Here is a 55,947-nt window from a genome sequence, read left to right on the forward strand (position 1 = left end):
CGCTACGAGGTGGTGCCTATCGGGATCACCACCACCGGCAGCTGGGTGCTTGCCGAGGGGATCGGCGAACTCACGCTCAGCCACGGCGAACTGCCCGCCGTCGATGCCGCGGGCACCGCGCTCACCCTGGCCGCCGACCCCGGCCGTTCCGGCGCGCTCGTCGCCCTGGACGATCCGACCGCCACGCTCGGCACCGTCGATGTGGTCTTCCCCATCCTGCACGGCCCGTTCGGCGAGGACGGCACCCTGCAGGGCATGCTCGAGCTGGCCGGGGTGCCCTATGTGGGTGCCGGTGTGCTGGCCAGCGCGGCCGGGATGGACAAGGAATTCACCAAGAAACTGCTGGCCGCCGAATCGCTTCCGGTCGGTGTGCAGGTGGTGTTACGTCCCGGCACCCAGACCCTGACCGCCGAGGAACGCGACCGCATCGGCCTGCCCGCCTTCGTGAAACCCGCGCGCGGCGGTTCGTCCATCGGCATCACTAAGATCACCGACTGGGCGGCCCTCGACGACGCCGTCGCCACCGCCCGCGCCCACGACCCCAAGGTGATCGTCGAGGCGGGCATCGTCGGGCGTGAAGTCGAATGCGGTGTCCTCGAATTCGCCGACGGCGACGTGCGCGGCAGCGTCGTCTCCGAGATCCGCATGCCCGACGCCGACGCCGCGGCCCCCGAGTTCTACGACTTCGCCACCAAATACCTCGACGACGTGTGCGAATTCGACGTGCCCGCCAAGCTCGACGACGCCGTCGCCGACGAGATCCGCGCCCTGTCGGTGCGTGCCTTCCGCGCCCTGGACTGCCAGGGCCTGGCCCGAGTCGACTTCTTCCTCACCGCCGACGGCCCGGTGATCAACGAGATCAACACCATGCCCGGCTTCACCCCCATCTCCCAATACCCCCGCATGTGGGAAGCAACCGGCATCGACTACCCCACCTTGGTCTCCACCCTCATCGAAACCGCCGTAGCCCGAGGCACCGGCCTGCGCTGACCCCGCAGCAGAACAGCCAAGGATTTTCGGCCGCCTCGGATCCGAAGGGCGAGACGTAACGGCGAAGCCGAAGTATCGCCCTTCGGATTCGAGGCCTTCCAGGCCGAAAATCCCGCGGCGCCAGCCGCCAATGTCACAACTCGCCAGGGTTGATCGGTTGGGCGGGGAGGGTCGCGGTGATCGTGTCGGAGACCGTTTGTACGGCGGCTGTGCCCGACCCGTCGGGGACCGTCAGGGCGATGTAGGTTTCGCGATCGACGGCGAACCATGTGCCCGTCTTGGCCGTCTCGTCGCGAACCTGGAACCACTTCACCCCGTCGACCTCCTGCAGCGGTGAGGCCCGGTTGAATTCGAGTGGCCGGTCCAGGCCGCAGCGCAGCACGATCGCTTCCCCGCCCTCGGGCAGTTGCCAGGCGCGGGTTGCGGGCGGTGCCGGTTCGGCGAGGGTGGATTTGGTGTAGTCGCCCAGGTCGGCGGGCAGGGCAGGCAGCAGGGCCGCGCAGGCGGGGCCGTCGGCGGCGGGGGCGGGGACCGGCCCCAGCGCGAGCGGTTCGCGTTCGACGGGGGCGCGCAGGATCAGGAAGGCGGCCACGAGCACGCCCACGATCAGCACGATGGGCAGGGCGACGGCGGTGGCGATCAGCGCGGGGGAGTAGTGGCTGTCGGCGGCCGGTTTGTCGTCGGCGCTGTCGTCGTCAGGGCTCGCGTCGTCAGGGTTCTCGTCGTCGGCCGATTCCGCTTCTGGAGAGGCTTTGCGGAGGACTGATGGTTCGGCAGTGTCCTCGGGCCCGGTCGCCTCGTCGCGATCGTCCGCTGTCGGGTCCGACGATTCCGCCATAGCCGCGTGGTCCTTTCCTCATCGCCTGCGCCGCGCACCGTCGGTGGTGCCCGATCGCCTCCGAAAGGGTACCGTCGTGGCGATTTCGTCGGTCGGGAGCACAGCGGGAAGGAGTCGGTCATCAGCGAGGACAGCCGTTCGCAGACGGTGCGTGAGCTGGGTGAATTCGCCTTGATCGACCGGATCAACGCCGGTCGCGAGCAGGCCGCGCACGTGCTGCTCGGCCCGGGCGACGACGCCGCGCTGCTCGCCGCGCCCGACGGCCGGTTCGTGGTGAGTACCGACATGCTCGTGGAGGGCAGGCACTTCCGGCTCGACTGGTCGACGCCCGCCGATATCGGGCGCAAGGCGATCGCGCAGAACGCCGCCGACGTGGTGGCGATGGGCGCGCGTCCCACCGGCTTCGTGGTCGCGCTCGGTTGTCCCGGCGACACTCCGGTACGGGTCGTCGAGGGCATCGCCGACGGCATGTGGATCGAGGCCGTGCGGGCCGGCGGATCCATCGCGGGCGGCGACCTCGTGCACAGCGAGCAGTTGGTGATCTCGGTGACCGCGTTCGGTGACCTCGGTGGCCAGGGCGCGCTCACCCGATCCGGTGCGGTCGAGGGCGATATCGTCGCTGTCGCAGGCGAACTCGGCTGGTCGGCCGCGGGCCTGGCCGTATTGTCCGGCGGGGCGGATGTTTCCGATCCGGCCTTCGCGCACGCGCTTGCGGCACACCGGGTTCCGCAGCCGCCCTACGCCGAGGTGATCGACGTGTTCGGTGTCCACATCCCCAACGCCCTCACCGATGTCTCCGACGGGCTGCTCGCCGACCTCGGCCACCTCGCCGCCGCCTCCGGCGTCGCGATCGACGTGCACGCCGCCGCCCTCACCGACCCCGAACTCGACGCCGTCGCCGCCCGGCTCGAAGCCGATGCGGGGCAATGGATTCTGGCCGGGGGAGAGGACCACGCGTTCGTCGGCACGTGGTCGCCCGCGACCGCGCTGCCACCGGGCTGGCGGCCCATCGGGGTCGTTACCGCAGGCAGCGGCGTCACCGTCGACGGTGCGCGGCCCGCCGGTGCCACCGGGTGGGAATCGTTCCGTGGGGCAGGCGCCACGGCCGAGCCCGGCAAACGATAGGTTGTGCGGTCATGGGTGCCAAACCACTGTCGGAGATCATCGACCCGGGCTGGGCCCGGGCCCTGGAACCGGTTGCCGACCGCATCAGCGAGATGGGTGAGTTCCTGCGCGCGGAGAACGCCGCCGGACGCGGATATCTACCCGCCGGAGAGAACGTGCTGCGCGCGTTCCGGCGCCCGTTCGACGCGGTGCGCGTGCTGATCGTCGGCCAGGACCCCTACCCGACTCCCGGCCACGCGATGGGACTGAGTTTCTCTGTCGCGCCTGATGTTTCGCCGATCCCGCGCAGCCTGTCCAACATCTTCGCCGAGTACACCAAGGACCTCGGCTTCGATACGCCCAAGTGCGGCGACCTGAGCCCGTGGTCGGATCAGGGTGTGCTGCTGCTGAACCGAGTGCTCACCGTCACGCCCGGCACCCCGGCCTCACATCGCGGCAAGGGCTGGGAAGCGGTGACCGAGCAGGCGATTCGCGCGCTCGTCGACCGTGACGAACCGCTCGTCGCCGTGCTGTGGGGCCGGGACGCGGGCTCGCTGAAGCCGACCCTGGTCGCCGCCGAGGTCCCCTACATCGAATCGGCACACCCCTCGCCGCTGTCCGCCTCGCGCGGGTTCTTCGGGTCGCGACCCTTCTCCCGGGTCAACGAACTGCTCGACGAACTCGGCGCCGATCCTGTCGACTGGCGGTTGCCCTGACCCGGGGTGCCGCCCGCACGAGAAGAAAATGATGAAGGAGCACAACCGGATGCACACCACAACCGTTCGCGCCGCACTGGCGACCGCCGCCGTCGCCGCCGCCATCACCGCGGGCGCGGGCTCGGCCTCGGCCGCGGGCCTGCAGCTCGAGCCCTACAACGAGCAGGCGACCCCGGTCGCGACCAGCCCCGTCGGCGAGGAATGGACCTCCACCGGCACCTCGACCATCTCCTCCGGCGTCAACGCCAAGATCACCTGCCTCCTGCAGAACACCTTCAGCGCCCTGGGCGCTGTGTGTTAAAGCGGCTGGCGCCGCGGGATTTTCGGCCCTGAGGGCCTCGAATCCGAGGGGCGATACTTCGGCTTCGCCGTTACGTCTCGCCCCTCGGATCCGAGGCGGCCGAAAATCCGTGGTGGCGGAGTTCCGGCGTGAGCGCCGCTCAGGCGAGGTTCGTGTAGTCGGGCTTGCGCTTGGCGATGAAGGCGTCGACGCCTTCGCGCCCGGTGCTGCTGTTCGCGGCGGCGGCGATGCTGTCGCGTTCCGCGTCGAGCTGCTGGTCCAATGTTGCCGTCGGCGACTGGGCCAGCAGCTTTTTCATGGCCGTGTAGGCGGCGCGGGGGCCGGTGGTGAAGCCGGTGGCCACGCGCAGTGCCTCGGTGCGGATCTCCTCGTCGGGGACGATCCGGCTGAGCAGTCCGAGTCGTTCGGCCTGCTCGGCGCCGATCACGGCGTCGGTCAACAGGATCTCGCGGGCCCGGCCGGCGCCGACGATGCGCGGCAGCGACCACGACATCCCGCCGTCGGGGGTGAAGCCGATGCCGGGGTAGGCCGGACGCATCTGGGTCGACGGGCCGCCGATGGCGATGTCGGCCGCGCAGACCAGGCTCATGCCGGCACCGGCCGCCCAGCCGTGCACCGCCGCGACGACCGGGACGGGTGCGGCGGTCAGGGCGCGTACGAAGTCGTGCAGCTGGGTGGCCAGCTCGTGCAGGAAGGCGCCTCGGTCGTCGGCACCGGCGAAGTGGCGGACATTGCCGCCCGCGCAGAAGTTGGCGCCCGCACCGGTGATCAGGATCGCGCCCACCTCGTCGCCGAGCGAACGCAGGGCGGCGGTGCCCGCGTTGATCAGGTCGAAATCGAGGGAGGTGCCCGCGGCCGCGGTCGCGATGGTCAGGTGCAGTACGCCGTCGACGACGACCGGTTCGCTACTCATGCCCGTCACATTAGCGAGGGGCGCGCCGCCACTGTTGTTCGGGCAGCAGCGTGAACGGGTCGGTGCGGCGCAGACCCGTATCGGCGAAGCCGTGCCTGCGGTAGAAGGCGTGCGCGCGCGGATAGTCGCCGAGCACCCACAGCGTGCAGGGCGCAGCGGGAACGGTGGCCGCGAGCAGGTCGTCGGCGACGCCGGTGCCGTGCCAGGCGGCGCGCACGTATAACGCTTCCAGCTCGCTGCCGGTCGGCTGTCGTGACGCGGCGGCGAAGCCGATCAGGTCGTCGCCGTGACAGGCGACGAGCAGCCGATAGCGGTCGTCGGTGCGGCGGCGTTCCCAGGTGATCGCCGAACTGTCGAGATCGAACGCGGCGAGCAGGTGGGCGGGGACCAGCGAGTCGTAGGCCTCCCGCCAGCTGGCGATGTGGCAGGCCGCGAGCGCGGTGATGTGCGCGGCGCCCGCCGGGACGATCCGCCACTCAGCCACGAATCACCCGTTCGACGACAAAACCCCGGACAACCCATGAAGGGTGCCGGGGCACTGTCGGCAGAATGTACGGGCCGGAAATCAGCCGCGGACGACCTTGCCCGCCTTCAGGCAGGAGGTGCACACGTTCATCCGGCGGGTGTTGCCAGGGGCAACCTGCGCACGCACGGTCTGGATGTTCGGGTTCCAGCGACGGTTGGTGCGCCGGTGCGAGTGCGAGACCGACTTCCCGAAACCGGGGCCCTTGGCGCAGACGTCGCAAACGGCAGCCATGTCGCGAGCTCCTTCATGTCATAAGCGGTCAGCGCGCACGTGTGCCGCTGAACCGGAAACTGATGTCGTCAAATGCCTTGCCGACTTGCATCGGCCAGCGCAGACCTGTCGAGGCCGCACGAGGCAACCCTGCAAGCGTAGCGGGCCCGGGCGGGAACTTCCAAACCGGGTGTCCTGCTCGACGGCGCGGACACGTGGTGCGTCCGTGGTCAGGGTACTGCTGTCGGTCGCTGGCGCTAACCTGGCTGCGATGCTCGGCGGGCGAGCACGGCCGACGGGGAACGAGGTGACGGTGACGCAGGTGCCCGAGGCGCTCGACGGCGCCGCGCTGCTGTCGTGGGCCAGGTCCTGCTGTGCGGGCCTCGAGTCCCGCCGATCGGAGATCGACGCCCTCAACGTCTTCCCCATCGCCGATTCCGACACCGGAACCAACCTCCTGGCCACGATGCGGGCCGCCCTCGCTGCCGCCGATGCCGAGGGCGGTGCGCAGGAGCGGTCGCGCGTGCAGCCCGAGCTGGGGCAGATGCGTTATGCGACCGACTCGTGCGGCGGCGCGCTGGGCGATGGTCGGGCCGGGGAGGTGGCGAAGGCGCTGGCTCGTGGCGCCACGGCCGGGGCGCGGGGCAATTCCGGGATCATTCTTTCGCAGGTATTGCGCGGAATCGCCGAGGCGGTGGTGGCCGGGCCGTTGACCGGCGAGCGGTTGCGAGGAGCGTTGCGGCGGGCGGCGGTGCTGGTGCGGCAGGGGTTGAGTGCGCCGGTGGAGGGCACGATTCTGACGGTGCTCGATCGCGCTGCGGTAGCTGCCGCCGAGTCCGGCGATTCCTCGCTCGAGGGTGTGGCGAAGGCAGCGGCCGACGGTGCCGCACGCGCGCTGAACGAGACGCCCGCCCAACTCGGTGTGCTGCGGGCTGCGGGCGTCGTCGACGCCGGTGCGCGCGGTCTGCTGGTTCTGCTGGACTGCCTCGTCGCCGAGGTGTGCGGTGTGGCTCCCGAACGCCATACCTACGCCCGTGAGCGAGGTGGCGGCGCGACGCCGGCAACGGGTGCGGAGCGTCGGCGCAGGCAGTCGATCAGCGCTTCCGAGCCCGGTCGCGGTGGGGGGCAGCCGCCCAGGTCGGTCGGCGCGCATGCGGGTGGGGCCGATTCCCGGCGCGATCGCGGTGCGTCGCTCGGTGGTCGTGGGTTCGGCGCACACGCCGGGACGTGCGGTGACCACGACGAGGCGCCGGGGCGCTGGAATGGCGAGGGACCGGGGCGCTGGAATGGCGAGGGGCCGGGACGCCGGGATGACGAGGCGGCGGGGCGCCGGGATGGCGAAGTGCCGGGGAGCCGGGATGGCGAGGCGCGCGGGGTTGAGGGCGGGCCGGGCGGCGACCTGGACGAGTCGTTCTGTGGTCGTGACGGGGTGCGCGGAGACCGCGACGGTCTACGCGGGGACGAGGACCGGGGGCGCGGCGCCGACCCGCATTTCGAGGTCATGTATGTGATCTCCGGCACGGATGACGTAGGCGCGGGGGTATTGCGGGAGCGGTTGGCGGTGCTCGGCGATTCCGTCGTCGTGGTCGGCGACGGGGATACCACCTGGTCGGCGCACGTGCACTGCCGCGACGCGGGCGCGGCCATCGAGGCGGGGCTCGCGGTCGGGACGTTGAGCGCCATCCGGGTCGAAAGCTTCGCCGTCACAGCGCACAACGGCGTCGGCGACCACCCGGAGTCGGCTCCGGTCGACGCGAACTCGGTGGGGCGAACCACCCTTTCCACCGATGGGCTCGCTGACCGAGGGGTCGTCGCCGTCGTGGCCGGTGCTGATGCGGCGGAGCTTTTCGAGGACGCGGGGGCGGTGGTGTTGCGCGAGGACGAGGCCTTCGACGCCGACATCCTCCTGCGGACGATCCGGGCGATGCCGCACCGCGAGGTGCTGGTGCTGCCCAACGGTGCATTGCCCGCACAGGAATTGGTCGCCGTCGGTGTGGCCGCGCGTGACGGTTCGCGCGACGTGCTGTTGTTGCCGAGCGCCTCGATGGTGCAGGGGCTCGCCGCGCTCGCGGTCCACGATCGAGGGCGGATCGCCGTCGACGACGCCTTCGCCATGTCCGAGGCGGCGGCGACCACCCGCTGGGGTGCGCTGCGGGCGGCCCGGGTGCGTGCGTTGACGATGGTCGGAACCTGTTCTCCCGGTGACGGTTTGGGCCTGGTCGGCGAGGATGTGGTGGTGATCGACCCGGACGTGGTCGGCGCGGGACGCATCCTGCTCGACCGGATGCTCGGTCTCGGCGGGGAATTGGTGACCTTGCTGATGGGCGCGGGGGCCGGGCACGAACTGGGGCAGATTCTCGCCGATCATGTGCGCGCCGGATTCCCCGGTGTGGATGTGGTGGTGTATTCCGGTGGGCAGCAAGCGGATCTGGTGCAGATTGGGGTCGAGTAGACGATGACGACACTGAGCGACCGGCTCGACCACGTACTCGGCGTGAAGGCCGCCGACCGCCTGGCCGAAGCCTTCGATATGACCACCGTCGAAGACCTGCTGCGCCACTACCCGGCGCGCTACGCCACCCAGGGACAGCCGCTGACGGAGGAGGAACCGGAAGAGGGCGCCCACATCACCGTCATCGGCCGGATCACGAAAACCGAACTGCGCCCGATGAAGAACCGTCGCGGCTCGCTGCTGAAGGTGCAGCTCGACACCGGCGCCACCCGGCCGATCGAGGCCACTTTCTTCAACGGTGACAAGGTCCGTTACCTGGTGAAAGACGGTGTGCGGGCGATGATGTCGGGCACCGTGCACTGGTGGCGTCCCGACCGCTGGAACCTCTCGCACCCCGACTACTTGATCCTGCCCGACAAGGCCGAGGCGGGCGTGGAGCAGCTCACGTCGGTGCGCGGCAGCGGTGCGTTGCGTGGGCTGGCCCAGAGCGCCAAAGGTGCCGGGGGAGTGGATGCTTCGTTCTTCGAGCGCGAGTTCGTCCCGGTGTATCCGGCGACGGCGAAGGTGCAGAGCTGGGATCTGCTGGCCTGTATCCGGCAGGTCCTCGACCAGCTCGACCCGATCGACGACCCGCTCCCGGCGGAGCTGCGCGAGGAACGCAACCTGCTCGAGGTGTCGGACGCGCTTCGCCTGATCCACCTGCCCGAACACAAGCTCGATATCGAGCGAGCAAGGGACCGTTTACGTTTCGACGAGGCACTCGCCCTGCAGTTGGTGCTGGCCGAACGTCGGCACGAGGTGGAGGGCCGCACCGCGCCCGCCTGCCCGCCCCGCACCGACGGCATCGCCGCCGACTTCGATGAACGACTGCCCTTCGAACTCACCGAAGGCCAGCGGCAGGTGATCGACGAGATCTCCGACGACATGTCGCGCACCCGCCCCATGCATCGCCTGCTGCAGGGCGAGGTGGGTTCGGGCAAGACGATCGTCGCCCTGCACGCCATGCTCCAAGCGGTGGACGCCGGTCGCCAGTGCGCCCTGCTCGCTCCGACGGAAGTTCTTGCCGCACAGCACTACCGGTCGCTGCGGGCGATGCTCGGCGATCTCGGCACCGCAGGCGAACTCGGCGCGGCCGAGAATTCCACCAAGGTGGTGTTGCTCACCGGCTCCATGTCGGCGGCGGCGAAGAAATCCGCGCTGCTCGACGCGGTGACCGGTGAGGCGGGGATCGTCATCGGCACCCATGCCCTCATCCAGGACGCGGTCGAGTTCTTCGACCTCGGTCTCGTGGTGGTCGACGAACAGCACCGTTTCGGCGTGGAGCAGCGAGACGCGCTGCGCGCCAAGGCCAAAGGCGGCGTGAGTCCGCATCTGCTCGTCATGACCGCCACCCCCATCCCACGCACGATCGCGATGACGACCCTCGGTGATCTGGAAACCTCCACGCTCACCCAGTTGCCCAAGGGCCGTTCGCCGATCACCTCGAAAGTCGTCGCGCGCAAACTGCATCCCGCCTGGGTCGAGCGGGCATGGGAACGCATCGTGGAAGAGGTCGGCCAGGGCAGGCAGGCCTATGTGGTGTGCTCGCGCATCGGCGAGGACCCGGACGCGCCACCGGCCAAGGGGAAGAAGGCCGAAGAGAAGGAGGGCCCGACTACCCAGGCCGCGGTCGACATGTACGAGACGCTGAGTACCGGCCCGCTCGCGGGTGTGCGCGTGGGACTGCTGCACGGACGGTTGCCGTCCGACGAGAAAGACCACGTGATGCGCCAGTTCAACGACGGCGCGATCGACGTGCTGGTGTGCACCACCGTCGTCGAGGTCGGTGTCGACGTGCCGAACGCCACCGTGATGGTGATCGTCGACGCCGACCGGTTCGGCGTGAGCCAACTGCACCAGCTGCGCGGGCGCATCGGCCGCGGCAAACACCCCGGCCTGTGCCTGCTTGTCACCGATGCCGCACCCGGCGGCACCGCGATGGCCCGGTTGGAAGCGGTCGCCGCCACCACCGACGGCTTCGAACTGTCGGTACTGGACCTGCGTCAGCGCCGGGAGGGCGACGTACTCGGCTCGGCCCAGTCCGGCACCGCGCGCTCGCTGCGCCTGCTCTCCCTGCTCGACGACCTCGAGGTCATCACCGCCGCCCAGGACCTGGCCCGCCGGATCGTCGCCGAGGACCCGGGCTTGGAGAAACACCCAGGCCTGGCGGGAATGATGAACGCCGCTGTCGACGGCGAACGACTCGAGTACCTCGCCAAGTCTTAGGAGTTCTCGAGAGGACCGCACGGTTTGCCCGGCGCCCCCGCACAGACGCCCGGCGCGGGCGATGTCGCGAAACCGCCCGCACGCCTACCCGCCGCCGAGGTTCGGCGCAGGGGTCGACCGGCGCGCCCGCCCAGGGTTCACCGCGGCAGACGCGGGTACGGCAGGTCGGTCGCCGTGTGCTCGGCGACCGCCAGCGGCCGGCCGATCTGCGGGAACGCCCGCTGCGGGCAGGCGGGCCGCTCGCACACCTTGCACCCGGCCCCGATCGGCACGGCGATATTCGGGTCGTCCACCTGCATCCCCTGCGAGTACACCAGCCGGTCGGCGTACTCGATATCGCACCCGAGCGCGACGACGAAGTTCTTCGCCGCGGTGCCGTATCCCTGCGCCGTGGCGGGTGTGGTGCGCGCGATCCACAGGTAGCGACGCCCGTCGGGCATCTCCGCGACCTGGGTGAGGATGCGTCCCGGGTGGGCGAAGGCCTCGTGGGTGACCCACAGTGGGCAGTTGCCGCCGACGCGGGAGAAGTGGAAAGCCGTGGCGGACTGCCGTTTCGAGATGTTGCCCGCACGGTCGGTGCGTACCAGGAAGAACGGCACCCCGCGCTGCCCCTGTCGTTGCAGCGTCGCCAGCCGGTGGCACACCGTTTCGAACCCCACTTCGAACCGCAACCCGAGCAGGTCGACGTCGTAGCGCAGTTCCTCGGCCGACCGCAGGAACCGCCCGTAGGGCAGGATCAGCGCCCCGGCGAAGTAGTTGGCCAGCCCCACCCGCGCCAGCGTGCGCGACTCCCCGACCAGCGCCCGGGATTCGGCGAGCACATTGTCGATCTCGCGGCCGTAGAGCAGCAGGCCGAGAGTGGACGCGATCTGGAACGCGCGCTGCCCGGGCCGCAGCCGCCTGGCCAGGGTGAGCGTGCGCGTATCCGGGTCGTAGTGGCGTTTTGGGATGGACGGGTCGGCGCCGTCGCCTCGCACGAGCACGGTGACGCCCGCCCGTTCCTCGGCGATCCGCGCCAGCTGCCGGTCAAGCGAACCGATGCTCAGCCCTGATTCCTCGAACAGCTGCTCGGCGGCGTGATCGAGGGTGGCGATGTGGTTGCGGTGGTCGTAGAAGAAGTCCCGGACATCCTCGTAGGGCAGCGGTGTGCCCGGCGCGCCGGTCGGGGTGTCGACGCGGGAGGAGAGCAGATCGAGCTGATCGGTGGCCGCGCGCAGCCGCCGGTGCATGGCGATGACGATCCGCGCCACCTCCGGCAGCCGGGTGGCCAGCTCCTCCACCTCGGTGATCGGTGCGGTGTCGCCGCCGCCCGCCGCCTCGACGAGCACCTCGTGCAGGTCCGAGACCAGCCGCGCGTCGGAATCGGCGGCGAAGAACTGCACGTCCAGGTCGAAGGTCGAATTCAGTTTCAGCAGAACGGGAATGGTGAGCGGACGCTGATCGCGCTCGAGCTGGTTGAGGTAACTCGGCGAGAGATCGAGCGATTTGGCCAGCGCGGCCTGGGTCATCCGTCGTTCTTCGCGTAGCCGTCGAAGTCTGGCCCCCGCGTACATCTTCCGCACGCCAGGATCCTAGCGCCGCTGGTTCGCAATGTTCGCTGAAAGTGTGGAATGCCCTAGGAGAAGTGCAGTCCCGCAAGGGATTCTGCCCTGGATTACTCGTGCGTAACATGCGAAGCGATCGTGGGCGCCGATCGCACCGGAGCCGGCGCGCGGTGGTGAGATGTGACGGCCGCGTAACCGCCGGTTCGCAGGTGGGCGGGGGCGGCGGTGAAGAATGCTGCGAACCCACCTTGCGTGCCGGACGGGTCGATGCGGCCGGGTACCGTGGTCCAATGTTCTCGAAAGTCTTGGTCGCCAATCGCGGCGAGATCGCTATCCGTGCCTTCCGCGCGGCCTACGAACTCGGCATCGGAACGGTCGCGGTCTTCCCGCACGAGGACCGCAACTCCGTCCACCGGCTGAAGGCGGCCGAGTCGTATCAGATCGGCGAGGAGGGGCACCCGGTCCGGGCGTACCTCTCGATCGAGGCGATCATCGACGCGGCCAAGAGCGCGGGCGCCGACGCCATCTACCCCGGCTACGGATTCCTGTCGGAGAACCCCGACCTCGCCGCGGCCTGCGCACGCGAGGGCATCACCTTCATCGGCCCGTCGGCGCAGGTCCTGGAGATGGCGGGCAACAAGGCGACCGCGATCGAGGCCGCCCGGGCCGCCGGTCTGCCGGTGCTGAAGTCGAGCGAACCGAGTGCCGACATCGACGAGCTGCTCGCCGCATCCGAGCAGCTCGAGTACCCGATCTTCGTCAAGGCGGTGGCCGGTGGTGGCGGGCGCGGCATGCGCCGGGTCGCCGCGCCGGAGCAGCTGCGCGAGTCGATCGAGGCGGCCTCGCGCGAGGCCGAGTCGGCTTTCGGCGACCCCACGGTATTCCTCGAGCAGGCGGTGGTGAACCCCCGTCACATCGAGGTGCAGATCCTGGCCGACCAGCACGGCAATGTGATGCACCTGTTCGAGCGCGACTGCTCGCTGCAGCGCCGCCACCAGAAGGTCATCGAGCTCGCGCCCGCCCCGAACCTCGACCCGGCGCTGCGCGAGCGGATCTGCGCCGACGCCGTCGCCTTCGCCCGCCAGATCGGGTACAGCAACGCGGGCACCGTCGAGTTCCTGCTCGACGAGCGCGGCAACCACGTGTTCATCGAGATGAACCCGCGCATCCAGGTGGAGCACACGGTGACCGAGGAGATCACCGATGTCGACCTGGTGCAGTCGCAGTTGCGCATCGCCGCCGGGGAAACCCTCGCCGACCTGGGCCTGAGCCAGGACAAGGTGGCGATCCGCGGCGCCGCGCTGCAGTGCCGCATCACCACCGAGGACCCGGCCAACGGTTTCCGTCCCGACACCGGGCGCATCACCGCCTACCGCACGCCCGGCGGCGCGGGTATCCGTCTCGACGGCGGCGCGAACCTGGGCGCGGAGATCGGCGCCTACTTCGACTCCATGCTGGTCAAGCTCACCTGCCGTGGCCGCGACCTGCCCGCGGCCGCCGCTCGTGCCCGCCGCGCGCTGGCCGAGTTCCGCATCCGTGGCGTGACGACCAATATCCCGTTCCTGCTGTCGGTGCTCGACGATCCCGACTTCCAGGCGGGCCGGGTGACCACCTCGTTCATCGACGAGCGCCCCGAACTGCTCACCTCGCGCGGGTCGGCCGACCGTGGCACCAAGATCCTGACCTACCTGGCCGATGTCACCGTCAACAAGCCCAACGGTGACCGCCCGACCACGGTGTACCCCTACGACAAGCTGCCCGCCGTCGACCTGACGGTGCCGCCGCCGGACGGTTCGCGCCAGCGTCTGCTCGCCCTCGGACCGGAAGGTTTCGCGCAGGCCCTGCGCGAGCAGAAGGCCGTCGGCGTCACCGACACCACCTTCCGCGACGCGCATCAGTCGCTGCTCGCCACCCGGGTGCGCACCAACGGCCTGCTCGGTGTGGCGGGCCACGTCGCCCGGCTCACCCCCGAGCTGCTGTCGATCGAGGCGTGGGGCGGCGCGACTTACGATGTGGCGCTTCGCTTCCTGCACGAGGATCCGTGGGAGCGCCTCGCCGCGCTGCGCGAGGCGGTGCCGAACATCTGTCTGCAGATGCTGCTGCGCGGCCGCAACACCGTCGGCTACACGCCGTACCCGGAGCAGGTGACGCGGGCGTTCGTGTCCGAGGCCGCCACCACCGGCATCGACATCTTCCGCATCTTCGACGCCCTCAACAATGTCGACCAGATGCGCCCGGCCATCGACGCGGTCCGCGAGACCGGCACCTCGATCGCCGAGGTCGCCATGTCCTACACCGGCGACCTGCTCAACCCCGACGAGCAGCTCTACACGCTCGACTACTACCTGAAGCTGGCCGAGCAGATCGTCGACGCGGGCGCCCACGTGCTGGCCATCAAGGACATGGCCGGTCTGCTGCGCGCACCGGCGGCCGCGAAGCTGGTCACCGCGCTGCGCAGCAACTTCGATCTGCCCGTGCACGTGCACACCCACGACACTCCCGGCGGTCAGCTCGCCACCTACCTCGCCGCCTGGCAGGCCGGTGCCGACGCGGTCGACGGTGCGAGCGCCGCGATGGCGGGTACCACGTCGCAGCCCGCGCTGTCGGCGATCGTCGCCGCGGCCGCGCACACCGAGCGTGATACCGGCCTGAACCTGCAGAACGTGTGCGATCTCGAGCCGTACTGGGAGGCGCTGCGCAAGGTGTACGCGCCGTTCGAGTCGGGGCTGCCCGCACCGACCGGGCGCGTGTACACCCACGAGATCCCCGGCGGTCAGCTGTCGAACCTGCGTCAGCAGGCGATCGCGCTCGGCCTCGGTGACCGGTTCGAGGAGGTCGAGGCCAAGTACGCGGCGGCCGACCGGCTGCTGGGCCGTCTCATCAAGGTGACGCCGTCGTCGAAGGTCGTCGGCGACCTGGCCCTCGCCCTGGTCGGTTCCGGCGTCGACATCGAGGACTTCGCCGCCGACCCCGGCCGCTACGACATCCCGGACTCGGTGATCGGGTTCCTGCGCGGCGAACTCGGCGAACCGGCCGGTGGCTGGCCCGAACCGTTCCGCAGCAAGGCCCTGGCCGGCCGCAGCGAACCCAAGCCGGAAACCCCGCTCACCCCGGCCGATCAGGCCGGGCTCGACGGCACCTCCGAAGAACGGCGCGCCACCCTCAACCGGCTGCTGTTCCCCGGCCCGACCGCCGAGTTCCTGGCCCACCGCGACAAGTACGGCGACACCACCGGCCTGTCGGAGAACCAGTTCTTCTACGGTCTGCGCCGCGGCGAGGAGCACCGGGTGCAGCTGGAGAAGGGCGTCACCCTGCTCATCGGCCTGGAAGCCATCTCCGAGCCGGACGAGAAGGGCATGCGCACGGTCATGTGCATCATGAACGGGCAGCTGCGCCCGATCGCGGTGCGCGACCGGTCGGTCGCCTCCGAGGTGCCTGCCGCCGAGAAGGCCGACAAGAACAACCCCGGTCACATCGCGGCACCGTTCGCCGGTGTAGTGACTCTCGCGGTGACCGAGGGCGACACCATCAACGCCGGTGACACCGTCGGCACCATCGAGGCCATGAAGATGGAAGCGGCCATCACCGCGCCGCGCGCCGGTGTGGTCCGGCGCATCGCCACCGCCAAGGTGCAGCAGGTCGAAGGTGGGGATCTGCTGGTGGAACTGGCCGCGCGCGAGTCGGAATGACCCGCATCATCGCCGGTGTGGCCGGCGGGCGGCGCCTCGCGGTGCCGCCCGCCGGTACCCGGCCCACCTCCGACCGGGTGCGTGAGGCGTTGTTCAGCGCGATCGACGCCCGGCTCGATCTCGACGGCGCACGGGTACTCGACCTGTACGCCGGATCGGGCGCGCTCGGGCTCGAAGCGCTCTCGCGCGGCGCGACCCAGGCGCTACTGATCGAGGCCGATCGCAAGGCGGGCGCGGTGGTGCGCGCCAATATCGCCGAGCTGAACCTGCCCGGCGCCGAACTGCGGCTCGGCAGCGTCGCCTCGGTACTGGCGCGTCCCGCTCCCGTGGCGTACGACGTCGTGTTCTCCGACCCGCCTTACGACGTGAGCACCGACGACGTCACCGCCGACCTGCGGGCCCTCGCCGAACACGGCTGGCTCGCCCCCGAGGCGCTCGTGGTGGTGGAACGTTCCATCCGATCACCCGAAATCACCTGGCCCGCAGGGTATTCGGTGCTGAAGGCACGTAAATACGGGGAGACGAGGATCGAGCTCGCCGAGTTCGGTGCTAGCGTCTGAGCTATGGCTGCAGCAGCACTGTGCCCCGGTTCCTTCGACCCGGTCACCAACGGTCACCTCGACGTGTTCACCCGCGCCGCCGCGCAATTCGACGAGGTCATCGTCACCGTGATGGTGAACCCCAAGAAGCAGGGCATGTTCACCGTCGAGGAGCGCATGGAACTACTGCGCGAATCGGTGGCGCACCTGCCCAACGTCCGCGTCGCATCGTGGCAGGGGCTCACCGTCGACTTCGCCAAGCAGGAGGGCGTCACAGCGATCGTGAAGGGTCTGCGCGACGCGGGCGACTTCGGCTACGAACTGCAGATGGCCCAGATGAACCACAAACTGGCGGGCGTCGACACCTTCTTCATCGCCACCAACCCGTCACTGAGCTTCCTGTCCAGCTCTCTGGTGAAGGAAGTAGCGGCCTACGGCGGCGACGTCACCGACATGCTCCCCCCGGCCGTCCACAAGCGCCTCCTCGACCGCCTGGCCGAGCGGCGCGGCTAGAAGACGAAGCCGCGCAGCGCCAGGAAGCGCAGACCGCCGACGGCGGCGGTGATGGTGAGCACGGCCAGCGCCTGCGCGACATCGCCGAGACCGGGGGCCCAGACACCGAGCGCGCCGAGGCTCGCCGTCGTGATGACCAGCCCGAGCAGGGCGAGCCCGCCACCTTCCCACTGCGCGGTGAACCAGCCGACGCGATCGGCGGCGTGGAAGGTGAGCTGACGGTGCAGTTCGTTGGCGATCACGGTGCTCACGATCGAGCCGACCACATTGGCCACCAGCGGGCCCGTGCCGATCATCGTGAAGAACAGCAGCACGTAGGCGATATTGCTGGCGCCGCCGACCAGGGCGAAGCGGATGAGCTGGGGGAAAGCGCGGTCGCCGCGCAGGTACTCGAGGGCGCGGTCGAGCCGGGGGTGGGCCGCGGGTGCGGCGGGCATCGTCGTGGGGTACGGGGCGAACCAGGGTGTGAAAACGCTCGTCACCGGATACTTCGGTGTTTCCAGGACGGTCATGATCGCTCCGATCGCGGTACAGGCGTCGACGCCGTTGTCGTGCCCTTCGATCGTAGCGAAGTGGAGGGTTGCACTCCACTTGATATTCGTGCGATCTCGGACACTGTCGCGACACACCGCGCCGACATTCGGCACACCGGCCGATCACGGGCAGACTGGGCACGGCGGTAGCCGTTTTCGCCGTGAGTCCGCAGGAGGGTAGTGAGCATGTATCGCGTATTCGAAGCACTCGACGAGCTCGTCGCCATCGTCGAGGAGGCGCGCGGCATCCCGCCGACCCGCAGCTGCATCGTGCCCCGAGGTGACGTCCTCGAGCTCCTCGACGACGTCCGTGACGCCCTGCCCGGCGAACTCGACGACGCCCAGGACGTGCTCGACCACCGCGACAAGATCGTCGGCGACGCCCGCGCGGGCGCCGAGACCACCATCACCTCCGCCAACGAGCAGGCCCGAACCACCGTCGAGGACGCCCGCGCCGAGGCCGACCGGATCCTGGCCGACGCCAAGGCCCACGCCGACCGCATGGTCGCCGAGGCCACCGCGCACGCCGACCGGCTCGTCGCCGCCGCCCAGGCCGAAGCCGACCAGGTGGTCGCCGACGGCAACGCCGAATACGACGAACTCACCGGCCGCGCCCAGATCGACGCCGACCGCGCCATCGAGGCGGGCAAGGCCTCCTACGAACGCTCGGTCGCCGACGGTGAGGCCGAGCAGGCCCGGCTGATCTCGCAGACCGAGGTCGTGCGGGCCGCGCACGCCGAGTCCGCGCGCCTGATCGACGAGGCGCAGGCCGAGTCCGACCGGGTCCGCGCCGAATGCGACGAATACGTCGATCAGCGGATGGCCGAATTCGACGGCAAACTCGCCGCACTCGAGGAGACGCTCACCACCACCCGGCGCACGATCACCCGGGGCCGCAGGCACATGCGCGGCGCTCCGGCGCCCGACTATCCCGAATACGCCGCCGAGCACCGCCGGTGACGTTTTGAATTCGGACGGGGTCCTGCATTACTGTTGAGTGGTTGCCCACGATCCCCTCAGCAGAAGTGAGTTTGTGATGTCCGCCCGTTCCGGTTCGCCTTCGCGTCCGCACAAGACCAGCAACGGTCCTGTGTCCGACGCGGGTTTCGTGCTGGATGTCCGCAATCTCGGCCGTCGGCCGGGAACCATGCGGGAGGTGCGGCGCACCGCCACCGAGCACGAGCGGATGGGTCTCGACCTGATCGCCATCCCGGCCGACGCCGAGGTGGACCTGGACCTGCAGTTGCAGGCCGTCTCGGAGGGCGTGCTGGTCACCGGCACGGTGTCCGGGCCGACGGTCGGGGAGTGCTCGCGCTGCCTCGAGCCGTTCGAGGACCGGGTCGAGGTTCGTCTGACGGAACTGTTCGCGTATCCGGACAGCAAGACCGAGCAGACGACCGAGGACGCCGAGGTCTACCGCATGGAAGACGACCTCATCGACCTCGAGCCGGTGATTCTCGACGCCATCGGGCTGGAGCTTCCGCTGCAGCCGCTGTGCACGCCGGACTGCGCGGGCCTGTGCCCCGAATGCGGTGTGCGGATGGCGATTGCCGGTCCCGATCATGGGCATGAGATACTGGATCCCCGCTGGGCCAAGTTGGCATCGTTCGCCACCGAGGCGCCCGGCACCGGCGATCCCGCCGAGGGTTCCACCCCCCAAGACCGATCCGCTCCCGGGGCAGACGACGCCCGTGTGGTCAGCGAAAACCAAGAGGAGAAGTAGCCGTGGCTGTTCCCAAGCGCCGGATGTCCCGTTCCAACACCCGGTCGCGGCGCAGCCAGTGGAAGGCCGTCGCGCCGACCCTGGTGACCTGCCCGAACCGTGCCTGCGGTGAGAAGACCCTCCCGCACATCGCGTGCCCGTCCTGCGGTACCTACAAGGGCCGCCAGGTCACCGCTGCTGTCTGATCGTCCGATCAAACGTAGCGACGTGACCGATCACGCCAGTCTCCTCGCCGCCCTCGGTGTCGACGTACGACCGGAGCTTCTGCGCCTCGCGCTGACGCACCGGTCGTACGCGTACGAGAACGGTGGCCTGCCGACCAACGAGCGCCTGGAATTCCTCGGCGACTCGGTGCTCGGCCTGAGCATCACCGAACGCCTCTACACCGAGCACCCGGAGAAGTCCGAAGGTGAACTCGCGAAGCTGCGCGCCAGTGTGGTGAATATGCACGCGCTCGCCGAAGTGGCGCGTGGCCTCGGCGACGGCGGACTCGGTCAATACCTGCTGCTCGGCAAGGGCGAAGAGCTCACCGGCGGCCGCGACAAGCCGAGCATCCTCGCCGACGGCATGGAGTCGCTGCTCGGTGCGGTGCACCTCGAGCACGGCATCGAGGTCGCGCGTGGTGTGGTGCTTCGCCTGTTCGCCGATCTCCTCGAGCGCGGTCCACGCATGGGCGCGGGCCTCGACTGGAAGACCAGCTTGCAGGAACTCACCGCCGAACGCGGTCTCGGCGTGCCCGCCTACGAGATCACCTCCACCGGCCCGGATCACAACAAGGAGTTCACCGCCACCACGGTGATCGCCGGGAATCCGTACGGTTCGGGTGTCGGCCGCTCCAAGAAGGAAGCCGAGCAGAAGGCCGCCGGTGCCGCCTACAAGGCGCTCACCGAGAAGACCGCCGCCGCGGACGAAGCCGCCCAAGCCTGACGTGCCGGAACTTCCCGAAGTCGAGGTGGTGCGGCGCGGTCTGGCCGAGCACGCCGTCGGCCGGGTCCTCGAGGACGTGACCGTCACCCATCCGCGTGCTGTGCGCAGGCATGTTGCGGGTCCGGCCGACCTGGCCGCGCAGCTCACCGGGCTGCGCATCGACGCCGCCCACCGTCGCGGCAAGTATCTCTGGCTCACCTTCGACGAGGCCGGGCCGCACCGGACCGGCAGCGGCGACACCACGTCGGCAGCGGCAATGGACCTGGCCCTGGTCGTGCATCTGGGGATGAGCGGTCAGATGCTGGTTCAGCCCGCCGCGGCGCCCGTCGAGAAACACGCCCACATTCGGGCGACCCTCGACGACGGTGCCGAATTGCGGTTCGTCGACCAGCGCACTTTCGGCGGGTGGTCGCTGGCCGGTCTCGTCGAGGTCGACGGCAGCGTCGTCCCCGACACGGTCGCCCACATCGCCCGCGACCCGCTCGATCCGCGTTTCGATCGCGAAGCCGTCGTCGCCGCGATCCGGGCCAAGAACACCGAGATCAAACGGGTGCTGCTCGATCAGACCGTGGTCTCGGGCATCGGGAACATCTATGCCGACGAGGCCCTCTGGAGGGCAGGCTTGCACGGCACCCGCATCGCCGCGAGCCTGACCCGTCCCGCGCTGCGCACCCTGCTCGACGCCGTCACCGCCGTGATGACCGAGGCACTGGCCGTCGGCGGCACCTCCTTCGACGCGCTGTATGTGAACGTGAACGGCGAATCCGGGTATTTCTCCCGGTCACTGGCCGCCTACGGCCGCGAGAACGAACCGTGCGACCGGTGCGGTGCGCTGCTGATCCGTGAGCAGTTCATGAATCGCTCGTCGTTTTCCTGTCCGACGTGTCAGCGGAAGCCGCGTCGGCGCTGATCCGAGCGCGATACCGTTTCACTGACAGATCTGCCGCAGGTGGGGTCCCAGGAGGACGGGTATGCGCAAGCTGACGTATTTCGTGGCATCGACGATCGACGGTTTCATCGCCGCCGAGGATGGGTCGGTGGACTTCTTCCCGGTGGGCGGTGATCATGTGCCCTCGATCATCTCGCAATACCCGGAGACGCTTCCGACCAAGGTGCGCGAGGCGCGCGGGGTCGCGGCGGGCAATATCTACTTCGACACCGTCATCATGGGCCGCAAGGCCCACGACTTCGGAGTGCGCACCGGCACCGCCAGCCCGTACGAGCATCTGCGCCAGTTCGTCGTGTCGACCACGATGCCCGAGCCGCCCGCACCCGGTGTCGAGGTGATCTCGGACGATCCGGTCGCGGCGGTGCGCGATCTCAAAAAGCAAGCAGGCCTGGGTATCTGGCTCTGCGGTGGCGGTGAACTCGCCCAGACCCTGCTGCCCGAGATCGATCAGGTGTTCCTGAAGCTGTATCCGGTGCTGCTCGGCACCGGCAGGCCACTGTTCGGTGGGGGCATGAAACTGCCCGAGCCCGAACGCTTCCGGGTGATCACCAGCCGGGTGTATTCCGACGGTGTCGCCTTCCTCAAGTACGGCCGGATCCGGTAGCGATGACGGGCCTCGATCCGGTTGCCGCCCTGCGCGAGATCGCGTTCTGGCTCGAACGATCGCGCGCCCAGACCCATCGCGTGAAGGCCTACCGGCGGGCCGCCGACGTGGTCGAGGGGTTGTCGGAGGTCGAAAGATCCTCGCGCGCGGCCGAACACAGCTGGCAGGACCTGCCCGGTATCGGACCCAAGACCGCCACGGTCATCGAACAGGCCTGTGCCGGTGAGATCCCCGCCTACCTGGCCGACCTGCGCACGGCCGCCGAACCCATCGGCCCCGCGGGCGAACCCCTGCGCACCGTGCTGCGCGGTGACCTGCACACCCACTCGGACTGGTCCGACGGCGGCAGCCCGATCGGCGAGATGATGCGCATGGCCGCCGCACTCGGCCACGAGTACTGCGCACTCACCGACCACTCCCCGCGATTGAAAGTCGCCAACGGGTTGTCGGCCGAACGGTTGCTTCGTCAGCTCGACGTGATCGCCGAACTCAACGACGAACTCGCCCCCTTCCGCATCCTCACCGGCATCGAGGTCGACATCCTCGACGACGGCACCCTCGACCAGCGCGCCGACCTGCTCGAACGGCTCGACATCGTGGTCGCCAGCGTGCACTCGCACCTGCGCGACGACAGCGCGACCATGACCAAACGCATGGTCTACGCCGTTGCCGACCCGAATGTCGACGTGCTCGGCCACTGCACCGGCCGGCTCGTGGAAGGCGGGCGTGGCACCCGCCCCGAATCCCGGTTCGACGCCGAACTCGTCTTCGAGGCCTGTCGCAAGTACGGCACGGCCGTGGAGATCAACAGCCGCCCCGAACGCCGCGACCCGCCCGGTCGGCTGATCGACCTCGCCGTCGAGGTCGGCTGCTACTTCAGCATCGACACCGACGCCCACGCACCGGGCCAGTTGTCCTGGCAGGGCTACGGATGCGAACGCGCCGTCGCGCACGGGGTGACGGCGGAGCGGGTCGTCAATACGTGGCCGCTGGACGACCTGCTCGCCTGGACGGCGGAATCCGGTGGGTGAAGGTTTGCCCAACAGCTGATGTCGGCGGCCGGGCAGCGGGTTTCCCTCTGATACAACTCGATTCGGACGAGTGGCGTGGGGGACTGGTGAACTTTCCGATCGAGATCGTGCTGTCGGTGCTCGGCGTGGTCGTCGCGGTCGCGACCTTCCTGCGGCAGTTCGTGTTCCCCGGTTACAAAAGGATCGGCTTCCGGGTGCAGATGGACACCCCGGTGACCGGGCAGATCCAGTTTCCCGCGCCGAGTTCGCCGGGGGAGGTCGATGTCACCGGGGCGTTGCGGAATCTGCAGACAGGGGCGCCCGGCGGCGACGACTTGGAACTGCACAAGTTGTCGCTGGCACTGGTGCGCATCGAGAATGTCGGGTCGCTGCCCATCGAAAAGGACGATTACGCCCTTGCCGACCCCGCGCTTCCGAAAGCCGGTCTGCACCTGACATTTCCGGGCCGTCAGGTGGTCGCGGTCGCGGTCACGGAACTGGATGGCGTCTACGCGGGCAGCCTCGGGCCGGAGTCGGGAATAGGTTGGCGCAACGTCGATGCGGGCGACACGCTCGAAGGCATCGTCGACCTGCCGAAGGCGCCGATCGACCGTAAGGGCCACTACAAGATCCTCGCCGTCCTGAACAACAAACGCGGGCTCGCCGCGTTCGACAAGCCGACGCTGACAGGCCTGCGCGGTAGTGCGCAGCAGGCGAAAACGACGCGCAGCGGCTCGCGATCGTGGCCCTTGATCGCGCTCAGCGTCTTCCTACTGGTCCTCGTCCTGGTCCAGCTCGGCGTCGCCCTGACGCGCACCGACCCACCACCGAGCGACTGCGCGGACGGCAACCTCACCCTCGTCGGCTCCACCGCCATGGAGAAGATGGTCCGCGAGGTCGCCGAAAACTACGAAACGCACTGTTCCGGTGCCGAGTTCACCTTCGATTTCGCCGGTACCAGCGACGGTCTGCGTGTCCTCGACAAGCCGGAGCAAGCACCGAACACCGTCGCCATCGGTGAGGGCCCCAAGCGCGACACCTTCCCCGACCTGTTCGAAACACCGTTCGCGGTGGCGCCGTTCGCCGTCGTCACCCACCCGGACCTCGGCATCGCCGATCTGTCGACCGCGCAGATCCAGCGCCTGTTCCGTGGCGAGATCGACAACTGGCGGATGCTCGGTGGTCCGGATCTGCCCGTGGTGGTGGTGGATCGCCAGCACGGGTCGGGATCGCGGTTCGCCCTCGAAGCCCGGCTGCTCGACTGGCAGCGCCCGCTCTACCATCCCGAATTCTGCGCGGGCAGATCGCGACTGGTGCACTGCGAGGTCGGCTCCACCACGGAGATGGCCGAGGTCGTCGCCGCGACGCCGGGTGCGGTGGGCTATCTCGAGGCGACGACCGTCGGCGAGGGGTTGCGCGCGGTGACCATCGATGGGCAGCCTGCGACCAAAACCCATGTGGCCGACCGCAGCTACCCGTTCTACTCGGTGGAATTCGTCTTCCACGACTACCCGGGCGGCAACATGCCCGCCGGATCGCTCGCCGCGAAATTCGTCGACTATCTGGTCTATGGTGACGGGCGGCTCGTCGTCGCCGAATTCGGCGGCATCGCCTGCCTGGAGTTGGCCAAGCGATCAGAATGCGAACCGTAATCGAAGTGTGCTGGTCGGTCGCTCGATGCGCTACGGCCGCCGGTCGACCGCGGCGCGACTCGGCCGTGACAATTCTCTGTACGGCGTAGACCGGCCGTGACGGCGGAATCTGCTGTCGCGGCAGGGAATCGCGTACAACAAAACCAGCAACATGCTGGTTTACTTTCCGGTAGCGGGGTACGTTCCTTGACGGCCCCTCTGATCAGGCGGGCACCCCAGCGGTGCGCTCCGCGCCTGGCCAGGCCAACCATGCCCCATGGACGGCGGTGAAGCTCTCGGTCTCCACCCCGCCGAGGCGGCCATCTCTTGTTCGCGCAAGTGTTGCGAGGTTGTGTCCCTGGAAGGAAGGTCATGAGTACAGATATGTCGGCAATGTCGCCGACCGGGTTCTCCAGTTCTGATCTCTATTCGATCGAGCACAATGGTGGCCCACTGCGAATTGCGATGGTCGTGCCACCGTATTTCGATGTTCCCCCCAAGGCGTACGGCGGGGTGGAAGCCGTTGTCGCCGAATTGGTCGATTCCCTGTGTGAGCGCGGCCATCACGTCACCCTGTTCGGTGCGGGCGAGGCCGGTACCAAAGCGAATTTCGTCCCGCTGTGGGACCGGATCGTGCCCGAGCGGCTCGGCGACCCGTTCCCGGAGGTGGTTCACGCGCTGCGCGTGCGCCGCGCGATCGAGCGACTGGCCGACACCGAGGGCATCGACCTGGTGCACGACCACACGTTCGCCGGACCGCTCAACGCCCCCGCCTACGCCAATCTCGGCCTGCCGACCGTGGTCACCGTCCACGGCCCCGTCCAGGACGACTGCTACCGCTACTACCGCGAACTCGGCGAGGAGTGCTCGCTGATCGCCATCAGCGATCGGCAGCGCGAGCTGGCGCCGGATCTGGGCTGGGCCGGTCGCGTGCACAACGCGCTCCGCCCGGATCAGTGGCCCTTCCAGCCGGAGAAGGACAACTACGCGCTGTTCCTCGGCCGCTTCTCGATGGACAAGGGCCCGCACCTGGCCCTCGACGCCGCCCACGAGGCCGGTATCCCGCTGATCCTGGCGGGCAAGTGCTCCGAACCGCCGGAAAAGGCCTACTTCGAGGAATACGTGCGCCCCCGGCTCACCGCGGACGATCATGTATTCGGCCTCGCCGACGCGACCGCCAAGCGTAAACTGTTGGCCGGAGCTCGGTGTCTGCTGTTCCCCATTCGCTGGGAGGAGCCGTTCGGCATGGTGATGATCGAGGCAATGGTCTGTGGCACACCGGTTGTCGCCCTGCGCGGCGGCGCGGTGAGCGAGGTGCTGGTCGACGGAGTCACCGCGCGCATCTGCGAGGATCCCGCCGAACTGCCCGCCGCGATCCACGAGGTCGCCACCTACGACCCGGCCGCCTGCCGGGCGCACGTGGAGGCCAACTTCGGCGCCGACACCCTCGGCCGTGGCTACGAACAGGTGTACCGGGAAATTCTGGCGCGCACCACGATCGGATACGGCGGCGCCTTCGCGATGCCGTCCGTCGCGGCGACCACCGGGCGCGCATGAGCCACAGCGACGCGCAGCCGAGCCCGACTCCGCTGAACGCGGGTGAACCGGCCGGGCTCGGCGGCCACGGCGGCAATGTGACCCTGGTCGAGGGCGGCACCTTCTGCCTCTCGGACCGGCTCGGCGACGTGGAGCCGGGCAAACCGCAGGGTTTGTTCTTCCGTGACGCCCGGGTCATCTCGCGCTGGGAACTGCTGGTCGACGGCAAGAAGCCCGAGCCGCTGTCGGTGCTGAGCCCGGAGGCCTTCGCGGCGCGTTTCGTGCTGCGCAGGCCGCCCCAGGCCGGCATGGCCGACAGCACCCTGCTCGTGGTGCGCGACCGGCTCGTCGCCGAGGGCATGCACGAGGTGATCACCCTCGAGAACATGAGCCGCGAAGCCACCGCGGTCGTGCTCGAGGTGCACGTCGACGCCGACTTCGTCGACCTGTTCTCGGTGAAGGAGGGCCGTGCTGGCGGGCGCCGCGCGGAGATGACCACCGCCGACGGCGAACTGCTGCTACACGACCGCGCCGACCTGGCGCGCGGGCTCGCCCTCACCTCGACGGTGGAGCCGATGGTGCTGCCCGGCACCATGATCTGGCGCATCGTCGTGCCCGCGGGCGGTCGCTGGCAGACCGAGATCGCGGCCCTGCCCGCGGGCGCGGCCCAGCGCCCGCCGATGCAGGGTTCGGTGGGCGAACGCTACCGGGCGAGCGAACCGGTGAAGAAGATCCAGGCCTGGCGGGCCACGGCCACCGACATCACCAGCGATTCCCTGATGCTCAACCGGATACTGCGACGCAGCGAAAGCGACCTCGGCGCACTGCAGATCCACAGCGATTCCGGGACCGGCCGGCCGTTCGTCGCGGCGGGCGCGCCCTGGTTCATGACCCTGTTCGGTCGCGACTCCTTGCTCACCGCCTGGATGTCGCTGCCGCTGGAAACCGACCTCGCCCTCGGCACGCTGCAGCAGCTGGCCGAATTGCAGGGCGAGACAGTGGATCCGCTGGTCGAGGAGGAACCGGGCCGCATCATGCACGAGATGCGGCGTGGCCCGGCCGTCGGGCAGGTCCTCGGTGGCCAGATCTACTACGGCACGGTCGACGCCACCCCGCTGTTCGTGATGCTGCTCGCCGAATGTCTGCGCTGGGGCGCCGATCCCGCGTCGATCGCCACCCTGCTACCCGCCGCCGACGCCGCCATCGGCTGGATCACCGACTTCGGTGACCGCGACGACGACGGTTTCGTCGAATACGTGCGCGCCACCGACCGTGGACTCATCAACCAGGGCTGGAAAGACAGCTTCGACGGCATCAATTTCGCGAGCGGCCAGCTCGCGCAGGCGCCGATCGCGCTGTGCGAGGTGCAGGGGTACGTCTACGCGGCGCTGCTGGCGCGCGCCGAACTCGCCGACGCCTTCGACGACGAACCGCTGGCCCGCAAGATGCGCGAACGCGCCGTCGCCTTGCGCACGAAATTCGCCGAGCAGTTCTGGCTACCCCAGTGCGGTTGGTACGCCGTGGCCTTGGACGGCAACAAGCGCCAGGTCGACGCGCTCACCAGCAACGCGGCCCACTGTCTGTGGTCGGGAATCGCCACCGACGAGCACGCCGAGATCCTGATCCGGCACCTGTCCTCGCCGGAGATGGACTCCGGCTTCGGTTTGCGCACACTGGCTGCCAACATGGGTGCCTACAACCCGATGAGCTACCACTGCGGTTCGGTGTGGCCGCACGACACGGCCATCGCGGTGGCCGGGCTCATGCGGTACCAGCACGTGCCGGGCGCGATCGAACTGGCCACCCAGCTCTCGGCCGGGCTGCTCGACGCGGCAGCGGCTTTCGACGGCCGCCTGCCGGAGCTGTTCTGCGGTTTCCCCCGTGGACGCTTCGCCGCACCCGTGCCGTACCCCACCTCCTGCTCCCCGCAGGCCTGGGCCAGCGCCGCGCCGCTGCTGCTCATCCGCTCCTTCGTCGGCATCGACCCGGACGTCCCCGCCAAGACCCTGACGGTTCGTCCGCGCGTGCCCGCCTCGTGGGGCATCGTGCGCCTGGCCGATTTCCGGCTCGGCACCGACACGATCGACATGGAAGTGCGTGGCACCGAGATACTCACCGCGAGCCTGCCCGAGGGTTGGGAGCTGGTGATCGAATAGCGCGGCGATGCGCCGGGAACCCCCGTGGTACCCGGCGCATCCGTTCAGCGCGACAGCGGGAACTGTTCGTCCAGTGCGAGATTGAGCTCGAGGACGTGCACGCGCGGTTCACCGAGGAAGCCGAGCGTGCGGCCGTGGGTGTGCTCGGTGAGTACCGTGCGCACCTGCTCGGGGGAAATGCCGCGTGCCCGGGCCACCCGGTCGACCTGGATGGCGGCGTATTCGGGGGAGATGTGCGGGTCGAGGCCGCTGCCGCTCGCCGTCACCGCGTCGGCGGGCACCGCCGGGCGGGCTGGTGCGTCGCCGGGGACTGGAACGAGCACGCCCGTCGAATAGTCCTCGCCGGTTCGCGCGCATTCCACCGCGACACCACGGAAGGTTGCGGTGAAGGGGCGTGTCGGACACGGCTCGCTGACGCTGACCACCCGATCCGGCCGCGAGACGTCACCGTCGGCATCGCGCGGACCGAGCACCGAGACAACCGCGCCCACAACGCTTTCCGTGCAGAACTGACGACGGCCGTCGACCCCCTCACGGTCGCCGACCTCCACGGAACGCGCGCAGACGGTGGTGAGCAGGCTGGTCCGGTCGGCCGTATCGACGATGTCCTCCGGGCCCAGATTGCTCGCGGCGGAGGCGAGCGGGTCGTAGCCCTTACCCGCCGCCGACGGACGGCTCTGGAAGTACTGCCCGAGGGCGGTGCCGTCGGCATCGGTGAACGACTGCCCGATCAGACTCGAGCCCACCAGCCTCCCGTCCCGCTCGACGAGCGAACCGGCGGCTCGATGATCCAGACCGGGCAGCTGGGCGATCGTGAAAACCGCGAGGGGATAGACGATTCCGGTGATCGCGGTGAGTACCAGCAGGGCACGCAGGGCGGCCAGGTGCTGGCGGAACCAGGTCGAAGTACGCATGTCAGGACATCCCGGGAAGGAGTTGGACGAACAGATCGATGACTTTGATGCCGAGGAACGGCGCGACGATGCCACCCAGCCCGTAGACGGTCAGGTTGCGGCGCAACAGGACCGAGGCGCTGCTGGGCCGGTATCCGACACCGCGCAGAGCCAACGGGATGAGTGCGACGATGACGATCGCGTTGAAGATCACCGCCGACAGGATCGCCGACTGCGGACTGGCCAACCGCATGATGTTCAGCGCGTCCAGTCCGGGGAACAGCGGCACGAACAGGGCCGGGATGATCGCGAAGTACTTGGCGATGTCGTTGGCGATGGAGAACGTGGTGAGCGCCCCACGGGTGATGAGCAGCTGTTTGCCGATCTCCACGATCTCGATCAACTTGGTCGGATCCGAATCCAGATCGACCATGTTGCCCGCCTCTTTGGCCGCCGAGGTGCCGGTGTTCATGGCTACGCCGACATCGGCCTGGGCCAGGGCGGGGGCATCGTTGGTGCCGTCGCCGGTCATCGCGACCAGGCGGCCCCCGTCCTGTTCCTTCTTGATGAGAGCGAGTTTGTCCTCCGGCGTCGCCTCGGCGAGGAAGTCGTCGACGCCCGCTTCGTCGGCGATCGCCTTGGCGGTCAGCGGGTTGTCGCCGGTGATCATCACCGTGCGGATGCCCATCCGCCGCATTTCGTCGAAGCGTTCCCGCATGCCCTGTTTGACCACGTCTTTGAGATGGACGACGCCGAGCACGCGGGCGGTGCCGCCGTCGACCTCGCCGACCATCAGCGGTGTTCCACCGGACGCCGAAATACCGTCGACGATGGCGGACGCTTCGGCCGGTACCGAACCGCCCTGCGTGCGAACCCAGTCGGCGACGGCACCGGCAGCGCCCTTGCGCAAGCGGCGCCCGTCGGCCAGGTCGACACCGGACATGCGCGTCTGGGCGGTGAACTCCACCCAGACGGCGCCCGGCAGTTCCCCCGCACCGCGCTCGCGCAGGTTGAACACCTCCTTGGCGAGGACGACGATCGAGCGGCCCTCCGGGGTTTCGTCGGCCAGGCTCGACAACTGCGCCGCATCGGCCAGCTCGTCGTCGAGAATTCCTGGCACGGTGACGAATTCGGCGGCTTGACGGTTGCCGAGGGTGATGGTTCCGGTCTTGTCCAGCAGCAGCGTGTTCACATCGCCCGCCGCCTCCACCGCACGTCCCGACATGGCGAGCACATTGCGCTGCACCAGCCGGTCCATCCCGGCGATGCCGATCGCCGAGAGCAGGGCACCGATGGTGGTGGGAATCAGGCAGACCAGGAGCGACACCAGCACGATGCCGGTGATGCCGTCGCCGTCGAGCGCCAGGGTGTCGGCCACGCCCGGGTTGTTGGACTTCGAGAAGATCGCCAGCGGCTGCAAGGTCGCGACCGCGAACACGAAGATGATCGTCAGCGCGGCGAGCAGGATGTTCAGCGCGATCTCGTTGGGCGTGCGCTGCCGGTTCGCGCCTTCCACCAGGGCGATCATCTTGTCGATGAAACTCGCGCCGGGTTCCTGGGTGATGCGGACGACGATGCGGTCCGAGAGCACGGTGGTGCCGCCGGTGACCGCCGAACGGTCGCCACCGGATTCACGGATCACCGGCGCCGATTCACCGGTGATCGCGGATTCGTCCACCGACGCGATACCCTCGACCACATCGCCGTCGCCGGAGATCACCTGGCCGGCCTCCACCACCACGAAGTCACCGCGACGCAGTTCAGGGGCGGCGACCCGCTGCTCGACGAGCGGGGCGCCCGGCGTCCAGTCGGTGAGCCGACGGGCGACGGTGTCGGTCTTGGCTTTTCGCAGGCTCTCGGCCTGCGCCTTGCCGCGCCCCTCGGCGACGGCCTCGGCCAGATTCGCGAAGACCACCGTGAGCCACAGCCAGGCGACGACGGCCCAGGCGAACAACGACGGTTCGGCGACCGCCAGCACGGTCGACCAGGCCGCGCCGATCTCCACGATCAGCATGACCGGGTTCTTCCAGAGGGTGCGCGGGTCGAGTTTGCGGATCGCCTCGGGCAGCGCCGTGCGCAACAGCGTCGGGTCGAGGACGCCACGGGCGGGCCGCTCGGTGTGCGGGGAAGCGAGGGTGGGAACGGACATGTCAGTGGATTCCTTCGGCGAGCGGCCCGAGCGCGAGGGCGGGCAGGAAGGTGAGCGCGACCAGGATCACCGTCACCCCCACCACCAGGCCGACGAACTGCGGCCGGTGGGTGGGCAGGGTGCCGACCGAGGCGGGCGTGTGGCCCTGCGCGGCCAGCGAACCGGCCAGCGCGAGCACGACGATGATCGGGACGAACCGGCCGAGCAGCATGGCCAGCCCGAGCGCGGTGTTGAACCAGGTGGTGTTGCCGGACAGCCCGGCGAAGGCCGAACCGTTGTTGTTGGCGGCGGAGGTGAAGGCGTACAGCACTTCCGACAAGCCGTGCGGTCCGCTGTTGAGCATGCTCTCGCGCGGCCCGGGCAGGGCCGTGGAGACCGAAGTCCCGACCAGCACGATCAGCGGGCTCACCAGGAAGTACGTGGCGGCGAGCTTGATTTCGCGCGGCGTGATCTTCTTGCCGAGGTATTCCGGGGTGCGCCCGACCATCAGCCCCGCGACGAACACCGTGATGACGGCCAGGATCAGCATGCCGTAGAGGCCCGAACCCACCCCGCCGGGCGCGACCTCGCCCAGCTGCATGTTCACCATGGTCACCAGGCCACCGAGGCTGGTGTAGGAGTCGTGGAAGGAATTCACCGCACCGGTCGAGGTGAGGGTCGTCGCCCCGGCGAACACGGCCGAATCGGCCACGCCGAAGCGGGTTTCCACCCCTTCCATCGACGCACCGACGGCGGTGGGAACGGTTCCGTGGTGTTGCAACTGGAACATGCTGAGCAACGAAACACTCACCAGCGCGATGGTTCCCATCACCGCGACGATCGCGTAGCCCTGCTTCGTGCTGCCGACCATGCGCCCGAAGGTGCGCGGCAGCGAGAACGCGATCAGCATCAGCGCGAAGATCTCCACGAAGTTCGTCCACGTGGTCGGGTTCTCGAACGGGTGCGCGGCATTGGCGTTGTAGAAACCGCCGCCGTTGGTGCCGAGTTCCTTGATCGCCTCCTGGCTCGCGACGGGACCGCCGGTGATCGTCTGCGCGCCGCCGCCGAGTGTCTGCGCCTGCTGGTCGTGCAGGTGGAAGTTCTGGATCACTCCGCCTGCCACCAGCACGACCGCGACGACGAACGCGAGCGGCAGCAGGATGCGCACGGTGCCGCGCACCAGGTCGACCCAGAAATTGCCGAGCTCACCGGTGCGGTGGCGGGCGAAGCCACGGACCAGCGCGACGGCCACCGCCATACCCACTGCCGCCGACACGAAGTTCTGCACGGTCAGCCCGGCCATCTGGACCAGGTGGCCCTGGGTCGACTCGCCGGAGTAGTTCTGCCAGTTGGTGTTGGTGACGAAACTGGCGGCGGTGTTCCATGCCAGCGCCGGGGTCATCTCGGTGCCCGGATCGTTCAAGTGCAGCGGCAGCGCCCCCTGGACCAGCTGGAAGAAGAACAAGCCGAGCACGCCGACGCCCGAGAAGGCCAGCACGCTGCGGGCGTACACCGGCCAGGTCTGCTCGACGTCGGGGTGCGCGCCGATCGCGCGGTAGATCAACCGCTCGGCACGGGAATGCCGCTCGCCGCTGTACACCCGGTACATGTAGTCACCGAGCGGCACGTGCGCCAGTGCCAGCGCGAGTACAAGGGCCGCGAGGAAGACGATCCCCGCTGTTGTCGTGGTCACTAGAACCTCTCCGGGAAGAGCAGGGCCGCCACCATGAACACGGCGACACCCGCGGCGAGCACCAGACCGACCAGATTCGCGATCACAGCTTCTCCAGCCCGCGCTGGATCAGGCCCAGCAGGGCGAAGACCGCCACGGTGAGCACCGTGAACACCACCACAGACATGTCCGACCTCCTCGCGCCCCACCGTGGGGCGCCAAGCCGAGTCAAGGCCTTCGGATGGGTGGCGCGGGCATTCCTTACGGATCCTTAGCGCGCCTCGGCGCCGCCTTTGCGGGTTGTTGACGGTGCCCCGGGCGATGATGAACCGGTGAAACGCGGTCGACTACGCATCTACCTGGGTGCCGCACCCGGCGTCGGCAAGACCTACGCCATGCTCGGTGAGGCACACCGGCGGCTCGAGCGTGGCCGCGATGTGGTGGCGGGCGTGGTGGAGACCCACGGGCGGGCGAAGACCGCCCAGCTGCTCGACGGGATCGAGCGGATCCCGCCGAAGGCGGTGCGTTACCGGGGCACCGAACTGCCCGAGCTCGATGTCGACGCGGTGCTCGCGCGCAGGCCCGCCGTGGTGCTCGTCGACGAACTCGCCCACACCAACGCACCGGGCAGTGCGAACGAGAAACGCTGGCAGGACGTGGAGGCGATTCTGGACGCGGGGATCGACGTCATCTCCACGGTGAACGTGCAGCACCTCGAGAGCCTCAACGATGTGGTCGCCCAGATCACCGGCATCGAACAGCGCGAGACCGTACCCGACGCGGTGGTACGCGGGGCTGACCAGGTCGAACTCGTCGATCTGACGCCGGAAGCGCTGCGGCGCAGGCTTTCCCACGGCAACGTCTACGCCGCGGACAAAGTCGACGCGGCCCTGCGGAACTACTTCCGGCCCGGAAACCTCACGGCCCTGCGCGAACTCGCGCTGCTCTGGCTGGCCGACCAGGTCGACGCGGCACTCGCGAAGTACCGGGCCGACCACGACATCACCGAGCTGTGGGAGGCGCGTGAACGCGTGGTCGTCGCGGTGACCGGTGGTCCCGAATCGGAGACCGTGGTGCGCCGGGCCGGGCGGATCGCTTCGAAATCCAGCGCGGAACTCGTTGTGGTGCATGTGGTCCGGGGCGATGGTCTGGCCGGAGTGTCCACACAACGGCTGGTGCGGCTGCGCGAACTCGCCGCCGCGCTCGGCGCCTCGCTGCACACCGTCACCGGCGACGACGTGCCGACCGCCCTGCTGGAATTCGCGCGCGAGGTCAACGCCACGCAGCTGGTACTCGGCACCTCGCGGCGCTCGCGCTGGGCCCGGATGCTCGACGAGGGCATCGGCTCCACCGTGGTGCAACGCTCCGGCAAGATCGACGTGCACATGGTGACCCACGAGGAAGCCAACCGTGGGGTCCGGCGCAATCCGCTGCGGACGCGCCAACCCGTGGTCGCCTGGGTGGCTGCCCTGCTCGTGCCCACGCTGGTGAGCGTGCTCTGCTGGGCGGTGCTCGACCGGCATCTGCAACTCGGCGGGCTCAGCGCGATGTTCTTCGTCGGGGTCGTCGCGGTCGCGTTGCTCGGTGGGGTGTTACCCGCGATCGCCTCGGCCTTGCTGTCGGGACTGTTGCTGAACTGGTTCTTCACCGCGCCGCGCTACAGCCTCACCATCGCCGAACCGGACAACTTCGTCACCGTGGTCGTGCTGTTGATCGTCGCGGTGGCGGTGGCGGCGCTCGTCGACCTCGCGGCGAAGCGAACCAGGCAGGCGCGCAAGGCCTCCCGCCAGGCCGAGCTGCTCACCCTGTTCGCGGGCGCGGTGTTGCACGGCGCCGATCTACCGCGTCTGCTCGAACAGGTCCGCGAGGTCTACGGGCAACGCGCGGTGAGCCTGCGCTGCGGAGACGAAGTGATCGCCTCGGTCGGAGCCGACCCGCCGCATCGGGTCGCCGACGCGGAGACCGCGATCGAAGCGGGCGACGCGACCAGCCTGCTGCTGCTGGCCGGGCATCCGCTCGATCCGGGGGAGCGGCCGGTACTCAACGCGGTGGCGAACCAGGCCGTCGGCTTGGTGCGTCAGCAGCGCCTCACCGAAGAGGCGGGGGCGGCGGCCGCGCTGCTCGAAGCCGACCGGTTGCGACGCGCGTTGCTGTCGGCGGTGAGCCACGACCTGCGCACACCGCTGGCCGGGGCGAAGGCGGCGGTGTCGAGTCTGCGCAGCGACGACGTGGAATTTTCGCCCGAGGACACCGGCGAGCTGCTCGAGGCCATCGAGGAATCCGTCGACCAGCTCACCGCCCTCGTGGGCAACCTGCTCGATTCGTCGCGCCTGGCGGTCGGGGTGGTCACCCCGCAGACGCGGCAGGTGTATCTGGACGAGGCGGTGCATCGGGCGCTCGTCAGCGTGGGGATGGGCACGAGGGGCCTGCGGCGCGCGGCGATGGACCGGGTGACGGTGGAGGTGGGTGAGAACTCGGTGTCGGCCGACAGCGGATTGCTCGAACGAGTGCTGGCGAATCTGCTGGACAACGCCCTGCGCCACGCCGGACGCGACACGCCCGTGCGCGTGACCGCGGATCGCGTCGGTGACCGGGTCGTCGTCGCGGTCGTCGACACCGGGCCGGGCGTGCCCGCGGGCAGCGAGGAGCACCTGTTCGAACCGTTCCAACGGCTCGGGGACCGCGACAACACCACCGGCGTCGGCCTCGGACTGTCGGTGGTCCGCGGATTCGCCGAGGCCATGGGCGGTACCGTCCACGCCGAACCCACGCCCGGCGGCGGACTGACGGTACTGCTCGACCTGCCTGCCGGTGCGTCTGCTTCGACCACCCCCGCCGCGAGGAATGTGAGGACATGAGCAACTCATCGGGGACGGACGCGCCGCCGCCAGGCGAGTCCCGGTCGGCCGGGTCCGCCACCCGCGTGCTCGTGGTCGACGACGAACCGCAGATCGTGCGCGCGCTGCGAATCAACCTGTCGGTGCGCGGGTACGAGGTGTTCACCGCGGGCAACGGCGCCGCCGCGTTGCGCGTGGCCGCGGAGAAGCAGCCGCACGTGGTCATCCTCGACCTCGGCCTGCCCGATCTGGACGGGATCGAGGTGCTGGCCGGGCTGCGCGGGTGGACCTCGGCACCGGTGATCGTCCTCTCGGCGCGCACCGATTCGGCCGACAAGGTGGAGGCGCTCGACGCGGGCGCCGACGACTACGTCACCAAGCCGTTCGGGATGGACGAACTGCTGGCCCGGCTGCGGGCGGCGGTCCGGCGCGGTGCGGGGGCGGCCGACGAGGCGGAACCGGTGGTCGTCACCGACTCCTTCACCGTCGACCTGGCCGCCAAACAGGTCACCAAGAACGGCGCACCCGTCCACCTGACCCCCACCGAATGGGGGATGCTCGAGATGCTGGTCCGCCATCGCGGGAAACTGGTGGGCCGCAAGGAATTACTGCGCGAGGTGTGGGGCCCGGCGTATGCCACCGAAACCCACTACCTGCGGGTCTATCTCGCCCAGCTGCGCCGCAAACTCGAGGACGACCCCGCCCATCCCCGCCACCTGCTCACCGAACCAGGCATGGGCTACCGCTTCCACGAGTGAGACGGTCGTGGGACAGGGTGCGCGGCGTCACTCACCGGAATGACGGTCGCGGTGCCGACGTTCCCAGGCGTGAGTTGTTCCCCACGAGGATGGCAGGATCAGGCCTATGGCAGTTGAGCAGAACGCACCCGTGACCACCGCGCCCGTCGAACTGTGGGTCGAGCGCACCGGAACCCGGGCCTACACCGGACGCAGCAACCGTGGCGCCGAAGTACTGATCGCCTCGCAGGGTGTGCCCGGCGCGTTCACCCCCGGTGAGCTGCTGAAGATCGCCCTCGCCGCGTGCACCGGGCTCAGCTCCGACCTGCCGCTCTCGCGTCGCCTCGGCGACGACTTCGACGCGACCATCCGTGTCTCCGGCGACGCCGACCGCGAGAACGAGCTGTACCCGCAGCTCGACGAGGTGTTCGAGCTCGAACTGTCCGAACTCGACGAAGAGGCCCGCGAACGGCTGCTCGTCACCGTGCAGCGCGCCGTCGACAAGGTGTGCACCGTCGGTCGCACACTCAAGGCGGGCACCAAGGTGACCTTGAACTTCGACATCGACGCCTGACCCCGAGGAGCCGCTGTGACCGAACCTGTCCGACTGTCCGCGTGGGTCCACGGGTACGTCCAGGGTGTGGGTTTCCGCTGGTGGACACGCTCGCGTGCACTGGAGCTCGGTCTCACCGGGTACGCGCGCAACCATGCCGACGGACGGGTCCACGTGGTGGCCGAGGGACAACGAACCTCGGGCGAGAAGTTGCTGGAACTGCTACGGTCCGGCAAGGCGCCTGGGCGGGTCGACCTGGTTGTGGAAAGCTGGGAGCCCGCGCGCGGTGACATGACCGGATTCGAGGAGCGGTAGAAGTGACTTCGGGGGTTAGGCGGCAGTGAGCACACACAACCCTGGTTCGCCCGACCAGCCGGACGAGCCGGGCGGATCATCGCCCTGGACCCCGCCCGAGTCCGGCGCGGCCCCGACCCCGCCGGAACAGCCCGCGGGCACGCCGCCCACCTGGCCCCCGCCACCGCAACAACCGCCGCAACCACGTCCCGGCCGGGTGGCCAGGCAGGAACCGGGCCGCACCCAGCCCCGCCCGCCGACGGTCGCCGAGGCACGGGCGCGGGAGAAGGCACGCAAACAGGCCGAGCAGGCCGAACGGGCCGCCGCCGAAGCCGCGGAAGCCAAGCGCCGCACCAGGAAACGGGTGATGATCGGCGGTGTCGCCGTAGTCGGTGTCGCGGCCCTCGTCGGCGGCGGCTACCTCGCCTACCGGGCGGTCAACGCGCCCGAACAGGTCACCGCCTCCTGCGTGCAGATCGACCAGAACGGCCAGGAGGTCGTCGTCCCGGACGAGCACTGTGGCGACGGCAAGACCAACTTCCGCAGCGACAGCTCCGGTGGCATGGGCAGCCTGATCCTGCTCGGCTGGCCGCAGTACCGCTACCACTACGGCGGCAACGCCACCATCGGCCGGCCGCCGAGCGGGGGCACCTCGGTGAAACCGCGCAACGCCGAGATCAAGACCAAGTCCGGCACCACCGTTCAGCGCGGTGGCCTGGGCAGCAAGTCCGGCGGGAGTGGGTCTTAGTGCGACGTGTCGCGAGTACGCCCCGGCCGGGCTGGCAGCAGATCATCGAGAGCCAGGGACTCGTCTACGGCGTGCCCGGCCGCGATGCCAGCGGTCAGCCACGGCCCTACTGGGACGAATCAGTGCACTACGAGTTCTCGATGGACGAGATCCTCGCGCTGGAAGCCGATGTGGAACTGCTGCAGTCGATGTGTCTGCACGCGGCCGAACACGTGGTGCTCACCGAGCGGTACGCCGATTTCGGTCTGCCCGAATGGAGTTGGGGCCCGATCGCCGAATCCTGGCGGCGCAGCGACCCTTACGTGTACGGCCGGTTCGACCTGCGCTACGACGCACGCCGTCCTGCCAAACTGCTCGAGTACAACGCCGACACCCCTACCTCGCTGCTCGAGGCGGCCATCATCCAATGGCACTGGTTGCAGCAGATGTATCCCGGTGGCGACCAATGGAATTCACTGCACGAGAAGCTGGTCGAGCGCTGGGGCGAGCTGCGTGACGTGCTGCCCGGCACCGAACTGCACTTCACCTGGTCGGGTGCCGACGCCACCGGCGAGGACAACGTCACCACCGCCTACATGCAGGAAACCGCCGCCGAAGCGGGCTTCGACACCGTCGCGCTGCCGATCGAGGAGGTCGGGTTCGACACCGAACTCGGCCGCTTCGTCGACCTGGCCGAGGCGCCGATCGAATCGATCTTCAAGCTGTACCCCTGGGAATGGATCCTCGACGACGACTTCGGCAAGCGTGTCGTCGCGAGCATCCCGCAGACCGCCTGGATCGAACCACTGTGGACCACCCTGCTGAGCAACAAGGCGCTGCTGGCGATCCTGTGGGAGATGTATCCCGGCCACCCGAACCTGTTGCCCGCCTACCTCGACGACCCGCACGAGCTCACCGAATACATCCGCAAACCCAAGCTCGGCCGTGAAGGCGCCAACATGACCATCGTCGGTCCCGGCATGGAAACCGCGACCGGTGGGGTGTACGGCGCCGAGGGCTTCGTCTACCAATTGCTCGACCCGCTCCCGGAATTCGACGGCATGCGTCCCGTGCTCGGGGCGTGGGTCGTCGGTGACAACGCCGCCGGGCTCGGTATCCGCGAGACCGCGGGCCTCATCACCGATGACGGCGCCGCGTTCGTCCCGCACCGCATCGTCGACTGACCACAACACTGTTTCGAAAGGACCACGATGACCGCCCTCGCCCTGGAATCGGGTTATTGGAGTGCGCTCGGTGAAGGCGTCGGCGCCATCATCCTGTACTGCCTGATCGGCCTGATCCTGATGCTGATCGGCTTCTTCGCCATCGACCTGACCACCCCCGGCAAGCTGCGCGACCTGGTGATCGCGGGCAAGCCCAACGCGATCATCGTCTCGGCCGCGGGCATGATCAGCATGGCGTTCATCGTCGTGTTCGCGGTGCTGGCCACCGATCCGGGCGCCAAACTGACCCAGGGACTGATCACGGCGGTCGTGTTCGGCCTGGTCGGCATCGTCGCGCAGGTGATCTCGGTGCGCGTGGTCGAGAAGGTCACCGGCATCGACATCGGCCGCACCCTGCACGCCGACACCTACACCCCCGAGGTCCTCGTCGTGGCCGCCGCCCACTTCGCCCTGGGCCTCGTGGTGGCCTTCGCGATCCTCTAGTGCGGGTTGATGTGCTTCATCTGCTTCTGTAGCTGACGCAGGTGGGTGGCCGAGCCCGGCTGGGCCTCCCAGCCGGTGACCACGCGGAACAGCAGGACCGCGCCCCACGGGCCGATCACCCACATGGGCCAGAAGTAGGTGAGTTCGCCCGCGGTCAGCGAGATCAGGCCCCAGATGACCAGCACGATGATGCTCACGCCGAGCCAGCTGCCCGCTTCGATGCGCTGCCACACGGGGATGCGCGGCGCCTGCTTCGGCGGGGTGGCGGGCTGCTTGTCCGGGAGGGCAGGCAGGTCCGACAGGACGAGGGCGAGGTCGTCGCGGGTGGTGGTCGCGTAGACCTTCGCGACGCGCTGGTCGTACTCGGCCAGATCGAGTCTGCCGTCGGCCAAGTGGGTGCTCAACTGGGCCACGATCGCATTGCGCTCGGCATCGGACGCGCGCGTGCCGGGGGTGATGTCCATACCGACAACCTCTCGTTCACCAAACACAGTGATCTGCTGGTACCAAGCGTCCACCCTCCACTGTGTAATGTCAACCCTTCGTCCGCCTACCGGCCGGAGGTTCACGGCGCCACGACGGCGATCGGATAGGCTCACGCGAGCACACGGGCGGCAACACAGCCCGGTGCGATGTTCCAACCGCAGGCCGCGTGTCTTGCCCTCTCGCACCTAGGTCTGGCCAGAACTCCCGGAGAGGCGGGTGGCGTTGCATCTGAAGAGCTTGACGCTGAAAGGGTTCAAGTCTTTCGCGTCCGCAACCACGTTGCGCTTCGAACCCGGCATCACCTGTGTCGTCGGGCCCAACGGGTCGGGCAAGTCCAATGTCGTCGACGCGCTCACCTGGGTGATGGGCGAGCAGGGCGCCAAGGCGCTGCGCGGCGGCAAGATGCAGGACGTCATCTTCGCCGGGACCAGCGGACGTGCACCCCTCGGGCGTGCCGAGGTGACGCTGACGATCGACAACTCCGACGGCGCGCTGCCCATCGACTACGCCGAGGTGTCCATCACCCGCCGTATGTTCCGCGACGGCGCGGGCGAATACGAGATCAACGGCAGCAGCTGCCGCCTGATGGACGTGCAGGAACTGCTGTCGGACTCCGGTATCGGGCGCGAGATGCACGTGATCGTCGGACAGGGTCAGCTCTCGGCGATTCTCGAGTCGCGGCCCGAGGACCGGCGCGCGTTCGTCGAAGAGGCCGCGGGCGTGCTCAAGCACCGCAGGCGCAAGGAGAAGGCGGTCCGCAAGCTCGACGCGATGCAGGCCAATCTCGCCCGCCTCACCGACCTCACCACCGAACTGCGCCGCCAGCTCAAACCGCTCAGCAGGCAGGCCGAGGTGGCGCGGCGCGCCCAGACCGTGCAGGCCGACCTGCGCGACGCCCGGCTGCGCCTGGCCGCCGACGACCTCGTGACCCGGCGCGGCGAACTCGAGTCGCAGCTGAGCAAAGAGGCCTACGCGCGCGAGCAGCAGATCAACGTGCAGTCCGAGCTCGACGCCGCCAATGCCGCGCTTGCCCAGCAGGAGTTCCAGTTGTCGCGGCTGAGCCCGAGCGCCGAGGCGGCCGCGCAGACCTGGTTCCAGCTCTCCGCGCTGGCCGAACGCGTCAACGCGACCATCCGCATCGCCGCCGATCGCGCCCGCAACCTGCACACCGAGGCGCCTGTCGGCACCGGCCGCGACCCCGACCAGCTCGAAGCCGAGGCCGACCGGATCGAGGCCGAGGAAGCCGAACTGCGGTACGCGGTGGAAATGGCGGCCGAAACGCTCGAGGCCGCGCGGGAAGCGCTGGCCGACCGCGAACACGCCGCCAAGGCCGCCGAGCAGGCGCATCTGGCCGCTGTGCGGGCCATCGCCGACCGTCGCGAAGGGCTGGCGAGGCTCTCGGGTCAAGTGGAGACACTGCGCACCCGCGCGCAGTCCGTGGACGCCGAGATCGCGCGGCTCTCGGTCGCCATCGCCGATGCCCGGCACCGCGGCGAGGCCGCCCAGGCCGAATACGACACCGTGCAGGACGAACTCGGCGAACTCGACGCGGGGGAGAAGGGGCTCGACGCCCAGCACGAACACGCCGTCGCCGCCTTGGAACTGGCCGACGAACGGGTGCGTGAACTGCGCGAACAGGACCGCGAGGCGAGCAAACTCGTCGCCCGGCTCGGTGCGCGCATCGAAGCGCTCGAGATGAACCTGGCCCGTAAGGACGGTGCCGCCTGGCTGCTCGAACACGGGGTGAGCGGCGTCGGCGACCGGCTGTCGGGCCTGCTGCGCGTGGAAGCGGGATTCGAAGCCGCCCTCGCCGCCTTGCTCGGCCCGCTGGCCGACGCGATCACCGCCGACACCGCCGCGGCCGCCGATGCGGCTGTGCGCGAGCTGCGAGCGGGTGACGGTGGTCGGGTGGCATTCGTCTTCGCCACCGCGAGTTCGGCCTCGTCCGCTGCTGAGAGCGGCTCGTCGGCGGGCGAGACTGTGACGCGCGATCTTGCCGATGCCGGGAGTAGTTCGGTGGGGTCGGGTCGAGGTCGTGCGCTCTCGGCAGACGCTGAGCGTGCGCCGCTGCCCGGAGGGGCCAGGTGGCTCGCTGATGTCGTCGACGGTGCCGCGCAGGTGCGGTCCGCGTTGGCCGCGCTCACCGCAGGTGTTGTCGTCGTCGACGATCTGGCAGCTGCCACGGCGCTGGCTGCCGAGCGACCGGAACTGCGGGTCGTCACCCGTGACGGTGATCTGGCCGGGTCGGGGTGGGTCATCGGCGGTTCCGAGCGGATGCCGAGTCAGCTCGAGATCCAGGCCGACATCGACGCCGCAACCGCCGAATTGGCCGCCGCGCAGCGCCGCGCCGAAGAGCTCGAGGCCGCGCTGGCCGGTGCGCTCGCGGAGCAGACCGATCGCAAAGAGGCCGCCGACCACGCGCTGATGGCGCTGCACGAATCCGATCAGGCGCTGCTGGCCATCTACGACCGGCTCGCCCGGGTGGGGCAGACCGCGCGCGCCGCGCAGACCGAGGGCGAACGACTCACCGCCCAGCGCGCCGAGGCCGAAGCGACCAGGGAGAAGTCCCTCGCCTCCCTCGCCGAGCTCGAGGACCGGCTGCGCCACGCCGAAACCGAGCACGACGACAGCGACGACAGCTACGGCACCGCCGGAACCGAGACCGCCGGACGTGCCCGCGAGGAAGCCGCCGCCGCGCTCGCCGAGGCACGGACCATGGAGGTCGAGGCACGACTGGCGGTGCGGACCGCTGAGGAGCGAGCGGAATCCGTTCGGGGCAAAGCGGATTCGTTGCGTCGCGCCGCACGTGCCGAGCGGGAGGCGCGGGCGCGGGCCGAGCGGGCGCAGGCCGCGCGTAGGCAGGCGGCCGCCGTCGCGGCGGCGGTGGCCGAGTCCGGTGCCAAGATCGCGAAGGAACTCGAGCAGGTGGTGGCTGCGGCCGCCGCTCGGCGCGACGAATTGGTCCGGCGCCGTGGGGAAGTGGCGTCCGCCGTGGAACAGGTCAAGGAACGGGCGCGCGCCCTGAACACCCAGCTGGCCCAGCTCACCGACGCCGTGCACCGCGACGAGGTGGCCAAAGCCCAAGCGGCGCTGCGCATCGAACAGCTCGAGACCACCATCTCCGAACAGTTCGGTATCGCGCTGGCCGATCTGGTCGCCGAATACGGTCCCGATGTGCCGTTGCCGCCGTCGGCGTTGGAGATGCAGGAATACGAGGACGCCAAGGAGCGCGGCGAGCAGGTCACCGCGCCGCAGCCGATGCCCTACGACCGCGCCACCCAGGAGCGCCGCGCCAAACGCGCCGAGAAGGACCTCGCCACCCTCGGCAAGGTCAATCCGCTCGCACTGGAAGAGTTCGCGGCCCTCGAGGAACGCTACAACTTCCTCGCCACCCAGCTCGAGGACGTCAAGAACGCCCGCAAGGACCTCCTGGACGTGGTCGCCGAAGTCGACGCCCGCATCCTGCAGGTGTTCACCGAGGCCTACGCCGACGTGGAGCGCGAATTCGTCGGGGTGTTCGCGAAGCTGTTCCCCGGCGGCGAGGGCCGGCTCGTGCTCACCGACCCGTCCGACATGCTCACCACCGGCATCGAGGTCGAGGCCCGGCCGCCGGGCAAGAAGGTCAAGCGGCTGTCGTTGCTCTCCGGTGGCGAGAAGTCGCTGACCGCCGTGGCGCTGCTGGTCGCCATCTTCCGCGCGCGCCCCTCCCCGTTCTATGTGATGGATGAGGTGGAAGCCGCCCTGGACGACACCAACCTGCGCCGCCTCATCGGCCTGTTCGAACAGCTGCGCGAGAAGAGCCAGCTGATCGTCATCACCCACCAGAAGCCGACCATGGAGATCGCCGACGCCCTCTACGGCGTGAGTATGCGCGGTGACGGCATCACCCAGGTGATCTCCCAGCGACTCACCCGTGCCGCCGCCCCGGTCGAGGCGTCCGCTCCGGCCTGACGATCACGCCGTCACGTCCATCTGGGCGGCGATGCGGTCGGCACCGCCGCGGGCCAGCCAGTCCGGCAGGCTCGTCAGGCCCGGGTGGAGGGCGCGCAGGGCTGCCAGATCGGCGTGCCAGCCACCGGTTTCGCGGATGAGCCGCCAGGTGTTGGCGAGCTGGGGTCCGATCGCCGCGGCCTCGGCTTCGGTGACCTCGCGGTAGTGGATCGGGCGGCCGGTGGCGACCGAGATGGCGGCGGCCGCCTCGGTGGGCGTGATCGCCTCGCTGGCCAGCTCCAGTTCACGACCGTGCCAACCGTCCGGGTCCGCGAACGCGAGCGCGGCGAAGGCGGCGATGTCGTCGAGCGCGATCATCTGCAACGGACGGTCGGCCGGGAACAGGTGGCGGTGCTCCCCACCTGCCCGGATGCCGTCCACCGGTGAGCCGTGCATCAGGTAGTTCTCCATGAACCGCACCGGCCGCAACAGGGTGTAGCCCAACCCCGCCGCGCGGATCGCGTCCTCGATCCGGCGCTTGCCCTCCTGCCCCCACGACTCGGCCGGGCCCATGGTGGCGATTCCGGAGAACACGAGCTGGTCGACGTCGGCAGCGCGGGCCGCCTCGATCATGGCGATACCGCGGCGGGCTTCGTCACCCGCGGTCCACCCGCTCGGCCCGTAGTCGGCGGGCGGGATGAGGAATACGGCCCGAGTGCCCTTCGCCGCGATGCGCAGCGAGGCAGGGTCGTCGAAGTCGCCGACGACCAGTTCGGCACCCACCTCGGCCAGGTCGCGTGCGGCGGGGGAGTGCGGGTCACGCACGAGCGCGCGAACCCGGTGGCCGTCGGCGAGCAGTGTGCGGGCGGTGACGCCGCCCTGCTTGCCGGTGGCGCCGGTGATCAGGACGGGAAGTGCTGACGTCATGGCGGAGGAGCTCCGTTTCGTGATCGATCCTGTGTCTACAATCGGGTCGGTCGACCCGTATTGCGGACGGTACGGGCGCGACGACCGGGTATGCCACGTCCGAAGTGGGGAAGGGGTAACGAAATGACGGTCCCAGACGGCACGGAACCAGCGGTCCGGGCCGACGCGCGCCGCAACCGGGCGCTGATCCTGGCGGCCGCTCAGCGCGCCTTGGCCGAACGCGGCACCAGCGTCTCGCTGATGGAGGTGGCCCGCCGCGCCGGCGTGGGCGCGGGCACCGTTCACCGCCATTTCCCCACGAAAACCGCGCTGCTGGAAGCGGTGATGCAGGAGCGGGTCGACAGGTTGGCGGCCCTGGCCGCCGAACACCTGGCCGATCCGGACCCCGGCGCGGCCTTCTTCGCCCTGTGCACCCATGTGATCGTGACGACGCCGGGCAACAAAGACCTCTGCGACCTGGTGCAATCCGACGACGGCTGGCCTCGCGCGCTGCTTCGCGGCGCGGGCGAGCGTTTCCACCGTGCCGTCGGTGCGCTGCTCGTCGCGGCCCAGCGTCAGGGCGCGGTCCGCGCGGAGGTGACCGTCACCGACGTGCTGGATATCTTCACCGGATGCGTTGCAATCCAACGGCATCGGCAGACCGGCGAGCCCGTCGCACCCGCCGTCGCGCTCATCCTCGACGCCCTGCGGACCCCGTCCTCAGCCGTAACGGAACTCGCGAAAACCGACCGTGACGAAATGGCGAGACGTAGCGAAAGCCCGGCGCCATGCCCCGTCTGCCGCGCACCCGTCCACCGCCCGGCGATCGGCAGACCGGCTCGCTACTGTTCCCCGGCCTGTCGCCAGAAAGCCCACCGGCTCCGCAGCTCGTCGAACTCCCCGCGGCTGCGCCGCGCGTGAGCGTCTACAGCAGGTCGCTGACGTCGTCGGGGACGTCGACGGCGTATTTGCGCAGGATGTCCATCGAGATGACCTCGAGGGCATTCTCGTGGGTCGCGGCCAGGACCACCGGCGCGGCGACACCGTCCTCGTGGGCGTGCAGCCACCGGACCGCGACCACGCACCAGCGGTCGCCCGGCTGCAGGCCGGGGAAGTTGTTCTCCGGGCGCGGGGTGCTGAGGTCGTTGCCGATGGATGCCTGATGTTCCAGGAATTCCGCCGTCACCACGGTGCACACGGTGTGGCTGCCGAGATCCTCCGGACCGGTGCTGCAGCAGCCGTCCCGGTAGAAGCCCGTGAGAGGATCGGTGCCGCACTCTTCCAGCGGCCCCCCAAGCACGTTTCGATCGGTCACTCCGCCGATCCTATGGGTGAAACGCCAGAAGTTCCGCAGGACAACGAATCTGTAGTGTTTCCGCCGATCGGCGAACACCTCCGAAACCCGCGCCCGACCCGCCGGGACGACGCCGCCGACGTGCCGCGACGAGGCAGCCGAATAGACTCGGCCGAGTGAGTTCGCAAGCGTGGATCCTGATCGCCGCGATCGCCGCCGTGCTGCTGGTGGCGCTCGTCGCGGGTTTCGTCCTGTACAAGCGCCGCCAGATTTCGCTGGCGCCGCCCGAGCCGGACAAGGAGTTGACGGACCGCTCCGGTGGTTACACGGCGTCCGGCGGATTCAGCTTCACCCAGGGCGGGTCGACGGCTACCGCGCCGCGTCCGGAACCCCTGCCGCGCGTCGAGCGCACCGACACCGAGGGGCAACCGCACGTCGGTGACGACGCCGCCGTCCCCCGCGACGCCCCGCGCCGCAATATCACCGATGTGCCGCTGCCCGAGGGCGACGTGTCGGTCGAGGAGCCGGTGGTCGTCCCGGACGACGCCTCCTCGCTCACGACTCCGGTGGCGCCCACCGAACCCGCGCCGGACACCACACCCACGACGGCCCCGCCCGCCGAGACCGCGCCTACCGACACCGCGCCGACGACCGACGCGCCTACCGAGGTCGCGCCGACCGAGACACCGAAGACCGCGCCGAAGGCCACTCCGGCGGACACCGCGCCGCCGGTCACCCCTGCTCCGGCACCCGAAGCGCCGAGCACCGCCCCGGCCCAGCCCGAGGTCGCCACCGAGATCGAGGAGATCGACCCGACCACCGGTCGCCTCGTCCGCCTGCGCGGTCGCCTCGCCCGCTCGCAGAACGCCGTCGGCAAGAGCCTGCTCGGCCTGCTCGGCGGCGGTGACCTCGACGAGGACTCCTGGGAGGAGATCGAGGACACCCTCGTCCTCGCCGACATCGGCACCGCGAGCACCGCCGCCATCGTCACCCGGCTGCGCGAGGAGATGGCCGCGCGCAGCGTGCGCACCCCCGAACAGGCCCGCGCCGCCCTGCGTGACGTGCTCATCGAGGCGCTTCGCCCCGAACTCGATCGGTCCATCCACGCGCTGCCGCACGGCGACAAACCGGCCATCCTGCTGGTCGTCGGCGTGAACGGCACCGGCAAGACCACCACCACCGGCAAGCTCGCCCGCGTGCTCGTCGCCGACGGCCGCCGGGTCCTGCTCGGCGCCGCCGACACCTTCCGCGCCGCCGCCGCCGACCAGTTGCAGACCTGGGGCGAACGGGTCGGCGCCGAGACCGTGCGCGGCAAGGAAGCCGCCGACCCCGCCGCCGTCGCCTTCGACGCGGTGACCGCGGGCATCGATCGCGGTGTCGACGCGGTGCTCATCGACACCGCGGGTCGCCTGCACACCAAGACCGGCCTGATGGACGAGCTGGGCAAGGTCAAGCGGGTGGTGGAGAAGAAGGCGGAGGTCGACGAGGTGCTGCTGGTCCTCGACGCCACCGTCGGCCAGAACGGCCTGATGCAGGCGCGCGTGTTCGCCGACGTCGTCGACATCACCGGTGTGGTGCTCACCAAACTCGACGGCACCGCCAAGGGCGGCATCGTGTTCCAGGTACAGCACGAACTCGGTGTTCCGGTGAAGCTCGTCGGCCTGGGCGAGGGCGCCGACCATCTGGCCCCGTTCGAACCGAGCGCCTTCGTCGACGCCCTGCTCGGCGGCACTTCCTAGCACTACGACACTGCCCGCCCGGTCACCGCGAACCGGGCGGGCAGTGCTGTGTCCAGGGCAGGTACGCACCGGCGACCCGCCGCGCGAACGGGCGGCAAACCGCACCTGCGACCCGAGCTCACGGTGAGCTGCCAAGCTGTGGCGAAACTCGCGAAACCTGGTGGCAACACAAGTGGCCGATCCGTTCACGCAGGTGAAACACCACAGCTCAACGGATGAAACACCAAGTCGCGACCCTTCTGTACAGGTCCTTTTGCCGTCATCGGCGAGGCCCGAGATGAGGAGGAAGACAAGGTGGCATTTCCATTGATCGGTACACCGGATACCGGTGATACCGCTTGGATGCTGGCGTCGGCAGCGCTCGTGCTGTTGATGACGCCGGGTTTGGCGTTCTTCTACGGCGGCATGGTCCGTGGCAAGAACGTGCTGAACATGATCATGATGAGCGTCTCGGCCATGGGACTGGTCACCGTCCTGTGGTGTCTATACGGGTTCTCCATGGCGTTCGGCGAGGACAAGGGCAACCTGGTCGGTGACCCGCTCCAGTACTTCGGTCTGAAGAGCATCTTCGGTGGCACCGCCGCCGATTCCCCGGGCATCCCGCTGTTCACCGCGACCCCGGAGGACCCGACGGCCCCGATCACCTCGGGTATCCCGCTCACGGTCTTCGTGGCCTTCCAGCTCATGTTCGCGATCATCACGGTCGCCCTCATCTCGGGGGCGGTCGCCGACCGCCTGAAGTTCGGTTCGTGGCTCGTCTTTGCCGGAATCTGGGCCACCGTCGTCTACTTCCCCGTCGCGCACTGGGTGTTCGCCTTCGACGGTTACACCGCCGAGGCCGGCGGCTGGATCGCCAACAACCTCAAGGCCATCGACTTCGCCGGTGGTACCGCGGTCCACATCAACGCCGGCGCCGCCGGTCTGGTGCTGTGCCTGATCCTCGGCAAGCGCAAGGGCTGGCCCAAGACCCCGTTCCGTCCGCACAACCTGCCTTTCGTGATGCTCGGCGCCGGTCTGCTGTGGTTCGGCTGGTACGGCTTCAACGCGGGTTCGGCCCTCGGCGCCAACGGTATCGCCGGTGCCACCTTCCTCACCACGACCATCGCCACCGCCGCGGCGATGATGGCCTGGCTGCTCGTGGAGAAGATCCGCGACGGTCACCCCACCTCCCTCGGCGCCGCCTCGGGCATCGTCGCGGGTCTGGTCGCTATCACCCCGGCGTGTTCCTCGGTGAACGTGATCGGCGCCCTGGCCATCGGTGTCGTCTCCGGTGCGCTGTGTGCCCTCGCCGTCGGCCTGAAGTTCCGCTTCGGCTTCGACGACTCGCTCGACGTGGTCGGCGTCCACTTGGTCGGTGGTCTGGTCGGCACCCTGATGGTCGGTCTCGTCGCTACCAGCGAAGCCCCGGCGGGCGTCGCCGGCTTGTTCTACGGTGGTGGGGTCGAGCAGTTGAAGCTGCAGGCTGTCGGTGCCTTCGTGGTTCTGGCCTACTCGCTGGTCGCCACGGCCGTCATCGCGTACGCGATCAAGTTCACGATCGGCCTGCGCGCCAGTGAAGAGTCCGAGGCCGCGGGCCTCGACGAGTCCGAGCACGCGGAAACCGCTTACGATTTCGCTGCTGTGGGTGGCACGGCACGCTCGCTCGTCAAGGAGGCATGACGAACATGAAACTGGTTACGGCAATCGTCAAACCGTTCACGCTCGAAGACGTCAAGACCGGGCTGGAACAGGCAGGCGTGCTCGGCATGACCGTCAGCGAAGTCCAGGGCTACGGCCGCCAGAAGGGGCACACCGAGGTCTACCGAGGCGCGGAGTACTCCGTCGACTTCGTACCGAAGGTGCGCGTCGAGGTCGTCGTCGACGATGCCTCGGTGGAGAAGGTCGTCGAGGTGATCGTCGAGGCCTCACGCACCGGCAAGATCGGTGACGGCAAGGTGTGGGTGACCCCGGTGGACACGATCATCCGGGTCCGCACCGGCGAACGCGGTACCGACGCACTGTAATTCGCCGCAGTCGCACGGCGAACGATCGAGCGGCCCCGCTCCTACCGGATTCGGTCGGGGCGGGGCCGCCCGCATGAATGGGTGGTGGGGCAGTGGAACAGCGCAAGGGTGGAACACAGAACAACGCGGCGGCCGACCTGGTGAAGGCCAGAGCGGCGCTGCTCGAAGGCGCGGGCACCCGTAATCCGCGGCTCGACCCACAGGCGCTGCGCGCGGCGCTGGTCGACCTGTTCGACCTGTGGCTCACCAGCAAGGGCAACGAACTCGGCATCACCCCCGACAGTGGGCTGGCCCTGGTGGCCGTCGGCGGGCTCGGCAGGCGCGAGATGCTGCCCTATTCCGATCTCGATCTGGTGCTGTTGCACGACGGGGTCGACCAGTCCGTGGTGGCCGAGGTGGCCGATCAGCTCTGGTATCCCCTGTGGGACGCCCACATCAAACTCGACCACAGCGTGCGCACGGTGCCGCAGGCGCTTCGGGTGGCCGCCGACGACACCATCGCCGCGCTCGGCATGCTCGAGGCCCGCCACATCGTCGGCGACGAGGATCTGAGCAACCTGCTCATCGGTGGGGTGCGCCGGGAATGGCGCACCGGCATCCGTTCCCGCTTCGACGACCTCATCGCGCAGGCGAACACCCGCTGGCAGCGCAGCGGCGAGATCGCCCACCGCGCTGAACCCGATCTGAAGAACGGTCGCGGCGGGCTGCGTGACATCCAGCTGCTCGACGCCCTCGCCATCGCCCAATTGACCGACGCCGTACCGGGTTTGGGCCCCGAGGTGCCCGGCGGCGGCCTGAAACAGGCGCACCGCCGCCTGCTCGACGTGCGCACCGAGCTGCACCGCGTGGCCGGCCGCGCCCGCGACCAGTTACGCGCACAGGACGCCGACGAGATCGGTGCCGCCCTGCGCATCGGCGACCGGTTCGACCTGGCCCGCACCCTCACCGATTCGGCACGCACGGTGAGCTATTCGACCGACGTGGGTCTGCGCACCGCCGCGAACGCGCTGCCACGGCGCGGACTGGCCCGGCTGCGCCGCCTCCCGGTGCGCCGTCCGCTCGACGAAGACGTGGTCGAGCACGCCGGTGAGGTGGTCCTCGCCCGCGACGCCCGCCCGCAACGCGACCCCGGCCTGATCCTGCGCGTCGCCGCCGCCTCGGCCCAGACCGGACTGCCGATGTCGGCGACCACCCTCAACCGGCTCTCCGAAGACGCCCCCGAACTGCGCGAACCCTGGCCCAAGGACGCACTCGACGACCTGCTCGTACTGCTCGGCGCGGGCCGCGGCGCGATCGACGCGGTGGAGGCCCTGGACCGAACAGGCTTGTGGGGCAGGCTCTTTCCCGAATGGGGTGCGGTCCGCGACCTGCCACCGCGCGACGCGCTGCACACCTGGACCGTCGACCGCCACCTCATGGAAACCGTCGCCTACGCCACCGGACTCAGCACCCGCGTGGCCCGTCCCGATCTACTGATCCTCGGCGCGCTGCTGCACGACATCGGCAAGGGACGCACCGGCGACCACAGCGTGGTCGGCGCCGAACTGGCCACCCACATCGGGCGCAGGCTCGGCCTGTGGCCCTCGGACGTGCGAACTCTCAGTGCCATCGTGCGCCACCATCTGCTGCTGCCCGACACCGCCACGCGGCGCGACCTCGACGACCCGGCCACCGTCGGCCACGTGGTCGACGCGCTCGGCGGCGACGTGGGTCTGCTCGAATTGCTGCACGCCCTGGCCGAAGCCGACTCGATGGCGACCGGTCCCGGTGTGTGGGGCGACTGGAAGGCCTCGCTGATCGGCGAACTGGTTCGCCGATGCCGGCTGGTGATGGCGGGAGAGCCGCTGCCGCAACCGGAACCGATCGACCCCGACCTGGTCGCCAAGGCGGAAGCCGGCGGTGTGCACGTGACGCTGAGCGCGGGGGAGGGCAAACACACCCACGTGGTCACCGTCATCGCGCCCGACGAGCCGGGTCTGCTCGCCGACGCGGCGGGCGTGCTGGCGCTGCATTCGCTCCGGGTGCTGTCGGCCTCGCTCGGCGGGGTGGGCGAATCGGCGATCAACACCTTCGTCGTCACCCCCAAGTTCGGCGACCCACCCGACGCGGGTCTGCTCCGCCAGGAACTGATCCGGGCCATCAGCGGTGCGCTGGATCTGCAAGCGGCGCTGGCGAAACGCGAGACCGAGACCGTCGGCCGCTACGCGCGCGCCCAGCCACGCCTGATCTGGCAGTCCGCACCCGCACCGGGACAGGTGATCCTGGAATTGCGCGCCGAGGACCGGGTCGGGTTGCTCAGTAGGCTCGCGGGCGCGTTCGCCGCGGCGGGCGCGAATGTGCGCTGGGCCAAGGTCGTCACGATGGGCACGGCCGTGGTCGACGCGTTCTGCCTCGAACTCGGTGACGCCGACAGCCCCGTCCTGCGCGAACGGATCGAAAAGGCCGTTCTGGACGTGGTTCCCCGCCCGGCACCCCCGCCGCAGCCCACCGACATCGGTTCGGACGCCTGAAACGTTAGGACACGGTTTACTCACCGATTGCTATCGGGTTGCTACGTATTGGTTACTCGCTGCCCGATAAGTCGAAACACGACCTATAGCATTCGAAAGGTCCGGCTGTCACTCGTTCGAGGGGAGCTGATCCGTGGCTATCGAAGTCGTCTCCGCATCGATGATGACCAGCGACGCGACCGCGCACATCGCGCGCTGCGTCGGCGGTGACCTGTGGGTGGTTTCGTGGTTGCCGGGCCGCACCCTCACCGGTGCTCAGGCCCTGGCCGCGATGACCATCGCCTCGACCACCGCCCACCACACCGATTCCGCCGAATCCGAGTGGAACCGGATCGAGGCGCTCTCGCGTGAGCTCGGCCTCACCGGGCGCGAGGCGGTGTACCTGGTCAACATCGAGAACCACGAATTGCGCCGCACCGCGCCACCGCACGTGCGCTCCGGGGAATAACACCCATTACCCTGGGAGGGCAATAGAGGTCCCTTTCAGATCAGGAGCGCGATCGGTGTTCGAATCCCTGTCCGACCGGCTTACCGGTGCACTGCAGGATCTGCGCGGTAAGGGGCGGCTGTCACCGGCCGACATCGACGCCACCGCGCGCGAGATCCGCCTCGCCCTCCTCGAAGCCGACGTGGCGCTGCCCGTGGTGCGCGGGTTCATCGCCAATGTGAAGGAACGCGCCAAGGGCGCGGAGGTCTCCGCGGCGCTCAACCCGGCCCAGCAGGTCGTCAAGATCGTCAACGAGGAACTCGTCGCCATCCTCGGTGGTGAGACCCGGCGCCTCAACCTGGCCAAGAACCCGCCGACGGTCATCATGCTGGCCGGTCTGCAGGGTGCCGGTAAGACCACCCTCGCGGGCAAGCTCGCCAAATGGCTCAAGGGCCAGGGCCACCAGCCGCTGCTCGTGGCCTGTGACCTCCAGCGTCCCGGCGCCGTCACCCAGCTGCAGGTCGTCGGTGAGCGCGCGGGCGTGCCCGTGTTCGCCCCGCACGGCGGCACCTCCATCGGCGGTGGCGAGAACCCGCTCGGCATCACCGCCGCCGACCCGGTCGCGGTCGCCGCGGGCGGTATCGAAGAGGCCAAGGCCAAGCAGTACGACGTGGTCATCGTCGACACCGCCGGTCGCCTCGGCATCGACGAAGAACTCATGCGCCAGGCCGCGGGCATCCGCGACGCCGTGAACCCCGACGAGACCCTCTTCGTGCTCGACGCGATGATCGGTCAGGACGCGGTGAGCACCGCCGAGGCCTTCCGCGACGGTGTCGGCTTCACCGGTGTCGTGCTCACCAAGCTCGACGGTGACGCGCGCGGTGGTGCCGCGCTGTCGGTGCGCAATGTCACCGGCGCGCCCATCATGTTCGCCTCCACCGGTGAGAAGCTCGAGGACTTCGACGTCTTCCACCCCGACCGGATGGCCTCGCGCATCCTCGGCATGGGCGACGTGCTCACCCTCATCGAGCAGGCCGAACAGGTCTACGACGCCAAGCAGGCCGAGGAGACCGCACGCAAGATCGGCAGCGGTGAGCTCACTCTCGAGGACTTCCTCGACCAGATGCTCGCCATCCGCAAGATGGGCCCGATCGGCAACCTGCTCGGCATGCTGCCCGGCGCGGGTCAGATGAAGGACGCGCTCGCGGCGGTCGACGACAAGCAGCTCGACCGCGTGCAGGCCATCATCCGCGGGATGACCCCCGCCGAGCGCGACAACCCGAAGATCATCAACGCCTCCCGCCGGCTGCGCATCGCCAACGGTTCGGGCGTGCAGGTCTCCGAGGTCAACCAGCTCGTCGACCGGTTCTTCGAGGCCAAGAAGATGATGGCCATGATGGGCCGTCAGATGGGTCTGCCCGGCGGGCGCCGCGGCAACACCAAGAAGGGTAAGAAGGGCAAGAAGGGTGGGCGCGGGCCCACGCCGCCGAAGATGCGCGGTGGGTTCCCCGGTATGCCGGCCGGTATGCCGCCGGGGATGGATCTCTCGCAGATGCCGCCCGGTCTCGACCAACTGCCGCCCGGTCTCGAGGGAATCGACCTGTCCCAGCTGAAGTTCCCCAAGAACTAAGTGCAAACGGCCGGTGACCCACCGGGGTCACCGGCCGTTCTCAGATCACGCCGGGGATCAAGGCTTTCCGGTTCGTGGGGTAGTCGGCGAACTTCTCGCGATACCAACGGTGTGTCGCAAAGGCGCGCGGCACCAGGTTGCCAGCGGTGATCAAGAAGATCGCCACACCGGCCAACGACCAGGTGAGCAGTGCGAAACCGGCCCACGCGATCAGCTCGCCGAGATAGGCCGGGCTGCTGACGAAGCGGAAACCGCCGCCGTGCGGGACGCGGTACTCGGCGGCGCCCGGGTCGTTCTTGTCCCGCAGATTCCGCACGATCGACTCCGACCGCACCAGCAGCACGAACCCGCCAAGGTACACGACCAGCCCGATCAGGAAACGCGGGTCGGTGAGCCAGGCGGTGCCGTACTGGTTCTTGTAGTCGTTGCTGAAGAACGCGCCGTTGAGATAGCCGTGCAGCGCCGTCACGAACACGCCCGCTCCGACCACCGACACATTGAAGGTGCTCTTCTTGCCCGGCACCTGCCGGATCGACAGCGGGAAGAACCAGCCGCGATTGCCGTAGTGCAGCACCCAGATGGCGGCCAGCACCAGCGGGACGGGCTCGAAGCGGTCGGGTCCGCTCAGGTAGAACACCGCGAACACCACGGTCGCGGGCAACTCCATCAGCCACCAGCCCAGCTTCGGATTCAGATTGAAGCCCACCGCGTTCGAGGCGAAGCGGCCGTACGGGCTCTGCGCGAACAGCCCGCCGACGATGACGAACGCGGCGAAGCCGAACGCGATGGTCAGCACCGTGTCGTAGGTCGTGTTCCCGGTGTACCAGTCCATCGAGATCCTCTGTCCAGGCGTCCGGCACGATCGCCGACGCAAAACTAGAACACGTTCTATCATGGATCGCGCAGGGGAAACGCGACAATGGAGGACGCAGATGCCGCTCGACCGGACCGCTGAAGACCTGCTGGCGGCGGTGCTGGCATCCCCGCGCGCCGTGGCAGCCCACGACAAGACCGCCTGGGTCGGGTTGTTCGCCGAGCAGGCGGCGGTGCACGACCCCTACGGCTCGCGCGCGCACATCGGGCCCGAGGCGATCTCGCGCTTCTACAACGTCTTCATCGCGCCCAACACCATCGCCTTTCGCGTCGAGCGCGACATCGTCGCCGGGCACACGGTGGTGCGCGACCTGCACATCGAGACGACCATGTCGACGGGCGCGACCGTTGTCGTGCCGATGCATCTGCGCTACGACCTGGTGGCGTCCGATGGTGGGTGGCGGATCATCCGGCTCGCCGCGCACTGGGAGTTGGGGGTGATGGTCGCGCGGTTGATGCGGACCGGGTCGGCCGGTGTGCTCGCGGGGGCGAAACTCGGTCCGCGGCTGGTCGGGGAGCTCGGGGTGGGTGGGGCGATGGGGATGATGCGGGCGTTGCGTGGGGTGGGTGGGCACGGGAAGCGGATCGTGCGGGGGTTGTTCGTCGCGGCGGCTCGTGGGGACTCGGGGCCGGTTCAGGAGTTGCTCGGGCGGGCGAGCGTGCGGGTGGCGTCGGGGGACACGTTGAGCCCTGCGGAATTCGGTGAGATGGTGCGGTCTATGCAGTGGGACAAGATGATCGCGGCCGGGCGGACGGTGAGTGTCAGTGTGCGGACGGGGGAGTCGGGTGGGGTGGTGTTCGTGGATTTCGCGCCGGGCTCTTCGCGTATCGAGAGTGTGACGATCTACCTCGACGGGTGAGTTATTTGGAGTACTGAGGATGGTGGGCTAAAGCGCTCGGTGTTTTGTGCACCACAAAGGTATTGGGCTGTATTTTTGGAGCGCTGGCGCGCTCGAGCGCGGCCCCTGGGGG

49 protein-coding genes (1 of these 49 only partly in view) are annotated in these 55,947 nt (G+C 69.2%); 35 read left to right on the plus strand and 14 right to left on the minus strand.

The features are described 5' to 3' along the window. Positions 1-990: the 3' portion of a D-alanine--D-alanine ligase family protein gene (locus ACSVDM_RS24360; RefSeq protein WP_439268168.1), read on the plus strand. The gene continues 105 nt to the left of window position 1, outside the view; only the last 990 of its 1,095 coding nucleotides appear in the window; the start codon falls outside the window, past its left edge; the stop codon is at positions 988-990. Positions 991-1,123: 133 nt separating this feature from the next. Here the strand turns inward: ACSVDM_RS24360 and ACSVDM_RS24365 are convergent, their stop codons facing one another. Next, positions 1,124-1,828, minus strand: coding sequence for a DUF3515 domain-containing protein (locus ACSVDM_RS24365; protein WP_439268170.1), 705 nt, complete (start codon positions 1,826-1,828; stop codon positions 1,124-1,126). Between the two features lie 147 nt (positions 1,829-1,975). On the opposite strand from ACSVDM_RS24365, the gene ACSVDM_RS24370 reads away from it, so the two are divergent. The 3 genes from ACSVDM_RS24370 to ACSVDM_RS24380 are packed head-to-tail and all read left to right on the plus strand — an operon-like array spanning position 1,976 to position 3,949. Next, positions 1,976-2,953 (plus strand): thiamine-phosphate kinase, encoded by a 978-nt coding sequence (locus tag ACSVDM_RS24370; RefSeq protein ID WP_439268235.1) that lies wholly within the window; start codon positions 1,976-1,978, stop codon positions 2,951-2,953. Between the two features lie 11 nt (positions 2,954-2,964). Then, positions 2,965-3,648: a uracil-DNA glycosylase gene (locus ACSVDM_RS24375; RefSeq protein ID WP_067493352.1), complete on the plus strand. Its 684-nt coding sequence runs from the start codon at positions 2,965-2,967 to the stop codon at positions 3,646-3,648. A gap of 49 nt (positions 3,649-3,697) precedes the next feature. Then, positions 3,698-3,949, plus strand: a complete 252-nt coding sequence (locus ACSVDM_RS24380; protein ID WP_439268172.1) for a hypothetical protein — start codon at positions 3,698-3,700, stop codon at positions 3,947-3,949. A gap of 139 nt (positions 3,950-4,088) precedes the next feature. Here the strand turns inward: ACSVDM_RS24380 and ACSVDM_RS24385 are convergent, their stop codons facing one another. The 3 genes from ACSVDM_RS24385 to rpmB all read right to left on the minus strand — a co-directional run bounded on the left by ACSVDM_RS24385 (position 4,089) and on the right by rpmB (position 5,619). Beyond that, complete coding sequence (locus ACSVDM_RS24385) at positions 4,089-4,862, minus strand: enoyl-CoA hydratase/isomerase family protein (RefSeq protein WP_439268174.1); 774 nt, start codon at positions 4,860-4,862, stop codon at positions 4,089-4,091. Between the two features lie 10 nt (positions 4,863-4,872). Next, a complete protein-coding gene (locus tag ACSVDM_RS24390; protein ID WP_439268176.1) occupies positions 4,873-5,346 on the minus strand; it encodes a GNAT family N-acetyltransferase in 474 nt (157 codons plus the stop codon). A gap of 81 nt (positions 5,347-5,427) precedes the next feature. Continuing rightward, on the minus strand, positions 5,428-5,619 hold the full coding sequence (gene rpmB, locus ACSVDM_RS24395; protein WP_011210730.1) for a 50S ribosomal protein L28: 192 nt from the start codon (positions 5,617-5,619) through the stop codon (positions 5,428-5,430). Between the two features lie 250 nt (positions 5,620-5,869). Between rpmB and ACSVDM_RS24400 the strand changes: the two genes are divergently transcribed. Together ACSVDM_RS24400 and recG are read left to right on the plus strand one after the other, a co-directional pair. After that, positions 5,870-8,050, plus strand: coding sequence for a DAK2 domain-containing protein (locus ACSVDM_RS24400; protein WP_439268179.1), 2,181 nt, complete (start codon positions 5,870-5,872; stop codon positions 8,048-8,050). A 3-nt stretch (positions 8,051-8,053) separates the two neighbouring features. Next, positions 8,054-10,315 carry an ATP-dependent DNA helicase RecG gene (gene recG / locus ACSVDM_RS24405; protein WP_439268181.1) on the plus strand — a complete coding sequence of 754 codons (2,262 nt, stop codon included), beginning with the start codon at positions 8,054-8,056 and terminating at the stop codon, positions 10,313-10,315. Between the two features lie 137 nt (positions 10,316-10,452). On the opposite strand, the gene ACSVDM_RS24410 is transcribed toward recG, so the two are convergent. Continuing rightward, positions 10,453-11,877 carry a short-chain fatty acyl-CoA regulator family protein gene (locus tag ACSVDM_RS24410; RefSeq protein WP_084456592.1) on the minus strand — a complete coding sequence of 475 codons (1,425 nt, stop codon included), beginning with the start codon at positions 11,875-11,877 and terminating at the stop codon, positions 10,453-10,455. Positions 11,878-12,149: 272 nt separating this feature from the next. Here ACSVDM_RS24410 and ACSVDM_RS24415 point away from each other — a divergent pair, with 272 nt between their 5' ends. Genes ACSVDM_RS24415 through coaD form a run of 3 tightly spaced genes read left to right on the plus strand, consistent with a single transcriptional unit; the run spans position 12,150 to position 16,600 of the window. Then, complete coding sequence (locus tag ACSVDM_RS24415; RefSeq protein ID WP_439268183.1) at positions 12,150-15,548, plus strand: pyruvate carboxylase; 3,399 nt, start codon at positions 12,150-12,152, stop codon at positions 15,546-15,548. Then, on the plus strand, positions 15,545-16,108 hold the full coding sequence (gene rsmD, locus ACSVDM_RS24420; protein ID WP_439268185.1) for a 16S rRNA (guanine(966)-N(2))-methyltransferase RsmD: 564 nt from the start codon (positions 15,545-15,547) through the stop codon (positions 16,106-16,108). Before ACSVDM_RS24415 ends, rsmD begins: the two co-directional genes overlap by 4 nt. A gap of 3 nt (positions 16,109-16,111) precedes the next feature. Beyond that, a complete protein-coding gene (gene coaD, locus ACSVDM_RS24425; protein WP_067493370.1) occupies positions 16,112-16,600 on the plus strand; it encodes a pantetheine-phosphate adenylyltransferase in 489 nt (162 codons plus the stop codon). Here coaD and ACSVDM_RS24430 read toward each other — a convergent pair. Then, positions 16,597-17,112, minus strand: a complete 516-nt coding sequence (locus tag ACSVDM_RS24430; RefSeq protein WP_439268188.1) for a GtrA family protein — start codon at positions 17,110-17,112, stop codon at positions 16,597-16,599. The genes coaD and ACSVDM_RS24430 overlap by 4 nt on opposite strands. Positions 17,113-17,319: 207 nt before the next feature. Between ACSVDM_RS24430 and ACSVDM_RS24435 the strand changes: the two genes are divergently transcribed. The 10 genes from ACSVDM_RS24435 (at position 17,320) to ACSVDM_RS24480 (ending at position 27,669) form a co-directional block, all read left to right on the plus strand. Beyond that, positions 17,320-18,093 carry a DivIVA domain-containing protein gene (locus ACSVDM_RS24435; RefSeq protein WP_439268190.1) on the plus strand — a complete coding sequence of 258 codons (774 nt, stop codon included), beginning with the start codon at positions 17,320-17,322 and terminating at the stop codon, positions 18,091-18,093. Positions 18,094-18,169: 76 nt separating this feature from the next. Next, positions 18,170-18,856, plus strand: a complete 687-nt coding sequence (locus tag ACSVDM_RS24440; protein WP_067493375.1) for a YceD family protein — start codon at positions 18,170-18,172, stop codon at positions 18,854-18,856. A 2-nt stretch (positions 18,857-18,858) separates the two neighbouring features. Continuing rightward, on the plus strand, positions 18,859-19,041 hold the full coding sequence (gene rpmF / locus ACSVDM_RS24445; RefSeq protein ID WP_022565580.1) for a 50S ribosomal protein L32: 183 nt from the start codon (positions 18,859-18,861) through the stop codon (positions 19,039-19,041). A gap of 22 nt (positions 19,042-19,063) precedes the next feature. Further along, positions 19,064-19,783, plus strand: a complete 720-nt coding sequence (gene rnc, locus ACSVDM_RS24450; RefSeq protein ID WP_225279164.1) for a ribonuclease III — start codon at positions 19,064-19,066, stop codon at positions 19,781-19,783. 1 nt (position 19,784) lies between these two features. Beyond that, a complete protein-coding gene (gene mutM, locus ACSVDM_RS24455; RefSeq protein WP_439268193.1) occupies positions 19,785-20,693 on the plus strand; it encodes a bifunctional DNA-formamidopyrimidine glycosylase/DNA-(apurinic or apyrimidinic site) lyase in 909 nt (302 codons plus the stop codon). A 61-nt stretch (positions 20,694-20,754) separates the two neighbouring features. Continuing rightward, positions 20,755-21,336 carry a dihydrofolate reductase family protein gene (locus ACSVDM_RS24460; protein ID WP_439268195.1) on the plus strand — a complete coding sequence of 194 codons (582 nt, stop codon included), beginning with the start codon at positions 20,755-20,757 and terminating at the stop codon, positions 21,334-21,336. Positions 21,337-21,338: 2 nt separating this feature from the next. Beyond that, entirely contained in the window at positions 21,339-22,367 is a 1,029-nt protein-coding gene (locus ACSVDM_RS24465; RefSeq protein WP_439268197.1) for a PHP domain-containing protein, read from the plus strand. An 86-nt stretch (positions 22,368-22,453) separates the two neighbouring features. Continuing rightward, positions 22,454-23,998, plus strand: coding sequence for a substrate-binding domain-containing protein (locus tag ACSVDM_RS24470; protein ID WP_439268199.1), 1,545 nt, complete (start codon positions 22,454-22,456; stop codon positions 23,996-23,998). 372 nt (positions 23,999-24,370) lie between these two features. Next, entirely contained in the window at positions 24,371-25,534 is a 1,164-nt protein-coding gene (locus ACSVDM_RS24475) for a glycosyltransferase family 4 protein (RefSeq protein WP_067636786.1), read from the plus strand. Further along, positions 25,531-27,669: an amylo-alpha-1,6-glucosidase gene (locus tag ACSVDM_RS24480; protein ID WP_439268201.1), complete on the plus strand. Its 2,139-nt coding sequence runs from the start codon at positions 25,531-25,533 to the stop codon at positions 27,667-27,669. The genes ACSVDM_RS24475 and ACSVDM_RS24480 overlap by 4 nt, the downstream gene beginning before the upstream one ends. 44 nt (positions 27,670-27,713) lie before the next feature. On the opposite strand, the gene ACSVDM_RS24485 is transcribed toward ACSVDM_RS24480, so the two are convergent. The 4 genes from ACSVDM_RS24485 to ACSVDM_RS24500 all read right to left on the minus strand — a co-directional run bounded on the left by ACSVDM_RS24485 (position 27,714) and on the right by ACSVDM_RS24500 (position 32,594). Beyond that, positions 27,714-28,583: a potassium-transporting ATPase subunit C gene (locus ACSVDM_RS24485; protein WP_439268203.1), complete on the minus strand. Its 870-nt coding sequence runs from the start codon at positions 28,581-28,583 to the stop codon at positions 27,714-27,716. 1 nt (position 28,584) lies between these two features. Then, entirely contained in the window at positions 28,585-30,711 is a 2,127-nt protein-coding gene (gene kdpB / locus ACSVDM_RS24490; RefSeq protein WP_439268205.1) for a potassium-transporting ATPase subunit KdpB, read from the minus strand. Between the two features lies 1 nt (position 30,712). Continuing rightward, on the minus strand, positions 30,713-32,383 hold the full coding sequence (gene kdpA, locus ACSVDM_RS24495) for a potassium-transporting ATPase subunit KdpA (RefSeq protein ID WP_439268207.1): 1,671 nt from the start codon (positions 32,381-32,383) through the stop codon (positions 30,713-30,715). A gap of 82 nt (positions 32,384-32,465) precedes the next feature. Continuing rightward, the gene (locus ACSVDM_RS24500) at positions 32,466-32,594 is read right to left on the minus strand and encodes a hypothetical protein (RefSeq protein ID WP_281201968.1); all 129 of its coding nucleotides are present in this window, start codon (positions 32,592-32,594) and stop codon (positions 32,466-32,468) included. 100 nt (positions 32,595-32,694) lie between these two features. Between ACSVDM_RS24500 and ACSVDM_RS24505 the strand changes: the two genes are divergently transcribed. The 7 genes from ACSVDM_RS24505 to ACSVDM_RS24535 all read left to right on the plus strand — a co-directional run bounded on the left by ACSVDM_RS24505 (position 32,695) and on the right by ACSVDM_RS24535 (position 39,177). Then, positions 32,695-35,220, plus strand: a complete 2,526-nt coding sequence (locus ACSVDM_RS24505) for an ATP-binding protein (protein ID WP_439268209.1) — start codon at positions 32,695-32,697, stop codon at positions 35,218-35,220. Further along, a complete protein-coding gene (locus ACSVDM_RS24510; protein WP_439268211.1) occupies positions 35,217-35,957 on the plus strand; it encodes a response regulator in 741 nt (246 codons plus the stop codon). The genes ACSVDM_RS24505 and ACSVDM_RS24510 overlap by 4 nt, the downstream gene beginning before the upstream one ends. Before the next feature lie 106 nt (positions 35,958-36,063). Beyond that, complete coding sequence (locus tag ACSVDM_RS24515) at positions 36,064-36,510, plus strand: OsmC family protein (RefSeq protein ID WP_439268213.1); 447 nt, start codon at positions 36,064-36,066, stop codon at positions 36,508-36,510. A 15-nt stretch (positions 36,511-36,525) separates the two neighbouring features. Then, the gene (locus ACSVDM_RS24520) at positions 36,526-36,804 is read left to right on the plus strand and encodes an acylphosphatase (RefSeq protein WP_067493403.1); all 279 of its coding nucleotides are present in this window, start codon (positions 36,526-36,528) and stop codon (positions 36,802-36,804) included. A gap of 25 nt (positions 36,805-36,829) precedes the next feature. Continuing rightward, positions 36,830-37,531, plus strand: coding sequence for a hypothetical protein (locus ACSVDM_RS24525; protein ID WP_439268215.1), 702 nt, complete (start codon positions 36,830-36,832; stop codon positions 37,529-37,531). Further along, positions 37,531-38,694 (plus strand): glutathionylspermidine synthase family protein, encoded by a 1,164-nt coding sequence (locus ACSVDM_RS24530; protein WP_439268217.1) that lies wholly within the window; start codon positions 37,531-37,533, stop codon positions 38,692-38,694. The genes ACSVDM_RS24525 and ACSVDM_RS24530 overlap by 1 nt, the downstream gene beginning before the upstream one ends. 27 nt (positions 38,695-38,721) lie before the next feature. Continuing rightward, entirely contained in the window at positions 38,722-39,177 is a 456-nt protein-coding gene (locus tag ACSVDM_RS24535) for a DUF350 domain-containing protein (protein WP_067636770.1), read from the plus strand. Here ACSVDM_RS24535 and ACSVDM_RS24540 read toward each other — a convergent pair. After that, the gene (locus ACSVDM_RS24540; RefSeq protein WP_357150430.1) at positions 39,174-39,641 is read right to left on the minus strand and encodes a DUF1707 SHOCT-like domain-containing protein; all 468 of its coding nucleotides are present in this window, start codon (positions 39,639-39,641) and stop codon (positions 39,174-39,176) included. The two genes, ACSVDM_RS24535 and ACSVDM_RS24540, sit on opposite strands and share 4 nt — an antisense overlap. Before the next feature lie 244 nt (positions 39,642-39,885). Here ACSVDM_RS24540 and smc point away from each other — a divergent pair, with 244 nt between their 5' ends. Next, entirely contained in the window at positions 39,886-43,614 is a 3,729-nt protein-coding gene (smc, locus tag ACSVDM_RS24545) for a chromosome segregation protein SMC (protein ID WP_439268238.1), read from the plus strand. 3 nt (positions 43,615-43,617) lie between these two features. Here smc and ACSVDM_RS24550 read toward each other — a convergent pair whose 3' ends face one another. Further along, the gene (locus ACSVDM_RS24550; protein ID WP_439268220.1) at positions 43,618-44,520 is read right to left on the minus strand and encodes an NmrA/HSCARG family protein; all 903 of its coding nucleotides are present in this window, start codon (positions 44,518-44,520) and stop codon (positions 43,618-43,620) included. Between the two features lie 123 nt (positions 44,521-44,643). Between ACSVDM_RS24550 and ACSVDM_RS24555 the strand changes: the two genes are divergently transcribed. Then, the gene (locus ACSVDM_RS24555; RefSeq protein WP_439268222.1) at positions 44,644-45,420 is read left to right on the plus strand and encodes a TetR/AcrR family transcriptional regulator; all 777 of its coding nucleotides are present in this window, start codon (positions 44,644-44,646) and stop codon (positions 45,418-45,420) included. Between the two features lie 4 nt (positions 45,421-45,424). On the opposite strand, the gene ACSVDM_RS24560 is transcribed toward ACSVDM_RS24555, so the two are convergent. Continuing rightward, on the minus strand, positions 45,425-45,814 hold the full coding sequence (locus ACSVDM_RS24560; RefSeq protein WP_019048221.1) for a DUF2237 family protein: 390 nt from the start codon (positions 45,812-45,814) through the stop codon (positions 45,425-45,427). Between the two features lie 155 nt (positions 45,815-45,969). On the opposite strand from ACSVDM_RS24560, the gene ftsY reads away from it, so the two are divergent. The 6 genes from ftsY (at position 45,970) to ffh (ending at position 54,102) form a co-directional block, all read left to right on the plus strand. Beyond that, positions 45,970-47,532 (plus strand): signal recognition particle-docking protein FtsY, encoded by a 1,563-nt coding sequence (gene ftsY, locus ACSVDM_RS24565; protein WP_439268224.1) that lies wholly within the window; start codon positions 45,970-45,972, stop codon positions 47,530-47,532. Between the two features lie 294 nt (positions 47,533-47,826). Further along, on the plus strand, positions 47,827-49,191 hold the full coding sequence (locus ACSVDM_RS24570) for an ammonium transporter (protein ID WP_067493415.1): 1,365 nt from the start codon (positions 47,827-47,829) through the stop codon (positions 49,189-49,191). 5 nt (positions 49,192-49,196) lie between these two features. After that, positions 49,197-49,535, plus strand: a complete 339-nt coding sequence (locus tag ACSVDM_RS24575; protein ID WP_067493492.1) for a P-II family nitrogen regulator — start codon at positions 49,197-49,199, stop codon at positions 49,533-49,535. A gap of 77 nt (positions 49,536-49,612) precedes the next feature. Beyond that, on the plus strand, positions 49,613-52,045 hold the full coding sequence (locus tag ACSVDM_RS24580; RefSeq protein WP_439268227.1) for a [protein-PII] uridylyltransferase: 2,433 nt from the start codon (positions 49,613-49,615) through the stop codon (positions 52,043-52,045). 133 nt (positions 52,046-52,178) lie between these two features. Then, complete coding sequence (locus tag ACSVDM_RS24585) at positions 52,179-52,493, plus strand: hypothetical protein (protein ID WP_225279181.1); 315 nt, start codon at positions 52,179-52,181, stop codon at positions 52,491-52,493. 55 nt (positions 52,494-52,548) lie between these two features. Continuing rightward, positions 52,549-54,102 carry a signal recognition particle protein gene (gene ffh / locus ACSVDM_RS24590; protein WP_067493421.1) on the plus strand — a complete coding sequence of 518 codons (1,554 nt, stop codon included), beginning with the start codon at positions 52,549-52,551 and terminating at the stop codon, positions 54,100-54,102. 40 nt (positions 54,103-54,142) lie between these two features. On the opposite strand, the gene ACSVDM_RS24595 is transcribed toward ffh, so the two are convergent. After that, positions 54,143-54,934, minus strand: a complete 792-nt coding sequence (locus ACSVDM_RS24595; protein ID WP_439268229.1) for a 3-oxo-5-alpha-steroid 4-dehydrogenase — start codon at positions 54,932-54,934, stop codon at positions 54,143-54,145. Between the two features lie 100 nt (positions 54,935-55,034). On the opposite strand from ACSVDM_RS24595, the gene ACSVDM_RS24600 reads away from it, so the two are divergent. Continuing rightward, entirely contained in the window at positions 55,035-55,835 is an 801-nt protein-coding gene (locus tag ACSVDM_RS24600; protein WP_439268231.1) for a nuclear transport factor 2 family protein, read from the plus strand. Positions 55,836-55,947: the final 112 nt, after the last annotated feature.

The organism is Nocardia sp. JW2 (genome assembly GCF_051843015.1).
GTDB classification, from domain to species: Bacteria; Actinomycetota; Actinomycetes; order Mycobacteriales; family Mycobacteriaceae; genus Nocardia; species Nocardia coubleae.

Coding starts and splice junctions, on each gene's coding strand:
- ACSVDM_RS24365 (WP_439268170.1), bottom strand. CDS start 1,828: ATGGCGGAATCGTCGGACCCGACAGCGGACGATCGCGACGAGGCGACC.
- ACSVDM_RS24375 (WP_067493352.1), top strand. CDS start 2,965: ATGGGTGCCAAACCACTGTCGGAGATCATCGACCCGGGCTGGGCCCGG.
- ACSVDM_RS24380 (WP_439268172.1), top strand. CDS start 3,698: ATGCACACCACAACCGTTCGCGCCGCACTGGCGACCGCCGCCGTCGCC.
- ACSVDM_RS24385 (WP_439268174.1), bottom strand. CDS start 4,862: ATGAGTAGCGAACCGGTCGTCGTCGACGGCGTACTGCACCTGACCATC.
- rpmB (WP_011210730.1), bottom strand. CDS start 5,619: ATGGCTGCCGTTTGCGACGTCTGCGCCAAGGGCCCCGGTTTCGGGAAG.
- ACSVDM_RS24400 (WP_439268179.1), top strand. CDS start 5,870: ATGCTCGGCGGGCGAGCACGGCCGACGGGGAACGAGGTGACGGTGACG.
- recG (WP_439268181.1), top strand. CDS start 8,054: ATGACGACACTGAGCGACCGGCTCGACCACGTACTCGGCGTGAAGGCC.
- ACSVDM_RS24415 (WP_439268183.1), top strand. CDS start 12,150: ATGTTCTCGAAAGTCTTGGTCGCCAATCGCGGCGAGATCGCTATCCGT.
- rsmD (WP_439268185.1), top strand. CDS start 15,545: ATGACCCGCATCATCGCCGGTGTGGCCGGCGGGCGGCGCCTCGCGGTG.
- coaD (WP_067493370.1), top strand. CDS start 16,112: ATGGCTGCAGCAGCACTGTGCCCCGGTTCCTTCGACCCGGTCACCAAC.
- ACSVDM_RS24430 (WP_439268188.1), bottom strand. CDS start 17,112: ATGACCGTCCTGGAAACACCGAAGTATCCGGTGACGAGCGTTTTCACA.
- ACSVDM_RS24435 (WP_439268190.1), top strand. CDS start 17,320: ATGTATCGCGTATTCGAAGCACTCGACGAGCTCGTCGCCATCGTCGAG.
- ACSVDM_RS24440 (WP_067493375.1), top strand. CDS start 18,170: ATGTCCGCCCGTTCCGGTTCGCCTTCGCGTCCGCACAAGACCAGCAAC.
- ACSVDM_RS24460 (WP_439268195.1), top strand. CDS start 20,755: ATGCGCAAGCTGACGTATTTCGTGGCATCGACGATCGACGGTTTCATC.
- ACSVDM_RS24465 (WP_439268197.1), top strand. CDS start 21,339: ATGACGGGCCTCGATCCGGTTGCCGCCCTGCGCGAGATCGCGTTCTGG.
- ACSVDM_RS24475 (WP_067636786.1), top strand. CDS start 24,371: ATGTCGCCGACCGGGTTCTCCAGTTCTGATCTCTATTCGATCGAGCAC.
- ACSVDM_RS24480 (WP_439268201.1), top strand. CDS start 25,531: ATGAGCCACAGCGACGCGCAGCCGAGCCCGACTCCGCTGAACGCGGGT.
- ACSVDM_RS24485 (WP_439268203.1), bottom strand. CDS start 28,583: ATGCGTACTTCGACCTGGTTCCGCCAGCACCTGGCCGCCCTGCGTGCC.
- kdpB (WP_439268205.1), bottom strand. CDS start 30,711: ATGTCCGTTCCCACCCTCGCTTCCCCGCACACCGAGCGGCCCGCCCGT.
- ACSVDM_RS24510 (WP_439268211.1), top strand. CDS start 35,217: ATGAGCAACTCATCGGGGACGGACGCGCCGCCGCCAGGCGAGTCCCGG.
- ACSVDM_RS24515 (WP_439268213.1), top strand. CDS start 36,064: ATGGCAGTTGAGCAGAACGCACCCGTGACCACCGCGCCCGTCGAACTG.
- ACSVDM_RS24535 (WP_067636770.1), top strand. CDS start 38,722: ATGACCGCCCTCGCCCTGGAATCGGGTTATTGGAGTGCGCTCGGTGAA.
- ACSVDM_RS24540 (WP_357150430.1), bottom strand. CDS start 39,641: ATGGACATCACCCCCGGCACGCGCGCGTCCGATGCCGAGCGCAATGCG.
- ACSVDM_RS24550 (WP_439268220.1), bottom strand. CDS start 44,520: ATGACGTCAGCACTTCCCGTCCTGATCACCGGCGCCACCGGCAAGCAG.
- ACSVDM_RS24555 (WP_439268222.1), top strand. CDS start 44,644: ATGACGGTCCCAGACGGCACGGAACCAGCGGTCCGGGCCGACGCGCGC.
- ACSVDM_RS24575 (WP_067493492.1), top strand. CDS start 49,197: ATGAAACTGGTTACGGCAATCGTCAAACCGTTCACGCTCGAAGACGTC.
- ACSVDM_RS24580 (WP_439268227.1), top strand. CDS start 49,613: ATGGGTGGTGGGGCAGTGGAACAGCGCAAGGGTGGAACACAGAACAAC.
- ACSVDM_RS24595 (WP_439268229.1), bottom strand. CDS start 54,934: ATGGACTGGTACACCGGGAACACGACCTACGACACGGTGCTGACCATC.
- ACSVDM_RS24600 (WP_439268231.1), top strand. CDS start 55,035: ATGCCGCTCGACCGGACCGCTGAAGACCTGCTGGCGGCGGTGCTGGCA.